The sequence below is a fragment of the Ammonifex thiophilus genome (assembly GCF_003368535.1).
GTDB classification, from domain to species: Bacteria; Bacillota; Desulfotomaculia; order Desulfotomaculales; family Ammonificaceae; genus Ammonifex; species Ammonifex thiophilus.
The window spans coordinates 1-46,289 of sequence record NZ_QSLN01000013.1 but is presented as its reverse complement, the minus strand read 5'-3'; the positions used below and the strand labels follow the sequence as shown (position 1 = coordinate 46,289).

At 59.9% G+C, this 46,289-nt stretch carries 45 protein-coding genes, 1 tRNA gene and 2 pseudogenes; 37 read left to right on the top strand and 11 right to left on the bottom strand.

Features of this window, described 5'->3' with window-relative positions; translation table 11 throughout:
• Nucleotides 1-182: 182 nt before the first annotated feature.
• The 14 genes from DXX99_RS08505 to DXX99_RS08440 all read left to right on the top strand — a co-directional run bounded on the left by DXX99_RS08505 (nucleotide 183) and on the right by DXX99_RS08440 (nucleotide 16,386).
• Nucleotides 183-770 carry an IS607 family transposase gene (locus DXX99_RS08505; RefSeq protein ID WP_115793069.1) on the top strand — a complete coding sequence of 196 codons (588 nt, stop codon included), beginning with the start codon at nucleotides 183-185 and terminating at the stop codon, nucleotides 768-770.
• On the top strand, nucleotides 767-2,362 hold the full coding sequence (locus DXX99_RS08500) for an IS200/IS605 family accessory protein TnpB-related protein (RefSeq protein ID WP_115793068.1): 1,596 nt from the start codon (nucleotides 767-769) through the stop codon (nucleotides 2,360-2,362). The genes DXX99_RS08505 and DXX99_RS08500 overlap by 4 nt, the downstream gene beginning before the upstream one ends.
• A 167-nt stretch (nucleotides 2,363-2,529) precedes the next feature.
• Nucleotides 2,530-4,128 (top strand): zinc ribbon domain-containing protein, encoded by a 1,599-nt coding sequence (locus tag DXX99_RS08495; protein WP_115793067.1) that lies wholly within the window; start codon nucleotides 2,530-2,532, stop codon nucleotides 4,126-4,128.
• 15 nt (nucleotides 4,129-4,143) lie between these two features.
• Complete coding sequence (locus tag DXX99_RS08490) at nucleotides 4,144-4,839, top strand: ATP-binding cassette domain-containing protein (protein ID WP_338065877.1); 696 nt, start codon at nucleotides 4,144-4,146, stop codon at nucleotides 4,837-4,839.
• Nucleotides 4,840-5,134: 295 nt separating this feature from the next.
• Entirely contained in the window at nucleotides 5,135-5,356 is a 222-nt protein-coding gene (locus DXX99_RS08485) for a hypothetical protein (protein WP_115793066.1), read from the top strand.
• Between the two features lie 156 nt (nucleotides 5,357-5,512).
• Entirely contained in the window at nucleotides 5,513-6,553 is a 1,041-nt protein-coding gene (locus DXX99_RS08480) for a type II secretion system protein (RefSeq protein ID WP_115793065.1), read from the top strand.
• A 90-nt stretch (nucleotides 6,554-6,643) separates the two neighbouring features.
• Nucleotides 6,644-7,903, top strand: coding sequence for a hypothetical protein (locus DXX99_RS08475; RefSeq protein WP_115793064.1), 1,260 nt, complete (start codon nucleotides 6,644-6,646; stop codon nucleotides 7,901-7,903).
• Entirely contained in the window at nucleotides 7,861-9,420 is a 1,560-nt protein-coding gene (locus DXX99_RS08470) for a type II secretion system protein GspG (RefSeq protein WP_115793063.1), read from the top strand. Before DXX99_RS08475 ends, DXX99_RS08470 begins: the two co-directional genes overlap by 43 nt.
• Before the next feature lie 18 nt (nucleotides 9,421-9,438).
• On the top strand, nucleotides 9,439-11,004 hold the full coding sequence (locus DXX99_RS08465) for a hypothetical protein (protein ID WP_115793062.1): 1,566 nt from the start codon (nucleotides 9,439-9,441) through the stop codon (nucleotides 11,002-11,004).
• A gap of 16 nt (nucleotides 11,005-11,020) precedes the next feature.
• Nucleotides 11,021-11,599, top strand: a complete 579-nt coding sequence (locus DXX99_RS08460) for a hypothetical protein (RefSeq protein ID WP_115793061.1) — start codon at nucleotides 11,021-11,023, stop codon at nucleotides 11,597-11,599.
• A 17-nt stretch (nucleotides 11,600-11,616) separates the two neighbouring features.
• Complete coding sequence (locus tag DXX99_RS08455) at nucleotides 11,617-12,720, top strand: type IV pilus twitching motility protein PilT (protein ID WP_115793060.1); 1,104 nt, start codon at nucleotides 11,617-11,619, stop codon at nucleotides 12,718-12,720.
• Nucleotides 12,721-12,741: 21 nt separating this feature from the next.
• Nucleotides 12,742-14,361: a GspE/PulE family protein gene (locus DXX99_RS08450; protein ID WP_205664677.1), complete on the top strand. Its 1,620-nt coding sequence runs from the start codon at nucleotides 12,742-12,744 to the stop codon at nucleotides 14,359-14,361.
• Nucleotides 14,362-14,381: 20 nt separating this feature from the next.
• A complete protein-coding gene (locus tag DXX99_RS08445) occupies nucleotides 14,382-15,143 on the top strand; it encodes a hypothetical protein (protein WP_134642981.1) in 762 nt (253 codons plus the stop codon).
• 7 nt (nucleotides 15,144-15,150) lie between these two features.
• On the top strand, nucleotides 15,151-16,386 hold the full coding sequence (locus DXX99_RS08440) for a type II secretion system F family protein (RefSeq protein WP_115793058.1): 1,236 nt from the start codon (nucleotides 15,151-15,153) through the stop codon (nucleotides 16,384-16,386).
• Here DXX99_RS08440 and DXX99_RS08435 read toward each other — a convergent pair.
• Complete coding sequence (locus DXX99_RS08435; RefSeq protein WP_240610880.1) at nucleotides 16,383-17,369, bottom strand: zinc-dependent alcohol dehydrogenase family protein; 987 nt, start codon at nucleotides 17,367-17,369, stop codon at nucleotides 16,383-16,385. The two genes, DXX99_RS08440 and DXX99_RS08435, sit on opposite strands and share 4 nt — an antisense overlap.
• Before the next feature lie 144 nt (nucleotides 17,370-17,513).
• On the opposite strand from DXX99_RS08435, the gene DXX99_RS08430 reads away from it, so the two are divergent.
• The 11 genes and pseudogenes from DXX99_RS08430 (at nucleotide 17,514) to DXX99_RS08385 (ending at nucleotide 26,378) form a co-directional block, all read left to right on the top strand.
• Nucleotides 17,514-17,795 (top strand): hypothetical protein, encoded by a 282-nt coding sequence (locus DXX99_RS08430; protein WP_115793056.1) that lies wholly within the window; start codon nucleotides 17,514-17,516, stop codon nucleotides 17,793-17,795.
• 142 nt (nucleotides 17,796-17,937) lie between these two features.
• The gene (locus tag DXX99_RS08420; RefSeq protein ID WP_115793055.1) at nucleotides 17,938-19,530 is read left to right on the top strand and encodes an IS200/IS605 family accessory protein TnpB-related protein; all 1,593 of its coding nucleotides are present in this window, start codon (nucleotides 17,938-17,940) and stop codon (nucleotides 19,528-19,530) included.
• A 29-nt stretch (nucleotides 19,531-19,559) separates the two neighbouring features.
• Complete coding sequence (locus DXX99_RS08415; RefSeq protein ID WP_115793054.1) at nucleotides 19,560-20,765, top strand: amino acid permease; 1,206 nt, start codon at nucleotides 19,560-19,562, stop codon at nucleotides 20,763-20,765.
• Nucleotides 20,766-21,015: 250 nt separating this feature from the next.
• Nucleotides 21,016-22,494, top strand: coding sequence for a putative sulfate exporter family transporter (locus DXX99_RS08410; protein WP_115793053.1), 1,479 nt, complete (start codon nucleotides 21,016-21,018; stop codon nucleotides 22,492-22,494).
• 23 nt (nucleotides 22,495-22,517) lie between these two features.
• Entirely contained in the window at nucleotides 22,518-22,673 is a 156-nt protein-coding gene (locus DXX99_RS11560; protein ID WP_165847789.1) for a hypothetical protein, read from the top strand.
• Nucleotides 22,674-22,883: 210 nt separating this feature from the next.
• Nucleotides 22,884-22,969: transfer RNA gene (locus DXX99_RS08405), tRNA-Leu, on the top strand.
• A 240-nt stretch (nucleotides 22,970-23,209) separates the two neighbouring features.
• Nucleotides 23,210-24,061 (top strand): metal ABC transporter substrate-binding protein, encoded by an 852-nt coding sequence (locus DXX99_RS08400; RefSeq protein WP_115793070.1) that lies wholly within the window; start codon nucleotides 23,210-23,212, stop codon nucleotides 24,059-24,061.
• 119 nt (nucleotides 24,062-24,180) lie between these two features.
• A pseudogene (locus DXX99_RS08395) lies at nucleotides 24,181-24,807 on the top strand (metal ABC transporter ATP-binding protein); the annotation flags it as partial.
• Nucleotides 24,800-24,931 (top strand): hypothetical protein, encoded by a 132-nt coding sequence (locus DXX99_RS12030; protein WP_276308337.1) that lies wholly within the window; start codon nucleotides 24,800-24,802, stop codon nucleotides 24,929-24,931. The pseudogene DXX99_RS08395 and the gene DXX99_RS12030, both read left to right, overlap by 8 nt.
• A 48-nt stretch (nucleotides 24,932-24,979) precedes the next feature.
• On the top strand, nucleotides 24,980-25,807 hold the full coding sequence (locus tag DXX99_RS08390; RefSeq protein ID WP_115793051.1) for a metal ABC transporter permease: 828 nt from the start codon (nucleotides 24,980-24,982) through the stop codon (nucleotides 25,805-25,807).
• Nucleotides 25,779-26,378: a class I SAM-dependent methyltransferase gene (locus tag DXX99_RS08385; RefSeq protein WP_115793050.1), complete on the top strand. Its 600-nt coding sequence runs from the start codon at nucleotides 25,779-25,781 to the stop codon at nucleotides 26,376-26,378. The genes DXX99_RS08390 and DXX99_RS08385 overlap by 29 nt, the downstream gene beginning before the upstream one ends.
• On the opposite strand, the gene cobN is transcribed toward DXX99_RS08385, so the two are convergent.
• From cobN to DXX99_RS08345, 8 genes and pseudogenes are all read right to left on the bottom strand, one after another.
• On the bottom strand, nucleotides 26,375-30,097 hold the full coding sequence (gene cobN, locus DXX99_RS08380; protein ID WP_115793049.1) for a cobaltochelatase subunit CobN: 3,723 nt from the start codon (nucleotides 30,095-30,097) through the stop codon (nucleotides 26,375-26,377). The two genes, DXX99_RS08385 and cobN, sit on opposite strands and share 4 nt — an antisense overlap.
• Before the next feature lie 71 nt (nucleotides 30,098-30,168).
• Nucleotides 30,169-30,990, bottom strand: a complete 822-nt coding sequence (locus DXX99_RS08375) for a hypothetical protein (protein WP_115793048.1) — start codon at nucleotides 30,988-30,990, stop codon at nucleotides 30,169-30,171.
• 13 nt (nucleotides 30,991-31,003) lie between these two features.
• Nucleotides 31,004-31,711: a hypothetical protein gene (locus tag DXX99_RS08370; protein WP_134642979.1), complete on the bottom strand. Its 708-nt coding sequence runs from the start codon at nucleotides 31,709-31,711 to the stop codon at nucleotides 31,004-31,006.
• A 137-nt stretch (nucleotides 31,712-31,848) separates the two neighbouring features.
• Complete coding sequence (locus tag DXX99_RS08365; protein WP_205664676.1) at nucleotides 31,849-32,433, bottom strand: ABC transporter ATP-binding protein; 585 nt, start codon at nucleotides 32,431-32,433, stop codon at nucleotides 31,849-31,851.
• Between the two features lie 55 nt (nucleotides 32,434-32,488).
• Nucleotides 32,489-33,052, bottom strand: a complete 564-nt coding sequence (locus DXX99_RS08360; protein ID WP_134642978.1) for a hypothetical protein — start codon at nucleotides 33,050-33,052, stop codon at nucleotides 32,489-32,491.
• A 68-nt stretch (nucleotides 33,053-33,120) separates the two neighbouring features.
• A complete protein-coding gene (locus DXX99_RS08355) occupies nucleotides 33,121-34,713 on the bottom strand; it encodes an RNA-guided endonuclease InsQ/TnpB family protein (protein ID WP_115793044.1) in 1,593 nt (530 codons plus the stop codon).
• Nucleotides 34,682-35,331, bottom strand: a pseudogene (locus DXX99_RS08350) (IS607 family transposase). The gene DXX99_RS08355 and the pseudogene DXX99_RS08350 overlap by 32 nt, the downstream one beginning before the upstream one ends.
• A complete protein-coding gene (locus DXX99_RS08345) occupies nucleotides 35,315-35,632 on the bottom strand; it encodes a hypothetical protein (protein WP_115793043.1) in 318 nt (105 codons plus the stop codon). The pseudogene DXX99_RS08350 and the gene DXX99_RS08345 overlap by 17 nt, the downstream one beginning before the upstream one ends.
• Before the next feature lie 288 nt (nucleotides 35,633-35,920).
• Here DXX99_RS08345 and DXX99_RS11555 point away from each other — a divergent pair, with 288 nt between their 5' ends.
• The 6 genes from DXX99_RS11555 to DXX99_RS08325 all read left to right on the top strand — a co-directional run bounded on the left by DXX99_RS11555 (nucleotide 35,921) and on the right by DXX99_RS08325 (nucleotide 39,120).
• The gene (locus tag DXX99_RS11555; protein ID WP_165847788.1) at nucleotides 35,921-36,178 is read left to right on the top strand and encodes a hypothetical protein; all 258 of its coding nucleotides are present in this window, start codon (nucleotides 35,921-35,923) and stop codon (nucleotides 36,176-36,178) included.
• 2 nt (nucleotides 36,179-36,180) lie between these two features.
• Nucleotides 36,181-36,480 carry a metallophosphoesterase family protein gene (locus DXX99_RS11550; protein ID WP_165847787.1) on the top strand — a complete coding sequence of 100 codons (300 nt, stop codon included), beginning with the start codon at nucleotides 36,181-36,183 and terminating at the stop codon, nucleotides 36,478-36,480.
• On the top strand, nucleotides 36,410-36,760 hold the full coding sequence (locus DXX99_RS11345; protein WP_165847786.1) for a metallophosphoesterase: 351 nt from the start codon (nucleotides 36,410-36,412) through the stop codon (nucleotides 36,758-36,760). The genes DXX99_RS11550 and DXX99_RS11345 overlap by 71 nt, the downstream gene beginning before the upstream one ends.
• A 50-nt stretch (nucleotides 36,761-36,810) precedes the next feature.
• Nucleotides 36,811-37,284 carry a 2-thiouracil desulfurase family protein gene (locus DXX99_RS08335; protein WP_115793041.1) on the top strand — a complete coding sequence of 158 codons (474 nt, stop codon included), beginning with the start codon at nucleotides 36,811-36,813 and terminating at the stop codon, nucleotides 37,282-37,284.
• A complete protein-coding gene (locus DXX99_RS08330; RefSeq protein ID WP_115793040.1) occupies nucleotides 37,281-38,270 on the top strand; it encodes a DUF814 domain-containing protein in 990 nt (329 codons plus the stop codon). Before DXX99_RS08335 ends, DXX99_RS08330 begins: the two co-directional genes overlap by 4 nt.
• Nucleotides 38,271-38,535: 265 nt before the next feature.
• A complete protein-coding gene (locus tag DXX99_RS08325) occupies nucleotides 38,536-39,120 on the top strand; it encodes a hypothetical protein (protein ID WP_115793039.1) in 585 nt (194 codons plus the stop codon).
• A gap of 228 nt (nucleotides 39,121-39,348) precedes the next feature.
• Here the strand turns inward: DXX99_RS08325 and DXX99_RS08320 are convergent, their stop codons facing one another.
• Nucleotides 39,349-39,759 (bottom strand): PIN domain-containing protein, encoded by a 411-nt coding sequence (locus DXX99_RS08320; RefSeq protein WP_115793038.1) that lies wholly within the window; start codon nucleotides 39,757-39,759, stop codon nucleotides 39,349-39,351.
• On the bottom strand, nucleotides 39,737-39,982 hold the full coding sequence (locus tag DXX99_RS08315; protein ID WP_115793037.1) for an AbrB/MazE/SpoVT family DNA-binding domain-containing protein: 246 nt from the start codon (nucleotides 39,980-39,982) through the stop codon (nucleotides 39,737-39,739). Before DXX99_RS08315 ends, DXX99_RS08320 begins: the two co-directional genes overlap by 23 nt.
• Nucleotides 39,983-40,410: 428 nt before the next feature.
• Between DXX99_RS08315 and DXX99_RS12150 the strand changes: the two genes are divergently transcribed.
• From DXX99_RS12150 to DXX99_RS08280, 6 genes are all read left to right on the top strand, one after another.
• Nucleotides 40,411-41,025 carry a papain-like cysteine protease family protein gene (locus DXX99_RS12150; RefSeq protein ID WP_420809010.1) on the top strand — a complete coding sequence of 205 codons (615 nt, stop codon included), beginning with the start codon at nucleotides 40,411-40,413 and terminating at the stop codon, nucleotides 41,023-41,025.
• Nucleotides 41,026-41,196: 171 nt separating this feature from the next.
• Nucleotides 41,197-41,916, top strand: coding sequence for a hypothetical protein (locus DXX99_RS08305; RefSeq protein ID WP_134642976.1), 720 nt, complete (start codon nucleotides 41,197-41,199; stop codon nucleotides 41,914-41,916).
• A gap of 559 nt (nucleotides 41,917-42,475) precedes the next feature.
• Nucleotides 42,476-43,309 carry a LuxR family transcriptional regulator gene (locus DXX99_RS08300; protein ID WP_115793034.1) on the top strand — a complete coding sequence of 278 codons (834 nt, stop codon included), beginning with the start codon at nucleotides 42,476-42,478 and terminating at the stop codon, nucleotides 43,307-43,309.
• A 334-nt stretch (nucleotides 43,310-43,643) separates the two neighbouring features.
• Nucleotides 43,644-44,543 carry an ABC transporter ATP-binding protein gene (locus DXX99_RS08295; protein ID WP_115793033.1) on the top strand — a complete coding sequence of 300 codons (900 nt, stop codon included), beginning with the start codon at nucleotides 43,644-43,646 and terminating at the stop codon, nucleotides 44,541-44,543.
• Nucleotides 44,518-45,462, top strand: a complete 945-nt coding sequence (locus tag DXX99_RS08290) for a hypothetical protein (RefSeq protein WP_115793032.1) — start codon at nucleotides 44,518-44,520, stop codon at nucleotides 45,460-45,462. Before DXX99_RS08295 ends, DXX99_RS08290 begins: the two co-directional genes overlap by 26 nt.
• A gap of 289 nt (nucleotides 45,463-45,751) precedes the next feature.
• On the top strand, nucleotides 45,752-46,289 hold a 538-nt coding region (locus DXX99_RS08280), incomplete at its 3' end, for a transposase family protein (protein WP_165847784.1).

The following is a 46,289-nucleotide window of genomic DNA, read 5'->3' as shown; positions in this document are numbered from 1 at the left end:
GAGGTCCGGTAACATCATTAACCAGAGCCCTCAAAGCTTTGAGCCGGAACATCGATCTTCTCTGGTAGTTCGTCCTGGTCCGGGGATGGTGGGGCTCGAGACTCCTACAGTAGGTTGACACGATCAGGAGGTTCACAACAGTTGACAGGTTTTCGTAAAGCATGTATATTAGTGCCTGAGCCATGAAGCGGAAGTTATTGACCATCAAAGAGTGCAAGGAGATCTACGGGCTCAGCCGGGGCTCCCTCCTGAACTACGAGAGGCAAGGGCTGATAACTCCTGCCAGAACCCCTGGCGGCGTGCGGAGGTACAAGGTGGAAGACATCGAGAGGCTCCTCGGGCTCCTGGGGGAAGAGGGCGTCCGGCTGAAGACGGTCCTCTACGCCAGGGTCTCCACCAGGAAGCAGGAAGCCTATCTCAAGAACCAGGTCGAGAGGCTTAAGGAGTTTGCGCGGGAAAGAGGCTGGGACTACGAAATAATCCAGGAGATCGCCAGCGGGGTGAACGAGAACAGGAGGGGGCTACAAAAACTCCTCAACATGGTGAAGAGGGGCGAAGTGGAGAGGGTGGTGATTGAGCATCCCGATCGGCTGGCCCGCTTCGGCTTTGAGTACCTGAGAAGCTTCTTCGACGCTTTTGGCGTGGAACTGGTGGTGCTGAATGGTGAGGAGAGCGAGGAGCAGGTAAAAGAGCTGGCGGAAGACCTCGTCGCCACCGTGACCTCCTTTGCCGCCAGGATCTACGGCAAGAGGGGCGGGAAGAAGAAGTGATAACCCTGGAGTCGCTTTTAGAGTTCCAGAACGAGGAAGACAGGCAGAAAGTCCTCGATCTCATGCGGAGGTTTTCTTCCGCCGAGAGATACGGCTACCAGAGGCTCCTCGAAGGCTGGCCGAGAGAAGAACTCAAGAAGCACCTGGCTCGGGTCTTTCAGATCAACACCCGCTACGCCGACGACGCCATCTTGAAGGCCTCAAGCGTCCTTAAGTCCTGCCGGGAAAGAGGCCAGAGCCCTTCCAAAGTCGTCTTCGGTGGTAGGAACCTCTTCGAGAAGCTCAAGAAGAAGCACCTGAACGGTTCAAGGCGTGAGGAGCTGAAGAGAGAGTGGAGGGAGAGAAGGCAGGGGAACCTCTACTCCCGGGGAGACAGGAGCAAGCAGGGGAACCTCAACCTCCGCTTCGTCTGGCTTGAAGGGGAGCTTTACCTCCGGATATGCGTGGGAGAAAGGAGATGGGTCTGGGCTAAGGTCGTAAGGCCGGTCAAAAGAGAAAAGGACAAGTGGATAGGCTTCATCTGGAGCCTGTACCAGGCGGAAAAGACCGGCGAGTGGTTTCCCTACGACGTGGAGCTGAAGCTCAGAGACGGCGAAATCTACGCCCTCGTGAGCGTCAGAGAGAAGTTCCCTCCCGCCACCATCACCCTGGAAAGCGGGGTCTTAGGGATAGACGTCAACGCCTACCCTTTTCATCTGGCCCTGGCGGAAGTCTCCCCTGATGGGAACCTCCTGGGCTACGAGAGGATAAGCCTCCACGAACTTCTTTCCGCCTCTCATGACAGGAGGGAATACCTCTGCTGGCAGGTGGCCTACCGGGTGGTTAACTTAGCCCTGGAAAAGGGCAGGGCCATCGCCGTGGAAGACCTGGAAAAGCTGCCGAAGGGGAGAAGAGGAGACGGCCTTCCCAAGCTCCGGAAGAAGCTCCAGCGGTGGATCTACAAGAGCCTCCTGGAGAAGATAGAAGTCCTGGCTAAGAGGCACGGGGTAGAAGTGGCCAAGAAAGACCCTGCCTACACTTCGGTGATAGGGAAGCTCAAGTACGCGCCCCAGTACCTGGTGGACAAAGACGTGGCCGGGGCTCTAGTAGTCGGGAGGAGAGCCCTGGGTTTTGAAGAAAAGCTGCCAGAAAGCTACGAACTCCTGCTTCAAGACGAGGAGTACCTGCTCTATGCCTTGGCCCAGTTAGAAGAGAAGATAAAAGAACTCAAGCGGGAGTTAAAGGGAGAAGAGAATGAGTGGCGGAAGAGGGCCATCAAGAAGAGACTATCAGTTACGCGTAGCGAGCTGAAGACCCTTCAAAGACACTTACGCATGCTCCAAAGCGGGGAGAGCGAGCCGGTTTCCCGAGATCCGGCCGACCAAAGGAAGGAGCCGGTGAGGGGCTACCTCTTAAGGTGGCGAAAAAGCTGGCGAGTTCTCTCCGCAGCCCTCACCGTCCCGCTTCTTGAAAAGTTCCCTCAAAGTTCAAAAGGCACGTTGAGGGACTTCTCTCCCCTGAAAACGGTTTTGGTGGCGGGGGATTGGAAGCGGGCGGTGAGAAGGTTAGTTCCTGTTCCTGGTGCAGGGGCGGCTGTGCAAGAGTGTGGTTAAACACTTTTGTACAGTTTTTCAAACCAGGCCCTTTAAAGCTCCCTCCGAAGTACCATAAAAAGCGATGTACCGGACTGCCGAAGTGGCGGTCCTGCTCGGTGTTCACAAGGATATCTTGTGCCGAAGATGAAAAAGCTCAAAAAGAGTAAAGGAGGCACTTTCCCGCCTTGATACTGACGACCAGCCTGAGGCTCCCCGACGGGCTGGTAGGGCCACTTAAGAACCTCACCGCCCTGGGGCTCAAAGTCCAGGAGCAGGTGCTGGGGACGTACTGGTCGCCTGGGGGCCTGGAAGCCGTGGCTTCTTCCCCAGGCAAGGCGTGGAAGCTTTTAGACGCAGAGCTTCCCCGTCCGCAGGACGTCTACATTCCCAGCCGTGTCTGGCGCTCTATCTTAGAGTCGGCAGGTCGCCTCCTACGCTCCATGGCCGAGAGGAAGCGCATCTTTGAACTCTTCCTGCCTTACTTCTCAGGCCAAGCTAAGGACGCCGCAAGGGAGCTCTATGAACTGCTTAAAGAGGACGGGGAGCAGGAAAAGTTCGGGTATCTCTTCAACGTGGCCGAGGCCATGGCCAGCTTCTACGCCGAGCACGAAAGGCTTCCGCAGGACTTTTTCGAGCTCCAGAAAAGGCCTGAACCCAAAAAGTTCACCTTCACGACTTCTGCGGACGATGGTCCTGAGAGGGGACAGGTGATGAAGTACGAGTGCGACGGGGAAGTCCTGCGAGGCCGGGCGAAGCTTCCAATCTCTCCCGAGCCCAAGAAGGAAGAAGACTGGCAGTGGTTCTCCTTCGAGGTCGGACTGCCGGAGGAGCTTAAAGAGAAGCTGGCCCAGGGAGGAAAGCTTCATGCCCCCGACCTGAGGTTGAAAGCTAAGCCTTCAGGTAAGCTCGTCGCTCTTCTTGATGTCAAGGTGGAGGTGCCGGAAAAAGCACCTTCGGGCGAGAGAGACCGGGCGCTGGGGCTTGACTGGGGGCAGAGGAAGCTCATCACTGGCACCGTAGTTTCCAGAGAGGGGCAGCTCACCCCTCCCTTCTTCGTCTTCTGGCAGGCACTGAGGGCCAAGCTCTTCCGCATCCGGCAGGAGATCCGCCGGCTGCAAAAGACACGCGACCAGCACGAAAGAAAAAGCCCGGAGTGGAAGAGGTACAACCGTTTGTTTGCTTCTGCCTGGCAGAAGTACCACCGGATACAGCACCAGCTCGCCCACCAGGTATCAAGCCTTTTGGTGCTTTTAGCTAAGGCTTTCGACTGCCGGTACATCTTTGTTGAGTGGCTCCTCACCCTGCGCGGGAAGAAGGGAAGGCCGAAAGACCTCAACTGGTGGGTGACCACCACGGTGAGGGGGCTTCTCTTCAGACTCCTGAGGTATAAAGCGAGACTTCTAGGGATCAGGGTCATACCGGTTCCTCCAGGTGGTACGAGCACTGCTTGCCCCAGGTGTCTGGGAAGAGGCAAGCACGTCAAGTCGCCGGGTGAGCCTGAGGAGAAAGACTCCGGTCCCTGGTTTGTCTGTCCTTTCTGCGGGTACAGCGCTGACCGGGATTACGTGGGGAGCCTTAACGTCGGCAGGACGGGCTTTAAGCTCAAAAGGCCCCTGACCTATATGGTTGGTCGGGCCGCGGCGCAGCCGTTCCCGTCGCGAGGAGCTTCCCGCGAGGAAGCAATGACCTTCACCACGCTGGGATACATTAAGAGCGTCTTTGTAGCCAACTTTAATACACTGACCAGACTCCTGGATTCCGCAGCCTTACCCAGTATAACCTAGTGTGGGAGGAACGGTATGGCAGGCGATGATTCTGGTGGTGGACGGGGTGGAGTTCAGCTACGGCAGCCGCCCTATCTTGAGGGATATAAAATTCCGCGTCGAGCGGGGGGAGGTTCTGGCCGTGCTGGGCAACAACGGCGCGGGACCATCCTGCTCGACGACCGGGATATCTCCCGCCTTCCCTTGCTTGAGGTGGCCCGGCGCCTGGGCTACGTGGCCCAGCGGCACCAGGCCACCCGCTTCACCGTCTTCGACGCCGTGCTCCTGGGCCGTCGCCCCCACGTGAAGTGGGGGCTTACCCGGCAGGACCTGGAAACGGTCCACCGGGCGCTCAGGCTCCTGGGGTTGGAGGACTACGCCCTCCGCTACCTGGATGAGCTCAGCGGCGGGGAGCTGCAGAAGGTGGTCATAGCCCGCGCCTTCGCCCAGGAGCCGCAGGTGCTCCTGCTGGACGAGCCCACCAGCAACCTGGACCTGAAGAACCAGCTGGAGGTGCTGGGCCTGGTCAGGCGGGCGGTGCAGGAAAAGAGGATGGCGGCCGTCGTGGTACTGCACGACCTCAACCTGGCGCTGCGCTTCGCCGACAAGTTCCTCTTCCTCAAGGACCACACCGTTTACGCCTGCGGCGGAAGGGAAATCGTGACTCCGGAGAACATCGCCGCCGTCTACGGGGTGCCGGTGCTGGTGGAGGAGCTCCGGGGGTCCCGGTAGTGGTGCCCTTGTAGAAAAGGGGCGAAGACAACATCGATTTCTGTCGTCTTTTGGCGAAATAAAGGAAGTTTTTGCGGAGTATGGTATTAGTGGAAGCTTTCAGGAGATAACGGGTTTAAAATCTCGCAATTTTTAGTTTTTGCCGCTACAACTCGTCTTCTTCCTCCCCAACGCCCCTTAATCGCCGTTAATCGACCTTGCGTTGGCCGAGCCCAAGGTATATTCTAGTTGACGAGATAAGTTAGTTTGAGCTAAACTTATTCACGAGCTTGGGCTAAGTGAGCGGGGGAAAAGAATGGCGCACACCAACGAGATGGTCCTGGCCAAGATAAAGAAGCTTTACGAGGAGCTCTTCCGCCACGACGGGTTCGGCGAGATGCGGATCGAGATCCGCATCCTCAAGCGGGGGCAGAAGGAAGTGATCATCCACTGCGGCAAGCAGTACCGCTTCGTGGTGGACTACCCCGCTCCCCCGCTGAAAGAGGAGACGGCGGCGGGTCTGCCCGCCTCACCATAGAAGAGGGGGTGGGAAGCGAAGGGGAAGGAGCTGAAGGAGGCCGCGGGCGCGGGGCCCGGGCCGAGCCGGAGGATGAGCGCTTTACCCGGAGAAGGAGGCTCTGCGGGTGAGCCCTTCTCGCCGAGAACGAAAATTTAAGGAGGAGGGCTTTCCGGCATGAAAGAGAGGGTAAGGAAGGTATTCCGGCGGCTCAAGGGTCAGGGCGGCTTCACCCTGATCGAGCTTCTGATCGTCATCGCGATCATGGGCTTCCTCATCGCCATGATCGCCCCGCGGCTGGCCAAGGTAGCGAGCGGCGCCTCCGACACGGTGTGCGACACTAACCAGATGCGCCTGCGCCAGGTGCTGGCGGCCTACACCGAGAAAACCGGCCAGCTCCCCAACTACCTGACGAGCCTGGTGTGCCATGACGATGCGGGTAAGGCGGTGGATCCTTCGACACAGTGGGATATGACGAAGGAGGAAGACGGGAGCAAGGGCTGGTACATCGACAACAACAACAAGGTGGACGGGCAGGAGGTCCTCTCCAAGGACTTCTACGCCATGACCAAGCTGGGGCTGCTGACGCTCGACCAGGCTGCGGCAGACGAACTCAGGGCCCTGGGCATCAGCAAGATCTACTACCTCAACGTGAACCAGGACGTCAAGGCCATGGAGTACATCGGCAACGAGGTAAAGAAGCTAAACGAGGGTATTCCGAAGCACGTGGCCGGCAAGAACGACTTCATGCAGGAGGATGACGTAAAGGCGGGTACGGCGGTGCTGGCGGTGGGCTTCGGCGACAACCACAAGCTCGACCCGACCGCCGGTCCCAAGAAGATCGGGCACCCCGACCGGATCGGATGCATCGTCCTGGGCGTGGGCCCCAACAGCGAGCTGGTTAGGGAGGGCCAGATCCAGCATGCCGGCCTGTGCCCCAACGGCATCAAGCGCGGCGACCACTTCCTCTACAACAACTACAACATCGTGGTGCCCAGGCTGGCGTCCGTCGCCGATAAGATAGTGGCGGCCTACGGCGGTACCAACGGCGTGAAGCTTACATTCAAGAATGAAGAAACTGGCGAGACGAAGATAGTGGATATCGCCAAGGGCCAGGGCGAGGAAGTGTGGCAGTTCACCACCTTCTGCCCCGAGGGATGCAACCCCATGGCGGCCGACAGGCCGGTGTGGGTACTGGATAAGGTCGAGACTTACTAAACCAGCGGGTCTCCAGCCTCCCTTCCCGGAGCGAGGGGCGGGGGGATTCCCCCCCGCCCCTTAAAAATTGAAAGCTTGAGGTGAAAAGCGTTGCCGGACGTGATAAAGCGGCTTTGCCCCTTAAGAGAGCGCCTCTTTAAGCTTGACGCCGCCGAGCTTTTGCTGGTCTCCTTCTGCTTCCTCTTCCCCCTGCTGGTGATCCCCCACCCGGTCACCTTCCGGGACGGGTGGCTCGACTACTTTTACGCCCCCCGCTTTCTCTTCCTGGGGCTGGCCTCCTTCCTGGCGCTGCTCGTGCTTCTCTGGCGGCGGGTGCGCCTGCGCCTCGCGCGCCCTTCCCTGCCCTTCCTCTTCCTCTTTCTCTTCCTCCTGGCGGCCCTGGTGGCCACCGCCCTGGCCCCCTTCCCGCGCCTGGCCTGGACGGGGGCCGCCTTCCGCTACACCGGCCTGGCCACCTACCTCCTCTGCGTCCCGCTCCTCCTGCTGGCCGCCGTCCACGGCCGCCCGGAGCGGCCTCTCCGGGCCCTCACCCTGGCCGCCGCCCTCTGCTCCCTGCTGGCGCTGGCACAGCTCCTGGGCTTCAACCCGGTGCCGCACGAGCCCTACCGCCGCGGCATGACCGCCTACGCCACCCTGGGCTCGGCGGAGAACCTGGGCTTCTTTCTGGGCTTCGCCTTCCCCGGCGCCCTGTGGCTCTCCCTCGCGCGGCGCCGGTGGTGGCTGGCGCCGGCGGTCCTGGTCTACCTGGGGCTGCTTCTGACCCTGGACTGGCCGGCGGTCTTGGGAGCCCTGGCCGGGGCGCTCTGCCTGGCGCGGCGCCGCCCCCTCCGGCTCAAGGAGCTCTGGCCGGCCCTGCCCTTCGCCCTGGTCACCCTGCTCTTCTTCCCCGCCCTGAAGCTCACCCCGCTGGCGCAGCGGGTGGGCTGGCTGCGCCTCGACCAGTTCTGGGACGTGTGGAAGCGGGTGGTCCTGCTCTGCAAGCACTGCTGGGCCTGGGGGCTGGGGCCCGACCACCTCACGGTGGTGGTGCAGCGCATGCCCTGGCTGGGCTTCTGGGACAAAACTCCTAACCTTTACCTGGAGACGGCCGTCACCATGGGAGCCTTTGCCCTGGTCTTCTACCTGGCCTTCCTGATCACCTCCCTCTGGGGGCAGCGGGACGGCGTGGGGGCCATGGGGGTCGCCTACCTGGTCACCGGCCTCTTCCACTCGGAGATTCTGCCGGTCATGCCCCTCTTCTGGGTGGTCCTGGGCTTCGTCCTGGCCCGGCGGGGGGTGCTGCTGGCGGGCGCCGAGGAGGCGAAGGGATGCCCCGAGGCAGGCCTGGCCTCCCCCGGAAGCTCGCTCTGAACCGGGAAAGGGGTGGGAAGGTGCGCCGGGCGGGCGAGGCGGGCATGACCCTGCTGGAGGTAATCATCCTCATCACGGTGCTGGGGATGCTGGCGGCCATGATCGTGCCTTTTGTGGGGCACCTGGACCGGGTGCGCCGCACCAAGGCCACATGGGAGACCATGGAGGCCGTCCGCACCGCCCTCCTGGGCCCGCCCAACACCTACGATGCTTCCGGCCGTCGCCTCGTCCGGGGCTACGTGGGCGATATGGGGGATCTCCCCCGGCTTTACAAGGCGACGTGGGACGCCACCAAAGAGAGGTGGGACTGGAGTACCAGCGAGGAGGTCTACCACGGCGGAGACCTGTCGACACCCTATCTGGGCCAGCCGAGGGCTCTGTGGGAAAAGTGGCTCAAACTGGGGGAGGACGAGGGGCGGTGGCGTGGCCCCTACCTTCCCTATCCCAAGGCCCGCTACGCTTCGGCCTACAAGAAGGAGACCCCGCCCCTCATGCGCACCGAAGGGCTTCTGCAGGACGCCTGGGGGAGGCCGCTCTTTTTCGTGAAGGAGAAGGACAGCAAGGGGGTTTACCTGCTGATAATAAGTGCCGGCCCCGACGGCAAAATCGTGCTCCCCCCTTCCTCTTCCGAACCCTGCGACCGCAGCAATCCCGGTCAATGCTACAATCCCCAGGCACCGGAGAACAAGGACAACCTGGTGCTGGAGATAAGGCCGGAGGAGTGGTACCTGGCCAACCTCACCCAGGAGGAGAGGGAGACGTGGAAACTTTTAGAAAGGGTCAAGGCGGCGCTCATCGGCCCGGACGACGCCTACGACCCCGGCGGACGCCGGCTGGTGGGGGGCTACTGCGGCGACCTCGGCCAGTGGCCCCAGGACGACACGGGAGCGGTCCGCCCCGATTTCCTCTGGAAAGACCCTGGACTTGCAAACCTTAAGCCCGGCTTCGCCTGGCGCGGCCCCTACCTCCCCGAGCCCCGGGACGGAGTGCTCAGAGACGCCTGGGGTAAGGAATTGCAGTTCGAGGTGGTGGTCGATCCTAACACCTCGGAGGAGAAGCTGGAAATTCGCTCGGCCGGCCGGGACGGCGAGTTCGGCACCGGCGACGACCTTGTGCTGGAGGTTCCCAAGCGCTCCTGGCACTTGAGTTCCCTTACTCTGAAGGGGAAGGTGGTGAACGGCAACCCCCAATCTACCGACCCGGAGGACACGGCCAATGTAGAGCTTTTCCTTCACCATCACCCGATCAGCGACCGGGCGGCACCTGCTAGCATTTCCTACACCGTGGTAGAGAAGGTTTATCTCCCCCCGCCCGACCCCAACCAGCCGGGCAAGTGGGTGTGGAAGGAGGCCCTCTTCGAGGCCGTCTTCACCCCCCCCGAGGGGATCGCCTGCGGGGAGCGGGTGGCGAAGGCGAAGAAAACCGGCTCTACCGAGGAGGCATCAGCCCGGGTCTTTGTGAGTTCCCAGGGAACCCACTATCCCTTTTCCGACAAGCTTCTCTTCGTAGTCAAGTAGTAAGGAGATGATCGATCCTTGCTTTCCGTGCTGGCGCTGGAAGTGACGGAACGTTTGATGCGGGCGGCGGTGCTCCGCCGGGGCTTTAAAGGGATAGAGCCGGAGCTCTGCGCGGCCGGGGAGCGGGAAGAGGGGAGCGGCCCCCTCCCCACGCCGGAGGAGCTGGCCTCCCTCTTAAACCGCCTGCCCGTGCGGCCCCGGCGGGCTACCCTGGCCACCCCGCTGGTCACGGTGATGGAGGTGACCCTGGAGAAGGCGCGCCTGCGCCACCTGCGGGGCGGGAAGCTCAAAGAGGCGCTGCGCTGGGAGGTGGAGCCCTTCCTCCCCGCCCCTCCCACCGACTACTACCTGGGCTTTCAAAGGGGGCCGGAGGTCGAACCGGGGAGGGTGGTCTTCTGGGTCGCAGCCCTGCCGCGCGAGGACTACCGGGCGCTGAAAAACCTCTTCGCCGAGCGGGGCCTGCAGCTGGGCAAGGTCTTCCCCCCGGAGTTCTGCTTCCCCCTGGGGGGCGCCCTGGGCTTCAGGGGGCGGAGGTACCGGACTCTCCTGGTCCTGGAGGTGGGGCGGGCGGGTTTGCGCTGCGCCCTGGTGGAAAGGGGACGGATGCAAGACCTTTACGCTCCGCCGCCGGAGGTGGGGGCGGCCCTGGCTGCCGGCTTTTCCACCCCTCTACCCGGCGCCCCGCCGCCGGAGCTCGTGGCCTCCTTGCGCGAGGGCCTGGCCCTGAGGGAAATGCTGGGTCTGCCGGTGGTGCTGGTGGGCGCCGGGCTCAACCTGGACCTCGCCGCCCTCTACGCGCGGCAGTTGCTGGGGACGGAGGAGGTGCTCCTTCCTCTGTGGGTGCAGGAAGGCTGCGGCCCCGAGTTCGCCACCGTGGTGGGGGCGGGGGTGCGGCAGCTCACCCCCGGTAGCGCCTCGCAGGGGATCGGGGTGGACGACTGGGAGGAGCGCCTGGCCCGCCTGCGGGAGCGGGTGCACCTTTACCCCCTGATAGCCGTGCTGTCCGTGGGGTTGATTTTCGGCGGCCACTACCTGGTTCTGAAGCAGCAGACCAAACGCTGCCAGAGGGAGATAGCCGTCCTGGAGCAGCAGAAAAAGGAAATCGAGGCGGCGCAGAACCGCTACAACCAGTTGAAGAAGGAGGAAGAGACGCTCAGGAAGAAGGTGCAGGCGGTCGAGGCGCAGACCCACTTCCTGCGCGAGGGCTACCGGACGGAAGAGATCAGGGTTTCGCGCCTGCTGGACGTGGCGGCCCGGGAGGAGCCCTTCGGGGTCAAGATCAGGGAGGTGAGCAAGTTGGGCCGGGCACCGGCTCCCGAGACCAAGGACAAGAAAGGCGCCAAGAAGGAGACCAAGGAGGAGTTCCTGCCGGTAGGGGCCGGGGAGGAGGAGCGAGCCTACCGCCTTGGAGGGGAGAGTCCCGATGTGGAGGGGATAAACCGCCTGCTCTTAAGCTACCAGGCCCAGCCCTGGTGCGCCTACGCCCGCCTGGACAGCCTCAAGCAGGAGAGCGCCAAGGGCGGCTCGGGGCAGGAAGAAAAGGTCACCTACCGTTTCATCATCACCGTGGTGGTCAAGGAGTAGGGGGGATCGAGGGGGTATGCCTAGAAGAGCGCTTACCCGCACCGAGAAAGTTCTGCTGGTGGTAGTGCTGCTGGCGGCCGGCATTTTCCTTTACGTCCGCTACCTTTACGATCCCCTGGCGCGGCAGTACGAGCAGGACCGGGCCCGGCTGCAGGAGCTGCGGCGGGAGGTAGCGGCGGCCCAGCCGCCCGCCGCCGGCCCTTTGCAGAGGCAGGTGGAAGACCTCCGGCAGGAGCTGAAGCGCAAGGAGCAGGAGAGGGACGCGGCCCGGAGCGCTAAAGCGGAGCAGCTGAGCGAACTCACCCGAGGGGTGACCGAGATCAACGCTCTGGCCCTGGCCCACCAGCTGGAGATCAAAGAGGTGAGCCTAAAGGCGGAGCGCAAGGCCAAGGCCGACGCCCCGCCCGAAAAGCCTGAGGAGGCCTTTTCCTGGAAAGAGTACCACATGGTCGTCTGGGGAAGGACGCAGGACGTGGCCGACTTTACCCGCACCTTGGGCCAAAGGAAATACCTGGTCTACTTGGAGGGCCTGGAGGCCAAACCGGAAAAGAAGGAAGATCCCCGGCTGCAGGCCCGACTGAAAATTCTCTTCTAGGGAGGAGATGAGAGGCCATGGGCGGTTCTCAGGTTCCCGAACTCAGGCGCAAGCGTATCCCTTTCCACATCGAAGAGCTTCTGCTGGAGACCAAGGAAAGAGACGCCTCCGACCTGCACCTGACCGCCTTCACTCCTCCGATTCTGCGCATCGGGGGTTTTCTCACCCCGCTGGAAGAGTACGACCCCTTGAGCCCCGAGGACATCCAGCGGCTGGTCTACCAGCTCCTGAGCCCCCGCCAGCGGGAGGTGCTGGAGCAGCGCCTCTCGGTGGACCTGGCGGTGGGCATGGCGGGCATCGGGCGCTTCCGTGTCAACGCCTACTACCAGCGGGGGAGCCTAGCCTGCGCCCTCCGGCGCTTGGCCGACGAGATCCCCCAGCTGGAAAGCCTGGGCCTGCCCGAATCGGTTTACCGGCTCCCCGACCTTACCTGCGGGCTCGTCCTGGTGACCGGCGCCACCGGCTCGGGTAAGTCCACTACCCTGGCCGCCATAATCGACCGGATAAACGAAAAGTACCGGCGCCACATCATCACGGTGGAGGACCCCATCGAGTACGTGCACTACAACAAGCTCAGCATCATCAACCAGCGCGAGCTTTACACCGACGTGCCCTCCTTCGCCGATGCCCTGCGCGCGGCACTGCGCCAGGACCCCGACGTCATTCTGGTGGGCGAGATGCGGGACCTGGAAACCATTCGCACGGCCATCATGGCGGCCGAGACCGGCCACCTGGTCCTCTCCACCTTGCACGCACGCGACACCGTTTCCACCTTCGCCCGCATCATCGGCGTCTTCCCCACCGAGGAGCAGGGCCAGGTGCGGCAGCAGCTGGCCGCCTCCGTGCGGGCGGTCATCGCCCAGCAACTCCTCCCCAGGGCCGACGGGAAGGGAAGGGTGCTGGCCTGCGAGGTGTTGATCGTGACTCCGGCGGTGGCCAACCTCATCCGCCTGGGCAAGGATGAACACATAAGGCTGGTGCTGGAGACAGGCGGGCGCCTGGGGATGCAGACCATGGAGCAGAGCTTGGCTCAACTGGTCAAGGCGCGGCTCATCGACCTCGACACCGCCTTCGCCGCCGCCCGCAACCCGGCCTTGCTGAAGGAGAAGCTCGCCCTTTAAACGGAAACGAGGTGATCGCTGATGGCCATTGCCCGCTCGCGCCTGGGCGAGTTCCTGGTCTCGTCCGGCGCCATCAAGCAAGAGGAACTCATGGCGGCCCTGCGACTGCAGCGGGGCACCAACAAGAGGCTGGAGGAGGTGCTACTGGAACAGGGCTTCCTCCAGGAGGACCGCTTCGTGGAATTACTGAGCCGCTTTTACGGCCTGCCTGTTTTTTCGCCGGATCGGGTGCAAATCACTCCGGAGCTCTTGCAGCTGGTGCCGGCTGCCCTCGTCCGGCGCTACGACCTCTACCCGGTGCGGTTGGAGGATAACGAGCTTTTCCTGGCCTGTAGGGGGGAAGTGGCCCCCGGGGTGGTGGAGAACCTGCGCCGGTTGACGGGGAAGAACGTGCGCCTGGTGCTCATGCGCCCCAGCGAGCTGGAGGAGGTGCGCAAGCTCGTCCTCGGGGAGGAGCAAGAGGCAGAGCCGGCGGAGGGGGGCTCGGTGGCCCAGCTCCTGGACGCCCTGCTCATAAAGGCCATCAACCTGGGAGCCTCCGACGTGCATCTGGAGCCGGAGCCGGACCACCTCAAGGTGCGCTTCCGCATCGACGGGCTGCTGCGCCCGGTGGAGCAGTTACCGCTCGACCTCTTCCCCGCCCTGGTCTCGCGCATAAAGGTGCTGGGGGGTATGAACATAGCGGAGAAGCGCGCCCCTCAGGACGGAGGATTCGTCTTCCGCCCGGCGGAAAACGGCCGGGCCACTAACGTCCGTGTCTCCGTCCTCCCCTCCGTGCGGGGGGAGAAGGTGGTCATGCGGCTTCTCCCTTCGCAGGAGAAGATCATGGAGCTCAAGGATCTTGGCATGACGGAGGAGCTGCTGGAGAACTTCCGGCAGCTGCTGGCCTTGCCCCACGGGCTCATTCTGGTGACCGGGCCCACCGGCTCGGGCAAGACCTTCACCCTCTACGCCGCCCTCAAGTACCTGCGGCGGCCGGAGGTGAACATCATCACGGTGGAGGACCCGGTGGAGCTCCAAATGGAAGGGATAACCCAGGTGCAGGTGGACTACGCTTCCAAGAAGCTCACCTTCTCCGACGCCCTGCGGGCCATCGTACGCCAGGACCCGGACATCATCATGGTAGGGGAGATACGGGACGGCGAGACGGCGCAGCTGAGCCTGCAGGCAGCTCTGACCGGGCATCTGGTCCTCTCCACCCTGCACACCAACGACGCGGTGAGCGCGGTGGAGCGCCTGGCCGACATGGGTTGCGAGCGCTACCTGGTGGCGGCCGCCCTGCGGGGGGTGCTGGCCCAGCGACTGGTGCGCACCATCTGCTCCCGCTGCCGCGCCAAGGTCAAACCCTCCCTGGCGGAGCTCCTGGCCCTGGGGCTCGACCCCGAGGCGGGGGAGGAGTTCTACGCCGGCCGGGGCTGCGTCTACTGTCACCAGACCGGCTACCGGGGGCGCACGGGCATCTTCGAACTCCTGGTGGTGGACGAGGAGCTCCAAAAGCGGATCGCCTCCGGCGCCGACACCATGACCCTCAAGGAGTTGGTGGCGGGAAGGATGAAGACCATGCGGCAAGATGGCTTGGAGAAGGCGAGAAAGGGGATCACCACCTTGGCCGAGGTCATCCGCGTCACCATGAGCCTTTAAAAGCTGGGAGGGAGGAAAACGTGCGAGTGAGGATGATAGTGGCCTTAATCCTTCTTTCTCTGTTTCTCGCTTCCGCCGCCTGGGGGCACGCGCCGGGGGATAAGCCCCCCATATCTTTCGACGAGATCTCCCCCATCGTGCTGCGGGAGGGAGGCAAAGAGGTCAAGATCTGCTTCCGGGACGTGGTGTACCACCATGGCAAGAAGATGGGAACCGGTTCCTCGGTGCTGCCCGGTGTGATCTTCGCCTACCGGGCCTTCCAGACGGGGCTGGAGAAGCTGGGGGAAACGCCCTGCCGGGAGGACCTACGGGTGAAGTGCGCCCTGCCCGACTACTCGGCCGTGGTCTGCCTGCAGTACCTCCTGGGGGATCAGGGGCGGCTGGAGGTTGTGCTTCCCGACGGCGCTAAAGTCGAGCCCCTTTCCCCTCAGAACCTTTCCAGGTTCGCCCGCAACCTGGGTCCGGAGCATTACTGCCTGGTTTTGACCCATCTCCCCACCGGCAGGGAGGTCGAGGTCCGGGTAAAGAAAGAAGTCTTTCCTCCTAGATACTTCGAGCTGCGCCGGATGGTGCTTTACCGGGAGCCGCGGCAGGCCACTGAGCAGGAAGGGCAGGCCCTGGCTTCCATGGAGGTATCGCTGGTGGAAAAGTTTGCCAAGGGCGAGCCCTGGGAGCTTTTCGAGGGCTTCAGGCAGCCCTTCCCGGTGGTAGAAGGAGTCATCACCGGCGGATTGCTGCTGGCCCTTGCGGCGGGTCTCCTCTGGCCGCGGTTGAGGAGGTAAGGACGAAGTGCCGCAGTTCCGGTATCAGGCGCTCGACGCTGGAGGCCGGCGGGTGCGGGGGGAGGTGACGGCGGCCAGCCCAGCCCAGGCGGCGGCCCTTCTGCGCAGCCGGGGGTTCACGGTAACCGAGCTGCGCGAAGTGGAGGAGGCCCCCGCCCAGCCGGCGGCCAAGGAGCGGAGGGATCTCCTGGCCCAGCTGAGCTTGGTGCGGCAGGGGGAGGTGCTGCTGTGCCTCAAGCAGTTGGCCTCCCTCGTTCGCGCCGGGGTTTCCTTGACCCTGTCCCTCTCCGTGCTGGAAAAGCAGACCAAGAGCCGCAAGCTCCGCTACATCCTGCGCCAGGTGCGCGAGGCGGTGGAGGGAGGCGTGCCCCTCAGCGAGGCCATGGCCCGGCACCGCGTCTTTCCCCGCCTGGTCACCAGCCTTGTGCGCACCGGAGAAGCCAGCGGTCTGCTGGACGTCTCCCTGGAACGGGCCACCCGCTACTGGGAAGAGAGGCTTGCGCTGCAGCGGCGCATCATTTCCGGGATAATCTACCCGGCCTTGGTTTTCGTGGCCGCCCTCGGGGCAGCCATTTTCCTCATCGCCTACGTCATCCCCCGGCTCCTGCCCTTCCTGCAGGAGATAGGGGGAGAACTCCCCTGGAATACCCAGCTCCTCATACGCATAGGCGAGGTGGTCCCCCCGAACCTGCCCAAGATCGGCCTGGGGACGGCGGGCTTCCTGGTTTTCCTCCTGGTGGCGCTGCGCATCCCCTTTCTCCGCTACTACCTGGACCGCTACAAGATTTATCTCCCGGTGCTGGGGGAGATCTTCCAGTACGCTCTGGTGGTCCACTTTGCCAAAACCATGGCCCTGCTCTTGCAAAGCGGCGTTTCCATGATCGAGTCGCTGCGCGCCACCAAGGAGACCGTGGGCAACCTGGCCTTGCAACGCATCCTCGAACGGATAGAAGAGGCGGTGCTGGCGGGCGAAAGCCTCTCCACCCCCCTCTCCCACGCCACCTCCATCTTCCCTCCTATGGTAGGGAGCATGGTGCGCGTGGGGGAGGAGACGGGAGGGGTGGACGGAGCTCTGGAAATGCTGGCGGGAGTGTACCAGGAACTCCTGGAGACCAAGATCGAGCGCGCCCTTTCTCTGATCGAGCCCCTGCTCATCGTGCTCATGGGCGGGATGGTGGCCTTCGTGGCCGCCGCCCTTATTGGGGCCATCCTGGCCAGCTACGGCGCCATGTCCCACCGTTAAAGGACTAGGACCCCGGCCCCGTTGATCCTCCCCTCCTTAAGTTTCTGCAGGGCTTCGTTGGCCTCTTCCAGGGGGAAGGTTTCTACGGTGGTCTTCACCGGGATGACGGCCGCCAGCTCCAGGAATTCCCGGGCATCCTGGCGCGTGGCGTTGGCTACACTGCGCACCACCCGCTCGTGGTAAAGGAGCTCGTACTTGAGTTGGGGAAGATCGGTCATGGTGATCCCGGCCAGGACGAGCACCCCTCCCCTGTCCAGGTGTCCGAGTGCCAGGGGCACGAGCCAGCCTGCCGGGGCGAAGATTATGGAGCTATCGAGCTTTTCCGGCGGGCTTTCCTGGGGAGTGCCAGTCCAAACCGCCCCCAGCTCCCGGGCCAGCTCCCGGTGATGGGCGCCGCGGCTGAAGACAAAAACCTCGCACCCCCAGTAGGTGGCCACCTGAATAGCCAGGTGGGCGGAAGCCCCGAAGCCGTAAAGCCCCAGTTTCCTTCCGGGCCTGATGCCGCTGAGCTTCAGGGCGCGGTAGCCGATGATCCCTCCGCAGAGGAGAGGAGCGGCCTTCGCCGGCTCGAGCCCCGGGGGCAAGGGGCAGACGAAGTCTTCCTCCGCCAGCATATACTCGGCGTAGCCCCCGTCCACGTGGTAGCCGGTGAAGCGGCCTTCCTCGCAGAGGTTTTCCTGCCCGTTGCGGCAAAAGCGGCAGGAACCGCAGGTGTGGTAAAGCCAGGGGACTCCTACCCGATCTCCCACCTTTACCCGGGTTACCCCTTCGCCCGTCGCGTCCACCACCCCGACCACTTGGTGCCCGGGTATCAGAGGGAGCTTGGGCAGGGGCAAGTCCCCCTCCACCGTGTGCAAGTCGGTGTGGCAAACCCCGCAGACCTCTACCCGCAGGCGTACCTGACCCGGTCCCGGTTCGGGCTCGGGCAACTCGGTCTCGATCAGCGGTCTTTCCTCAATGGGGCGGGGCTCAGACAAGAGCATAGCCCGCACGGATGGATCCCCTCCTTTCGTTAGGGGGTTTTATTTCCACTTCAAAGCTTTCCTCTCCTGCTTCTCACCGCTCTCCGTGGTGTGGTAAAATGTTGCTCAAAAATTTGTCAGCACGACAGCAGGGGAGGGGGAAAATTGGATATAGCCCAGCTTAATGGAATCTTACTGCGCAGAAAAAGGATCGAGCAGGTGAAGGCTCTGGCAGAGGATCAAGCATACAGGCTCAAGCGCGAGATCGGGACTCTGGAACTTTTGTTTCTCTTTGTCGGCTCGCTCATAGGTGCCGGTATCTTCGTATTGCCGGGAGTGGCGGCGGCCAAGTACGCCGGGCCAGCGGTGAGCCTTTCCTATCTACTGGGAGGTTTACAACAGTTGATAACTTCTGGCGAAATGTGTATATTGGTGCCTGAGCTATGAGGCGGAAATTGTTAACCCTCAAAGAGTGCAAAGAAATTTACGGGCTAAAGCCCGGGGTTCCCTCCCGAACCACGAGAGACAGGGGTTATCGGCCCCTGCTAGAATCCCTGGCAGTGAGTGGTAAGAGGGGCGGGAAGAAGAAGTGATAACCCTGAAGTCGCTTTTAGAGTTCCAGAACGAAGAGGACAGGCAGAGAGTGCTCGACCTCATGCGGAGGTTCTCCTCCGCCGAGAGGTACGGCTACCGGAGGCTCCTCGAGGGTCACGAGAGGAACGGGCTGAAGTCGCACCTGGCCCACGTCTTTCAGATCAACACCCGCTACGCCGACGACGCCATCTTGAAGGCCCAGAGCATCCTCAAGTCCTGCCGGGAAAGGGGCCAGAGCCCTTCCAAGGTAGTCTTCGGCTCGAGAAACCTCTTCGAGAAGCTCAAAAAGAAGCACTTGAACGGTTCAAGGCGCGAGGAGCTGAAGCGGGAGTGGAGGGAGAGGAGGCAGGGGAACCTCTACTCCCGGGGAGACAGGAGCAAGCGGGGGAACCTCAACCTCCGCTTCGTCTGGCTTGAAGGGGAGCTTTACCTCCGGATATGCGTGGGAGAAAGGAGATGGGTCTGGGCTAAGGTCATAAGGCCGGTCAAGAGAGAAAAGGACAAGTGGATAGGCTTCATCTGGAGCCTGCGCCAGGCGGAGAAGACCGGTGAGTGGTTCCCCTACGACGTGGAGCTGAAGCTCAAAGACGGTGAAGTCTACGCCCTCGTGAGCGTCAAAGAGAAGTTCCCTCCCGCCACCATCACCCTGGAAAACGGGGTCTTAGGGATAGACGTCAACGCCTACCCTTTTCACCTGGCCCTGGCGGAAGTTTCTCCCGACGGGAACCTCCTGGGCTACGAGAGGATAAGCCTCCACGAACTTCTTTCCGCCTCTCACGACAAGAGGGAGTACCTCTGCTGGCAGGTAGCCTACCAGGTGGTCAACTTAGCCCTGGAGAAGGGTAAGGCCATCGCCATGGAAGACTTAGAAAAGTTGCCGAAGGGGAGGAGGGAAGACGGCCTCCCCAAGCTCCGGAAGAAGCTCCAGCGGTGGATTTATAAAAGCCTCCTGGAGAAGATAGAGATCCTGGCCAAGAGGCACGGGGTAGAAGTAGCCAAGAAAGACCCCTCCTATACTTCGGTGATAGGGAAGTTGAAATACGCGCCCCAGTACCTGGTGGACAAGGACGTAGCCGGGGCTTTAGTCATCGGAAGGAGGGCCCTGGGTTTTGAGGAGAAGCTGCCGGAGTCTTACCGGCTTTTGCTTAAAGATGAAGAGTTTCTGCTCTACTCCACAGCTCAGCTCGAGGAGAAGGTAAAAGAGCTCAAGCGAGAGCTGAGGAAAGAGGAAAATGAGTGGCGGAAGAGGGCCATAAAGAAGCGGCTATCGGCTGTACGTAGTGAGCTTAAGACCCTTCAGAGGCACTTACGCACACTTCAAAGCGGGGAGAGTGAGCCTGCTTCCCGACATCCGGCCAACCGAGGGAAGGAGCCGGTGAGGGGTAGTCTTTCGGGACTACGAAAAAGCTGGCGAGTTCTCTCCGCAGCCCTCACCGTCCCGCTTCTCGAAAAGTTCCCTCAGGTGAAAGGCACCGTGAGGGACTTTTCTCCCCTGAGATTGATTTTGGTTTCGGGGGACTGGGAGCGGGCGGTGGGAAGGTCAGTTCCCGTTCCTGGTGCGGGGGCGGCTGTGCAAAGGTGTGGTTAAACACTTTTGTACAGTTTTAAAAACCGGGGCTGGTCTGCATCTGCGTCGGCCTATGCTACGTAGAGTTTGCCTCTATGGCTCCCTTCGCGGGAAGCGCCCACACCTACGCCTACATCGCTCTGGGAGAAATCTTGGCCTGGATCGTGGGGTGGGATCTCCTCTTTGAGTTCACCGTGGTGTGCAGCACGGTTTCGGTCGGGTGGTCGGGCTACGTGGTTTCTTTTCTTAAATCCCTAGGGGTTGATCTGCCTGCGGCTTTCACCCGGGATATTGCCCACGGAGGGATAATCAACATCCCGGCCATCCTGGGCCTGGGGCTGGTGGGCTATGTTGCTTACAGCGGCATCAAAAACGTCAGCCGGACCAACGTGCTGCTCACGGTGATCAAGCTGCTGGCCATCCTTTTCTTCCTGGCCTGTGGCCTCCTTCACCTCAAGCCGGCCAACTGGCACCCATTTGCCCCCTTCGGGCTCTCCGGCATCCTGACCGGAGCTGCCCTCACCTTCTTCGCCTACACCGGCTTCGACGGCATGACCTCTGTCCTGGAAGAAGTCAAGAACCCTCAGCGGAGCATCCCCGTTGCCCTCATCGGCGGCCTGGGCATAGTGATTTTGCTTTACGTGAGCATGGCGGCGGTCCTCACCGGGGTGGTGAACTACGTTCGCCTGGATGTCCCCGATCCCGCTGCGTTTGCTCTTATGGAAATGGGCATCCGCTGGGGTGGGGCCTTGATCTCCGTGGCCATACTTTTCGGCCTTATCGCCGTCATGCTGGGCTACGGTTTGAGCGCCACCCGGGTTCTCTTCGCCATGAGCCGGGACGGGTTGCTACCTCCCGTTTTCGCCCGTGTTCACGAGCGCACCCGCGTCCCTCACATAGCCACCCTTGCGATTTTCGGTGCGGCCATACTTGGAGGCGGTTTTCTTTCGATCAACGAGCTGGCGGAGCTGGCAAACATCGGCGGTTTGACGGCTTTCACCCTCACCTCGATAAGTGTCATGGTGATGCGCGTGACCCGGCCGGAAGCCAAGCGCACCTTCAAAGTGCCGACACTATGGCTGGTGGCTCCCTTGGGCGTCATCGGCTCCCTGGCTCTGATTTTCAGTCTGCCTGCCGTCACGCTGATCCGCTTCGCTGTCTGGATGCTGATGGGTTTCTTGGTCTACTTTGGTTACGGGGTCAGGCACGCCAGGGTGAAGCTGGAGGCAAGAAATTTGGACTCCGTAAAAGTATAATCGAAAAAGTTAAAGCCATCGGCTTGGGTTTGCTTTCTGCTCAATTTCGGTGTTGCCATTGAGCTAGGCGGCCTTAAAGGCCGCTTTTTACCTTAATTTAACCTTTACTTTCGCGCATTTCTCTGATAACCTGTAAATAGAATGTAAAAGAAGTTGGTTCGAAGGGGGTGAGGACGAGACAAGGCGGGAAAAGGGAGGCATAGGGCGGTCGGTGTAGGGCGAACACTGTTCTCGGTAAGGAGGGATGGGCATGGCCCAAGAGAGAAACAGTGGTTCCCCGCTTCTAACCACCGAAGACTGGTGGGCAGTATGGCTCGGACTTCTGATCTTCTTCCTAGCTCTGGGCAAGCTTTATGGCGTCGACCTTCTAGGCTGGGTAGTCAAAACCGACATGTGGACCGACATATCCAAGGCCCTTTCCCCGGTATCCAAGCAGTTCGCGCAAAGCATGTCCGGTATAACCTCCTTGATCCTCACCTATTTGTTTCTGCTGGTCATCACCACCGTCGGAGCAGCGGCCATGCGCTTTAATGTGGGGCGCTTCGTGGTAGGGTTCACGATAATTTTCTGGCTCGCTTATATCTGCTGGATTATCGGCCACTGGGGCCCCATAGCGGCGCCGACCGAGGCCGACGCGCAGAAGCTGGGCATGGCCAAGCCTGTTCTGCGCCTGACCGGTGAGGCTGGCTTCATCGTAGCCCTGATCTTGGGTCTCATCATCGGTAACTTCTTCCGCGGCTTCGCCCAGTTCCTGGAAGAAGCTACCCGTCCGGAGTGGTACGTCAAGACTGCCATCGTAATTCTCGGTGCCTCGATAGGTATCAAGGCCTGCGACGCTCTGGGCTTGGCGGGACAGATCCTGGCGCGCGGTCTGTGCGCCATCGTGGAAGCCTACCTCATTTACTGGCCTCTGGTCTACTTTATAGCCCGGCGTTACTTCAAGTTCACTCCGGAGTGGGCGGCTCCCCTGGCTTCCGGCATCTCCATCTGCGGCGTCTCGGCAGCCATTGCTACCGGTGCCGCCATCCGCGCCCGGCCGGTGGTACCCATCATCGTCTCCTCCCTCGTCGTTATCTTCGCCGTGGTGGAGCTCATCCTGCTTCCCTTCCTGGCTCAGGCTTTCCTTTACACTCAGCCCATGGTGGCCGGCGCCTGGATGGGCTTGGCCGTGAAGACCGACGGAGCGGCGGTGGCCAGCGGTGCCATAACGGCGGCCCTCATCCAAGCCAAAGCCATGAACCTGCTGCAGGTGAAGTGGGACAAGGATTTCATCACCATGGCAGCCGTCACCACCAAGATCTTCATCGACATCTTCATCGGCGTCTGGGCCTTCATCCTGGCGCTGGTGTGGGTCTACAGCATTGAGCGCAAGCCGGGTGTCCAGGTGCAAGCCATCGAAATCTGGCACCGTTTCCCCAAGTTCGTTATCGGCTACTTCCTAACCTTCCTGGTCATGCTCCTCGTGGGCCTGGGTCACCTGCAGGACAAGGCTTTCATAAACACGGCCAAGGCGGCCATGGGAGAGGCCGACAGCTTGCGGGGCATCTTTTTCGTGCTGACCTTCTTCACCATCGGTCTCATGTCCAACTTCCGCAAGTTGTGGGAAGAGGGGATGGGCCGACTGGCGGCGGTCTACCTCATCTGCCTCTTCGGGTTCATCGTGTGGATCGGGCTCTTCATCTCCTGGCTCTTCTTCCATGGCGTGTACCCGCCCAGGTTGCCCATGTAAACGGGGAAAGGGGGTTTTAGGCTATGGCCAACGAGTTGGAGAAGCAGCAGGAGGAATGGACAGACATCACTCCACCGGAAAAGAAACTGATCTGGTGGACTCTAGGGATCGGTATAACGCTTCTGGTTTTCTTCCTCATACTCTTCCGGGTGATCATCCCGCCGCCTTCGGTGGGTTAAAATCGCTCCAAGATCAAAGTTTTCTCAGGGCGCTTGTTTAGCAAGCGCCCTTTTTGTTGGGTGGCAAATGAAATGCGGCGGGGAAAAGATGGGAAGTGTGGCCGAAACTTGCATCCAGACCAAGCTGCTTAAACAGAACCAAGCCTACTATCCTAAAGGCTTTTCGAGGGGCAAAGCTATCTGATATAATGAAAGTGCCTAGTTTGGTGCGCCGGAGTGGCGGAACCGGCAGACGCGGGGGACTTAAAATCCTCTGGGCTTTGCCCGTGCGGGTTCGACTCCCGCCTCCGGCACCAGTCAAGGATTTCAGCCCCTCCCGAATCCCTCCGGATCGAGGAGGGGTTTTGGTTTTAGGTGGGGAGGCTCTGGCAGGATAAGGTCAAAGTCAGGTAGAAATGCTTTTTAACTTTAGGTTAACGGCAGCACGAAGCTGTCCGCCAGAAACGCGAAGGTTTTGGTTAATCGAAGTCACGGAGGCTCCTCCGAGGCGCGGGAGAACCTGCGTGGCTTTTTACTTTTATTCCGGAGGTGGAAGGATGAGAAAGCAGCGTATCTTGGTTCCAGCTGTCGTCGTTCTTTCGGCGTTAACGTTGCTTCTGGCCGGTTGCGGCACCAAGGCCCAGAAGGAAAGCCGGCTCAACGTGGCCACCGGCTCCACCCTCATTGCTTCCATCGTGGAGGAAATAGGCAAAGATCGCGTGGCAGTTACCAATATTGTTCCTCCCGGCGTATGTCCCGGGCACTTCGATCTCAAACCCGGCGATGTGCAGAAACTTTCCACCGCTCAGCTCTTGCTCTACCACGACTGGGAAGGCAAGCTCTTCTCCGAGAACCTGCTAAAGTCGGTGCACAACGATAAGCTAGTGGCCGTGCCCATAGCGGTGCAGGGGAACTGGATGGCGCCGCCGGTGCAAAAGCAGGCCATCGAGGCCATTTCCGCCGCGCTCTGCCAGCACGATCCTTCCAACCAGGCTTTCTATCAAGAGAATGCCCGCAAAGCCCTGGCCGAGGTGGAAGCTAAGGAGAAGGAGCTCCGGGCCAAGTTGCAGGCGGCCAACGTGAGCCAGGTGAAGATACTTTGCGCCGAGATGCAGCAGGGCTTTCTTAAATGGGCGGGGTTCCAGATAGTGGGCACCTACGGCCGCCCGGAAGACCTCACCCCGCAGAAACTGCAAGAGCTCCTGCGTAAGGGCAGGGAAGAAGGGGTTAAACTGGTGGTGGACAACCTGCAGAGCGGCCCGGATGCGGGCAAGGGGCTGGCGGAGGAACTCAAGGTGCCCCACGTGGTTCTCTCCAACTTCCCGGGCGCCTGGCCGGGAACCGATACCTGGGCGGCGGCGGTGACCAAGAACGTGGATCTGCTCCTGGAAGCGCTCAAGAAGTCCTAGAGGGGGAAGGGATATTTCCGGCGAGATCGTCATCGAGGTAAAAGAGGCGGTCGTTTCCTACCGGGAGGACGTGGCCTTGAAAGGGGCTTCTTTCACGGCCCGCCGGGGGGAGCTGGTGGGGATCGTGGGGGCCCAACGGGGCGGGCAAGACTACCCTGCTTACTTTGATCAACGGCCTGGCCAGGATCTTGCACGGAGAGGTAAAGGTGCTGGGCCACCGGGTGGAGAAGCGCTTTCCCTCCTGGCTCAGGCGGCGTGTCGGCTACGTGCCCCAGATCCAGAACATCGACCCCCGGATGCCTATCAGTGCCCGGGAGGTGGTGATGATCGGCCGCTACGGCAAACTAGGCCTGCTGCGCCGGCCGGGAAGGCGGGACTGGCAGGTGGTGGACCACATGCTGGAGCTGGTGGGGATGACACCCTTGGCCTCCCGCCCCATCGGCCACCTCTCCGGGGGCGAGCAGCAGCGCGTGGCCATTGCCCGGGCTCTGGCCCAGGAGCCGGAAATTTTGCTTCTGGACGAGCCCACCACCGCCCTGGACCGCCGGGCGCGGGAAAGCCTTGTCGAGCTTATCCGCCAGATCCACCACGCTTACCGGCTAACCACGCTGGTGGTGACCCACGAGATCGAAGTGGCCAAGAAGCTCTGTGACCGAGTGGTGCTGATGCGGGAGGGGCTTGTGTGGGGCGAAGGTCCCCCGGAGGAGACGCTGCGGGAAGAAGTTCTAGATCGGCTTTTTGCCTGAAGAGGAGCTGGAGGAGTTTTTCGCGGTGGAGAAGATAATGGAGGCCGAGGCTTTTGCCGGCCCACCTCTGGGGAAAATCGGCGACGCGCTGGACTCCAAGATCATCGTGGCGCGCAAAAAGTAGGCAAGGGAGGAGTTTTCTCTGGATCTTTCCATCCTGGGCTGCCGTTTCATGCAATACGCCCTCCTGGCCGGGTTGCTGGGAGGGATAGCCTGCTCCTTAATCGGGGTGTTCGTGGTCACCATGAGCCTTTCCTTCATTGGGGTGGCCATCGCCCACGCCGCCTTTGCCGGGGCGCTTTGCGGCGCTCTGCTGGGCTTTAACCCGCAGCTGGGTTCCTTGCTCTTCAGCCTGGCAGCGGCGGCGGTCATCGGGCCCCTGGCCGACCGGGGGGAGTTCAACCCCGACACCCCCATAGGCATCGTCTTTTCCGCCACCATGGGCCTGGCCTTCCTCTTCATGGGCTTACTCCCCGGGCCCAAGACCCAAGCCCTGGAGCTCCTGTGGGGCAGCATCCTCACGGTGACCACTTCCGGTGTTGCCCTGCTGGCGGGCGTGGCCGTCCTCATCCTGCTTCTGGTGCTGCTTTTTTTCAAGGAAATCCAGGCGGTGATCTTCCACCGGGAGATCGCCCTGGCCGTGGGCATCCCCGCCCACCTCGTTTTCTACAGCCTGCTTTTCCTGACGGGAACGGCCATCACCGCTTCCCTGCCCAGTATTGGCGGCCTTCTGGTTTACAACCTCATTCTCAACCCGGCCGCGGCCGCCTATCAGCTCACCTATAACCTCAAGCGCATGTTCTTCCTGGCCGGGCTTTTCGGAGTCATATCCTGCTGGGCGGGGCTGGCCCTTTCTTATCTTTTTAACCTTCCCAGCGGGGCCACCATCGTGCTGGTCTCGGTGGCTATTTTCATTCTCTGCAGCCTTTTCTCGCCTAAACGCAAGGTCAAACAGTGGAGGAGGGAACTCCATGGACGAGGCAACCAGGCAATACTTTAACGAGCGGGCCGAAAGCTGGGATGAGAAGATCCGGCCGGAAACCAGGGAGCGGCTGGCTCAAATAATCAAGGAGCTCGGGATTAAGCCCGGCAGCCGGGTGCTGGATGTGGGCTGCGGTACGGGAATCCTGATCCCTTTACTGCTGGAGGCAGTGGGGCCGGAGGGGAAGGTGGTGGCTTTCGACCTGGCCGAGAAAATGCTGGCCATCGCGAAGGCCAAGTACGGGGAAGAAGGGGTGGAGTACGTGCAGGGAGACATAGCCTGCGCCCCCTTTCCGGACGGAACCTTCGACGAGGTCATCTGCAACTCTTGCTTCCCCCACTTCAAAGACCAGGCCCGGGCAGTGCGGGAGATCTTCCGGATTTTGAAGCCGGGCGGCCGGGCGGTGGTCTGCCACACCATGAGCCGGGAGGCGATCAACGAACTTCACCGCTCCCTGGGCGGGGTGGTGCGGGATCATCTCCTGCCCGAAGAAGAAGAGATGCGTCGCCTCTTTCGCGAGGCCGGTTTCGTGGAGGTTGAACTCGTCAACCGGCCCGACCGGTACCTGGTCACGGCCCGCAAGCCCTAGGACCTCTCTTCCAGCAGCCCCTCCACCTCCAGGTAGAGGTTCTTGAGCCTTTCCTCCAGCTCCGGCGCTGGCCGCCAGAGCCCTCGGCTTATGGCTTCCAGAAGTTTGGCCAGGATGTTATGCAGCGCCCAGGGATTGACCTCTTTCATCCACCCGGCCACCTCCGGATCGAAGACGTACTTTTCGGCCAGCCCCTCGTACATCCAGTCCTCAATCACCTGGGCGGTGGCGCTCCAGCCGAAGATGTAGTCCACCATGCGGGAGAGATCCCCCGCTCCCTTGAACCCGTGCTCCCGCATTCCCTTAATGTACTTGGGGTTGAGCACCCGCGCCCGGAAAAGCCTCCTGCTTTCCTCCAGCAGGGTGCGCACCTTCACCTTGCGGGGGTCGGAAGAGTCGCCCACGAAGCTCACGGGGTTGCCCCCCAGAGAGCGGGCGGCGGCGATCATCCCCCCGTGATAGGCGTAGAAGCAGTCGTCGTCGAAGATGTCGATTTCGCGGCTGTCCTCGTTTTTGATGGTGGCGTCGAGCCGGGCCAGGCGCCGGGCGAAGACCTCTTTGGCCTCCCTGGCGTAAAAGCGGCGCCCGTAAGCGTACCCTCCCCAGGTAAGGTAAACTTGAGCTAAGTCTTGAGCGTCCTTCCAGTTGCTCTCGTCGATCACGTGGTTTACCCCGGCCCCGTAGGCGCCCGGCGGGTCGGAGAAGATGCGGAAAAGGGCCTCCTCCCGCGCTTCCTCTTCCTTCACACCCCGGGCTAAGGCGGAGCTCACCTCGGCCAAGAAGTGCCGGCGCAGCAGGTTGCCTCCCTCTTCCTGTTCGGCCACCCGGCGCACGGCGTCGTCCAGCAGATGGATGATATTAAGGAAGGTGTCGCGGAAGAGGCCGGAGACGCGCAGGGTGACGTCGAGGCGCGGCCGCCCCAGCTCCTCCCTGGGGATGAGTTCCAGCCCCCTTACCCGGCCGGTGGCCTCCTCCCACACCGGCCTTACCCCCATAAGGTATAGCGCCTGGGCGATGTTCTCCCCGCCGGTGCGCATCTCGCTGGTGGCCCAGATGACCATGCCCACGTTCTCCGGGTAAGCGCCGCGCTCGGCCAGGTAGCGGGCCAGGAAGAGATCGGCCAGCTGCTTGCCTACCTCCCAGGCCGCGCGGGTGGGCAGGGCCTGGGGATCGACCGAGTAGAAGTTTCTCCCCGTGGGAAGGACGTCGAGCCGCCCCCGGGTGGGAGCTCCCGAAGGCCCCGGCGGGACGTAGCGGCCGGAAAGGCCGGCGAGGCAAGCTTCGATTTCCTCCCGCACTCCCTCCAGGCGGGGCCAGACCTCCCGCGCCACGAACTCCAGTACCCGGACGAGCTGCTCCTCTTCCCGGCCCAGCACCTGCGCCACGATCCCAGGGCAGGCGGCGGGGTCGAAGCCGGCCTGCACCAGCAACCGCAAGCATTCCTCCGTCTTCTCCTCCACCCGGTCGAGCAGGGCGGCAGCAGTGGTCCGGAGCTCCGGGTACCAGCGGCTGGGGTTATCCTCCAGCTCCCGGTAGGAAAAGCCCAGCGCCTCGGCCACCGCCTCCCTTAAGGCGGGGATCTCCCCGTGGGGCAGGCGGCACAGAGCGCCCAGGAAGTGCACCAGCTTATCCCCTTCCGGCGGCTGCCCCAGGATGTGCAGCCCCTCCCTGATCAGGGAATCTCCCACCTCGTGCAGGTAAGCGTGCAGGCGCTCCAGGAAGGAGTCGAAGCCTTGCTCGTCTTCCCCGGTGACTCCTAGATCGCGGTCCAGGTGGCTTTCCTTCACTTTGGCCCAGATGGCCTCCTTTATTCTGGGGAGCCGGGGCGGGTCGAGGTGCAGGGCTTCCTGGTATTCCCGGCAGAGAGTTTCCAGCGCCTCCAGGTGCTCGTATTTGCCGGCGGAGGTCATGGCCGGCACCAGGTGGTCCACGATGCAGGCCCAGGAGCGGCGCTTGGCCTGGGTCCCCTCCCCGGGGTCGTTCACGATGTAGGGGTAGACATTGGGAAGTCGGTCCAGCGCCAGGTCCGGGTAGCAGGAGGCGGAAAGGCCGCTTCCCTTGCCGGGCAGCCACTCCAGCGTGCCGTGCTTGCCCAGGTGCAAGACCACATGGGCCCCGAAGTCCTCCTCCAGCCAGCGATAGAAGGCCAGGTACTGGTAGGGGGGAGGGAGGTCGGGGTCGTGGTAGGCGGCTTCCAGCTGGGTTTCAAAGCCCCGGGGAGGCTGCAGTCCCACGAAGATGTGGCCGAAAAAGCGCCCCGGTATCAGGGTCTCTTGGTTCCAAGTCATGACCTTTCCTGGCGGGCTTCCCCAGTTGGCAGTAAGCTCCCCCTGCACGGAAGGGGGAAGGAAGGCGAGCCAGTTCTCCAGGCGCGCCAGGGGCACACGGGCGGCGGCCCGCTCTCTCCTGGTTTCCGGCGGGGACCAGTTGGCGTCGTTGGTCAGGCCTTCCAGGATATTCTGGAAAAGGCTGGCGGCGTCGGGAGGGAGGTTTTCCACCCGGTAGCCGGCCTCCTTCAGGCGGCAGAGGAGACGGTAGAGGCTTTCCGGGGTGTCGAGCCCGAAGGCGCAGCCGATCCGGTCATTGCGCGGCGGGTAGTTGTGCAGGATCACTGCCACCTTGCGCTCGGCTGGGGGAGTGCGCCGGAGCCGAACCCAGTTGCAGGCCAGCGCTGCCACCTTGTCCACCCGCTCCGGATCGGGTTTGTAGAGCACCATCGTCCCCCCGGTCACCGGGTCCCGCTCCAACTCCTCCCGGAAGGCCACGGGCACGGTGATCAGCTGCCCGTCGAACTCCGGCAAAGCCATGCTCATAATAACGTCCGGAGGTTCCAGCCCTTGAGAGCTCGCCGCCCAACGCTCCTTGGGGGTGATGGCGGCTATGGCCTTGATCACCGGCACCCCCAACCGGAGGTAAAAGTTCTCCGGCGCCGGGCGGGCAAAAGTGGGGGTGGACTGGGTCTGGGAGAACATGAGGGCCGAGATGACGGCGTCCACCGCCGGCCGACCCCCACGGTAAAGCAGATTTTCCACCACCCAGGCGATGCCCCGGCTGCCTAAAGCGGCGTTGGCCGAGGCGTAAAGAAAAACGGGCAAGGCCTCTGTCCCTCTCTTCTCCAGCGCCTTCACCAGCGCGTCGACGAACTCCAGATTACCGGCTACCCACCAACTCTGGTAAAAGAGCAGGGCGACAAGGGGCTTCTCCGGGTCCACCTTTTCCCAGAAGGCTTCCGGCTCAAGGCAAGAACCGTAGCGCGGATGGTAAATCCCCTCCCAGGGCAGGGGCCGGGGCGGAGGCGGTAAAGCGGAGCCGAGCCCCGCTTTCCAGCAGCACCACTCGAGCAAAGCCTTGAAGTTCTCCCTCCCGCCGTAGCTCACGTAGCGGCGGACGAGATCGTATTCCTCTCCCCCGATGGTGCTGATCCGTCTCAAACTTTCGTCCTCCTCGGCGGCGGTGGGCTGGACGTGCAGGGGCAGGCCCTTCTGGTGGGCGAGCTCCACCACCGCCTTGAAGTGGGGCATGGACTCCGGCCCGCCCATCAGGTGAAAAAAGATGAAGTGGCTTCCCGCCGCTTCCTCCAGGAGCTCCTTTCCCCCTTTGAGCTGCAGGTCGCGCCGGGTGTAGGCCCGGACCCGTATCCTTTCCCCGAGCTCCCGCGCCGCCAGGCTCAAAGCCTTGACATCTCCCTCGATCGCCGTGCAGAAAAGCAGCCGCAGCACCTTTTTATCCCCTCCGGCAAAGGTCTTGGGCTTTTAAATTCCTTGGCTACCGGCCCAACTCCTTCCGCTCTTTAAAACAGGCGGCGCCGGAAAACAAGGTAGCCAGCCACTCCCGCAGCGACCAGCCAGGAGCAAGCGAGACACCCGGCAGCGAGGAAAGAAGAAGGGGCGAGCTCCGGCCCCAGCGCCTGAGCCAGGAGCACCGGCCCCGCCACGGGGCCCAAGAGACGGGCGGCGAAGGGAGAGGTGCCGGCGAGAGCGACCAGGAAGGTGTTCAGCAATATGGTCCACACGGTGGCCATTCCCGGTTGCTTGAGCGCCGGGGAGAGAAAGAACAGGAAGATCGCGGACCACCAGTTAGTCACCAAGACTCCCACAAAAACCCAGGCAAGAACCGGCAGGCCAGGGCCAGAAATGAACCGATCACCCACGATAAGATACGGGGGCAAAGTTTTGCTGATGGAGGAGGGAGATAGGCCCAGGGCAACTACGGCCGTTAAGGCGAAGGCTAAGAGACAGTACAGCCAACCGGCCAGAAGCCAGGCGGCGATCTTTCCCGTCCAGTAGCCAAGCCGGTGGGGCAGGCGGATGAGAATCATGCGCTCCCAGGGAATGGCGAGAAGCGAAAAGGGCTCTCCCATGGCCACCAAAAAAGCCGCGGGGAGACTCACCCATCCCAGGACTTCGTACACGGAGGGATGAAGAGATGGGCCCATAAAGACTTCAGCTACGAGGTGCCAGAGATTGAGGGTGTCCGCTTGCTCGACGCGAAGCCGGAAAACCACCTGAATGGTTTGGTAACATAGGTAAAGAAAGAGAAAGCCGAGAACGCCCACCCAGCGCCACCAACGCGGGCGGCTGAGCATTTCCACCATTATGAGCCGCATCCACATTGTTACAAACCTCCTACAGATCTCGCTTACTTACGTTCAGGCGTCCCGCCATTCCGGCGATAAGAAATAGCGCCGCTCCTGCCGCCATAGAGGCCGGCACGGTGAATACGGAGGGCATCGAAGGATTGCATTCTCTGTGGGCGGCAAGCAGAAGATGCAGGGAGGGCAATAAAAAAGACAGTGGGTGGTGCAATTGGTGCCAGGCCCCGTAGGAAAGGAGGCAGAGCACCACCCCGGCCGCCCAGCCCCAGAAAGCCCGCCGGGCGACCAGAGCGAGATTCAGTGCGACGGCCCCCAGGGCAGCCAATCCCACGCTCAACAGCAAAAAGATTCTTAGCGCGACGAGCGGGGGAGGAATGGCGAGGCAAGAAAGGGGGAGACCACCGGGATACTTCCAACCCGACAGGTAAACCAGCCTACTCCAGCTCCCTCCGAAGGAGGTAGCCAGTCCCCCGAGGACTCCGAAGCCGAGAAAAAGCAGGGCAGTGAAAAATACGGCCAGCAGGGCCACGGCTCCGTTCTTGCTCCAGCACCACAGAACTCGGGAGGAAATTCTTCCCGCAGTTAAATAAAACCAGTTACTTTCCAGTTCCGAACTGGCCGAATCGGACACCAGGGCAAGGAAAAGAGCAGGGTAGATAATCATTACCAAAAAGGGCTGATTACAAGCCCAGAGCAACACATCCCACTGGTTGGCAACGGCAAAACTCCCCCCTCTCACCTTCAGATCTGCTAGACAGAGCCCAAGAAGCAACAAGATTGCAGCGGGAACCGACCACCAGCGATGGCGGGTCAGAGAGATAATAACCTGCGTCCAGAGTGCGGCCAGAAAAGTTCTGAGCAACTTCTTCACCCCGGTCAGCTCAGGACGCCGTTTTTAAGAGTTAAGATTCGGTCGGCAACCGCTTTAACCTCTTCCAGTTCGTGGGAAGTCATAACGATGGCCGTTCCCCGGTCGCGGAGCTCCCGCAGCATGGCCAGAAAGCTTTCGCTGTACTCGGGGTCGAGGGAGTTGGTCGGCTCGTCCAGCAAAATAATGGACGGGCTTTCCATTATGGCTTGAGCGATCCCGAGGCGCTGTCGCATCCCCAAAGAGTAGGCTTTCACCGGTCGGCGGTCGGTAGGGTTCAATCCCACCCGCTCCATGGCGGCATCGATCTCTTCATCTCCAATTTTCCCGCGCAGCATGGCCAGAAGGCGGAGGTTGTCTTTGCCCGAAAGGTGAGGGAGAAACCCCGGAGTTTCGATGAGAACCCCTACATCTGCCAAGGTTCCTCCCTTTTGGGGTCCGATCGTCTTCCCCCCGGTGACGATTTTTCCCGCGTCTGGATAGGCCAAACCGCTGATGAGTCGCAGAAGCAAGGTCTTGCCAGAGGCGTTAGGGCCGATTATTCCCACGATTTCTCCATATTGAACGACGAGGTCGATATTTTTCAGAACCAAATTGGATCCAACACTTTTCCGCACGCCGGTGACTTCTATGGCGTACCCCTTCGTATTAGTTAAGAATATCCCTCCGTTTCATAAACACGTAATAGGTGAGTAGCAGCAAAGTTGCCGTGACGGTTATCCATATCAGCGGTACAAAGAAGTTATATTCCTGAAGGGCGGAACCAACCAAACTGCTCCAACCGCTGATGTAAGCCCCGGAGAGAACTATAGGTGAACAGGACACCAGGTCTACACCAGTTATTATCGCTAGAACGCCGAATAAGAAGTTCAAGCCCACATGCACCAGCCAGGGGATGCCCAGTACCAGGTAAATGTTGGTCGTCCAGAGCGAGAGCAGAAGGGACAGGCTGGCGTAGGCCGAGGCGGCCAGGGTGGCTACGAAAGTGACAATCACCACGTAAGCGAAGGGGTGTTCGAAGAAGAACCGGTGAAGAAAGACCGGATCAGGATCGATATAGTCGGGAGGAGCGGCAGGTTTGGTGAAGGTTGGAGTCGTCCCCACCCAGTGCCAAGGGGGGAGCTCTAAAGGAAAAAAGACGAGGGAAGAGAGGAAAGACAGCATGAGGCCGGTGAACATCACGAGGGCGGTGGTAGTGACCACCGTTGCCATTTTGCCGGTTATATACGCACGTCTGCTGCAACGCGTTAAAGCGAAGCGGATGAACCGTTCCTCCCACGCTAGGTTATGCTAGGTAAGACTGCGGAATTCAGGAGCCTAGCCAGTGCATTAAAATTGGCTACAAAGGCGCTTTTGATGTATCCCAGCGTGGTAAGAGTCATTGCTTCCTCGCGGGAAGCTCCCTGCGACGGGAACGGCTGCGCCGCGCCGCCAACCCTATAGGAAAGCGGCCTTTTGAGCCTAAAACCGAACCTCCCAACGTTGAGGCTCCCCACGTAGTCCCGGTCGGCACTGTACCCGCAGGAAGGACAGACAAACCAGGAACCGGAGTCTTTCTCCTCGGGCTCACCCGGCGACTTGACGCGCTTGCCTTTCTCTAAGCACCTGGGGCAAATGGAGCTTGTGCCGCCCGGAGGGACCGGTACGACCTTAATCCCCAGGAGTCTCGCTTTATACCTCAGGAGCCTGAAGAGAAGCCCCCTCACCGTGGTGGTCACCCACCAGTTGAGGTCTTTCGGCCTCCCCCTCTTCCCACGCAGGGTGAGGAGCCACTCAACAAAGATATACCGGCAGTTGAAAGCCCTGGCTAAAAGCACCAAAAGGCTTGATACCTGGTGGGCGAGCTGGTGCTGTATCCGGTGGTACTTCTGCCAGGCAGAAGCAAACAAACGGTTGTACTTCTTCCACTCCGGGCTTTTTCTTTCGTGCTGGTCGCGTGTCTTTTGCAGCCGGCGGATCTCCTCCCGGATGCGGAAGAGCTTGGCCCTCAGTGCCTGCCAGAAGACGAAAAAGGGAGGAGTGAGCTGTGTCTCTCCCTGGAGTATGGTGCCGGTGACGAGCTTTCTTTGCCCCCAGTCAAGCCCCAGCGCCCGGTCTCTCTCGCCCGAAGGTGCTTTTTCCGGCACCTCCACCTTGACGTCGAGGAGGGCGACGAGCTTGCCCGAAGGCTTGCGCTTCAACCTCAGGTCGGGGGCATGAAGCTTTCCCGCTTTGAGCTTCTCCTTCAGCTCTTCCGGCAGCTTGACGTCAAAGGAGAACCACTCCCAATCCTTTTCCGACTTAGGCTCGGGACATAGAGGAAGCTTCACCCGGCCCCGCAGGACTTCCCCGTCGCACTCGTACTTCAGCACCTGCCCCTGCCTTAGGCCGTCGTCCGCAGAAGTCGTGAAGGTGAACTTTTTAGGTTCAGGCTTCTTCTGGAGTTCAAAGAAGTCCTGAGGAAGCCTCTCGTGTTCGGCGTAGAAGCCGGCCACGGCCTCGGCCACGTTGAAGAGGTACCCGAACTTCTCCCCTTCCCCGTCTTTTTTGAGCAGGTCGTAGATCTCCTTCGCGGCGTCTTTAGCTTGGCCTGAGAAGCAAGGCAGGAGGAGTTTAAAGATGCGTTTTCTTTCGGCCATGGAGCGCAGGAGGCGACCTGCCGACTCTAAGATAGAGCGCCACACGCGGCTGGGGATGTAGATGTCCTGCGGGCGGGAAAGCTCTGCGTCTAAAAGCTTCCACGCCTTGCCTGGGGAAGAAGCCACGGCTTCCAGGCCCTCAGGCGACCAGTACGTCCCCAGCACCTGCTCCTGGACTTCGAGCCCCAGGGCGGTGAGGTTCTTGAGCGGTCCTGTCAACTCGTCAGGGAGTCTCAGGCTGGTCGTAAGTATCAAGGCGGGAAAGTACCTCCTTCACTTCCTCTTTGAGCTTTTTCACCTTGTGCGACCTGTGCCCGTAGAGTTTACCTGCGAAGGAAGTGATGATAGTGAGGAGGTCTTTCACGAGCTCCTGCTGAGGACTTTTGTCTTCTTCACGGTTGAGCACGAGCAGCTCGACACCGAAACTGTTGAAGTACTCTTCCAGGTACTCGAAGCCGAAGCGCGTCAACCGGTCGGGATAAGTACAGGCGACGGCACGTATCTTTCTCTCCCGGGCCAGCTCCATGGCCTTCCTCAAACCCCTGCGCGTGGTCGAAAGGCCGGAACCAATATCGGTCAGGACTATTACGTTGGAAAATTTGGAACCATACGCTTCCTTCAGCGCCTCTATCTGTCGTTCGAGGTCTCCTTTCTGGTCGTGGCCCGAGACCCGTGCGTAAAGCACTATCGTGTCCGGGTTGGCCTCGCCCAGGAGGCGGCAATCTCCTCTTCGGGGAAGCGGCGCTCTCTTCCAAGCCAGACGGCCTTGATCTTCCCCTCCCTTTCCCAGCGGCGCAGGGTGTCCTTGTGGATACCAAGTAAAACCGCCGCTTCAGCAATCCGGTACATGCGCTTTTTATGGTACTTCGGCATCCCAAACAATCACCAATGATAGTATAGCAAATCGGTTAACTGCTAACAACCCCGTTCTTCTATCCCAGGCCAGGCTGTCCGTGGCTATGAGGCAAGAAATCAAGGGAAACACGATAATAAGGTAGGCGAAAGCACCCGATAGAGTTGTAACATAGGCGTAATAGGCGCTTTCCGCCCCGCGAATAATGGTGCGGTAGGAGTGGTAGCCCTGAAATGCAAATAGCAATAGAAAAAATAAGGCGATTATCCAGTTCGGCCGCTTCCAGAGGCGCAAAACTTCCGACTTCATTACCGTGATCATAGCACCACCCGTTCATCGTAATTTGTGGAAGCCATTAATACTTCGCCCTGCCAGGTGCCCCCAAATCGAGGTACGAGGGCTACGTATTATTCTTGGGATTAGTTTACAGCCCCCTCCGGGGTGGGCAAATCCAAATTTTGTTCGTAAAACCTTTTTAACAGCCTTCGTTAAGCAGTAGGTTGCCTTTTGCTTACTTTCTTCTCGTTTTCCGCCAAATTTTATCAGATCTTATCCAGATCTCCTCTGACTGTGGTAAGATAAGGCAGAAGTATGATCTCTAAGGGGGGAATGCCGATTTCTTCGCGGCGGCGCGTTCTAATAGGCGTAACTTTGGGTCTGCTCTTCCTCTTCTTTCTGAGTTCGGCGGCCGTATCCGGCCGGGTAGTTATGAAAAGGGTGGAAGTGCTGCTGCCGGGCCTGCCGGCGGAATTCGGCGGGCTGACCATCGCCCACATCAGCGATCTCCACTACGGTTTTGGCCGGTTCCGCAGTCGGGAGTCCGCAGGCGAGATAAAAAATCTGATTTCTTCCTTAATCCCGAGCTAATCGTGTTCACGGGTGATCTTCTGGATCGCTCGGCCGACCCGGCTCTGGCAGGCATCCCAGTGCTGGAGGGGCTCAAAGCGCCCCTGGGGGTGTACGCCGTTCTGGGCAACCACGATCATTGCTTTGATCAGCGAGCGATAACCCGCTCCCTTGCTGCTTCTGGGGTGGAGCTCCTGGTCAACCGGAGTGTTTGCCTGCAAAGAGGTGGCCGGCGCCTGTGGATCATAGGTCTTGACGACCCATTGGCCGGCAACCCCCGATCTACCCGGAGCCACGGCTTCCATTCCTCCCGAAGATTTTAAGATCCTTCTGGTGCATACTCCGGACTTTGCTCCTCAGGCGGCACGTGCGGGAATTCAGCTTCAGCTTTCCGGCCACAGCCACGGAGGGCAGATTAGACTGCCGGGAATCGGCGCCCTGTACCGCCCGCCCCTCGGGCGCGAATACCCCTCCGGCCTGCAGCAGGTGTCGGGGAGCGGGACCCTGGTTTACACCAACTGCGGGCTAGGCACTACTGTGCTGCCGCTGCGCCTCTTCTGCCCGCCGGAGGTGACATTGCTAACCTTGCGCTCCCGGGCTTGAAAAGGGCGCTATACTGGTGTAAGAAGATCAGATACCCGGAGGGAGAAAATTTGCCGTTAGAGTTTATCGTCAGCGCCTGTCTGGCCGGCTTTCCCTGCGCCTACGACGGTCGGCCCCGGGAAAGGGCTTCCGTGCGGCGCCTGCTGGAGGAGGGGAGGGCTTTGGCCGCCTGCCCGGAGTGTTTGGGAGGCCTGGCCGTGCCCCGGGTGCCGGCGGAGATCTATGGTGGCCCAGGTTCCGCAGTGTGGCAAGGCAAAGCCAGGGTTCTTGACCGCGAGGGGAGAGATGTCACCGCCTACTTCTGCCGGGGAGCGGAGCTCTTCCTGGCCATTGCTCAAACTTTGGGGATAAAGAAGGCCATACTCAAGAGCAGAAGCCCTTCCTGCGGCTGCGGCTTTATCTACGACGGAACTTTCTCCGGAAAACTGCGCCCGGGGGACGGGGTAGCGGCGGCGCTTCTGCGCGCTAGGGGCTTCGTCCTTTGGACCGAGCACGATTGGGAAAGCGAGGCGGGGGAGCTTTGAAGGCACTGGCCCTCTTTTCCGGCGGGCTCGACAGCATCCTGGCGGTAAAGCTTATAGAACTTCAGGGCATAGAGGTGGTGGGAGTGGCCTTCACCTCTCCCTTTTTCGACGCCTCGCGGGCCGTAGAGATGGCCGAGAAGCTGGGCCTTCCTTTGAGGGTGGTGGACATAACGGAAGAGCTCATCCCGCTTGTGCTCAATCCCCGCCACGGCTACGGGAAGCACTTCAACCCCTGCATCGACTGTCACGCTCTTATGCTGCGCAAAGCGGGGGAGTTGATGAAAGAGGAGGGCGCTTCTTTCATCATCACGGGAGAGGTCCTGGGAGAAAGACCCATGTCCCAGAACCGCCAGGCACTGGAGATAGTGGCCCGGGAGGCAGGGCTGGAGGGATATGTGCTGCGCCCCCTTTCGGCTTTGCTTCTCCCTCCCACCATTCCGGAAAAAGAGGGGTGGGTCAAACGGGAAAAACTTCTGGGCATTAAGGGGCGCTCGCGCAAGCCCCAGCTGGAGCTGGCCCGCCGGCTAGGGATAGAGGACTTTCCCACCCCGGCCGGGGGCTGCCTGCTCACCGATCCGGGCTACGCCCGGCGGATAAAGGAACTCTTGCGCCTGCGCCCTGCCCCTTCCCGGCAGGACTTCGAGCTTTTAAAGTACGGGCGCCACTTTTTCCTGCCCGGGGTCCAGATCGTGGTGGCCCGGAAGGAGGAGGAGAACGCCCGGCTGCTCGCCCTCCGGGAGCCGGGGGACTTCCTTCTGCGCCTGAAAAATATTCCCGGGCCGCGCACCCTGGTGCGCGGGAACCCGGAGGAAAAAGATCTGCGCCTGGCCGCCGCCCTGACCATCAGGTACAGCAAAGCCCGAGAAAAGGAAAGGGCGTGCGTGGTGGCGGAGAGGGAAGAGCCCCCTTTCACCGGGGAGATAGAGCTTGGCCGGGCGGAGGTGGAGGAGCTCCTGGCCGAAGCCGGCGTGCCCCTGCCGAGCTAAAGCCTTCTACTAGAGGGTAAGAGCTCGGCAGTGGCAGCGCAATTGGCTCCGGGGAAAATACCACTTTTGTGGTATTTACACCGGAGAGTGACTGGGCTATGCTGTGGTAAAAGGCAGCGTGGGAGAGGTGATGAACGGCAAGTTTGGGCCTTGCCAAGGTTCTTCCCATATCGGATATACTCGCTTAATCCCGATTGGTATAGGACTCGCATTTACTGCGTTCACTTAAATGGGTAACTCAATTATTGCAGGGAGGTTGGTATCCATGATTTTGGGTAACAGAGCAGTGGTATCGATCATCGCGGTTGCTTCTCTTCTACTGGCGTCATTCCTTTACTTCTACAAGGCTAAATCCTCGGCGGCGGCCGACCCGGAAATAGTGAACCTGATAACGGAGGCCGAAACCATGGTCCAGAGAATGACGGTACCGCCCAAGGAATACGTCGGGAAGAACACTAGCCTTCCCGAATCGGTGAAGCGCCAGATGTACGAGCAGAATATGCGGAACGTCGATAGGCTGTTTAGCGGCAACTATAAGAAGGCGATGATCGACATTGTTAACCATCACTTTTCACGGCCTTTCGCACATAACTGCGTCGACGGGGGGGTGACGAAAGTAACCATACTGGGTTCGACTAAAACCGAGAACGGGGTTAAAGTTCAAGCCGAAGTGCATAAATATCTGGTGCACCGGGAGCAGAGAGACGGCCGGCTGGTCGATGTTAGGCTGGACGGAAAGGGCACTTACGAGTACACCTTGGAAAAGACCGCCGAGGGATGGAAAATTGTCAATATAAGTGGGGGACCGGACCTTGATGCCAGCCGAATCACTGTTACCCCCGTGCAGTAGGTAGATGGGAAACCCACTTTAGGTTGTCCAAGGCCATTGATGAAGTAACCTTAAATATCGACGCGGTAGGATTTCTTGTGTTTAGGCTTCTACTATCTTTGCTCCCACCAATGTGCCAAGCTGGACAGAAAAGCCCAAGCGCAGACAGTTTATAAGGGAAAGAGTTTATAAGGGGGGGGCGGTGATCAACGAATGAAGGCCGCCCCCTAATTGCGCATCCGGCAACCCCTAGGGTTCCACCCGGGTAATGCCTTCGATCTTCTCGAAATCCCTGTCGTAAGAATAAATCTCGCCCTGTTTGCGGGAGAGCATCTGGGCGGCAACGAAGGCGTCGGTCCAGTCGACATTCTTCTCGGCGTAGAGCCTGAGCGCCTCTTTGGCGATTCTCTTGCCGGTAAAGCGCAGGCCGTGCAGGTTTAAAAGCGGGGTGAGAAGCTCCCTGATCCGCTCCTTGGGCTGGTGGTAAAACTTCTCGAGGGTCCACACAATATCCGCCAGGACCAGCTCCGGCAGCCAGACCTCCTCGGCACCGGCCTCCAGCCGCTTTAACAGTTCGGCGCACCGGTCGGCTTGCTCCGGGACATCGTTGGTCAGAAAGCGCAAGATAACGTTAGCGTCAAGCACGCGAGGCCTCTTCACGGCTGCGCTCCTCCATCGCTCGGTGGCGGACAGCTTTGAAATCCTGCGGTGCATCTACTTTGACCGCGCCCTTGAGCGACTCGATTCCCCCTTCGACCGGGAGAAGGCGGACGGCATTTTCTTCAAGCACGAAGCGCACGCGTGCCCCGGGGCGGAGCTTGAGCAACCTCCTAACCTCAGCCGGAAGAGTAATCTGGCCTTTTTTTGAGAGCCTGGCGAACATTACTCTTTACCTCCTGGCTTACAGGCTACTTCAGTTGATATTGTAAAGCGAAGGTACCTATAAGTAAAGCGCCCCGCATCTCGCCGGAGGCAGCTGCTGATTAGAGCCCGCCCTTTAAAGTCAACGCGAGAATTTTTCGTCAACCTGTCACAAAAAGGGCTCCGGCGGCACGAACGCCTTAACACCGGCGCGGGAGCTCCGGGGTTTGGTAGTTATCAGAGGCGGGCAGCAATCTATCAAAAACTTGGCCTCAGCAACTTGTACGAATTACACGACAAGCCAAGGCGCTGATTGCGGGGCGAAGTAAAAATACCATTTTTGTGGTATTTACACCAGAGAAAAACTGGGCTATACTGGGGTAAAAGGCGTTAGTAGGGAATTTCGAGTTAGGGGGAGGCGGTATAGAAAAGTTGCTTTGCAGCGGGAAAATGGGGTTTGGCGACGGATTGAAGCGTAGAAGAAATATAGGGAGGGGGAAACGGATGAGACGTATGGTTTCTTGGCGTTGGAGAATAAAGCTGGCTGCTCTAGCTTTGTTTCTCTTTTGTCTGTCTTTATATCTCCCGGGAACTGTGTCAGCAACACGGATGGTCCTAAATGTGCCTGAGTTTTCCCAACAGCCCTATGATCAGATATGTTGGGCGACGCGAGCATCCATGATTATCGCATATTTTAAGGGTGATACTGTTGACCGGGACGTTACGATTGCACAACTTAAGTACGGATCCAATTTCAATCAACCGGGCACGCTTGCCGACAGCGAATATTACGTTAGGTATTATACGGGTAGGCCGGGATCTATCCAATATAACGCTCTCTCATATACTGCTGTTCAATACCAAATAAACAAATTAAGTCCCATCGGGACTAGGATTTCTTGGGCAGTAGGCGGTGCCCACGCGCAAGTAATAAAGGGTTACGACACAGCTACCGGATGGGTAATATATAACGATCCCTGGGACGGCTTAGGCCATGGCTGCTCATATTCCTACTATGTGAATAACAGCAGTTGGAGCTGGACCGGCTCTCTTTTTTACGCCTAAGTATATCCAGTAGGAGGTGATTGATTTATGCGAGCGCTAAGGATACTAGTTAATCTCTGTCTTACGGCAATTCTTGGGCTGTTTCTTGTTGTCCCGGGTTCCTTTGCTTCCTTGCCTGTAAAAGAGCTTCTGTCAAGCCAAGCACTATCCCAAGCCCCGGAGAGGGAAGCCGTGCAGTCGGCAATAAAGAAGGGTAAACCGCTCGATTTTCTTGTGCGACACCGGGCCGACTTAGGACGGAAAGGGTTGGCCGAGGTCAACAGCCCCGAGGATCTTGTCCCTGGCGAACCTCTTAAGGTTTTCCTTCCTGACGAAGCTTTGGTCCAGGCTTTAAGCGGAAATAAATCTCTAATACCGGTAATCGAGCGTTGCCACTACTATTGGGAAGTTCCCGTCTCAACGAAAGCAGGTGTCCCCGTGGCCTCTTTCAGGGTAGAAAAATTCCAGGGAGAATGGCAGGTAGTCGAGATTGGCGGTAGCTTTCGGGAGAAGGAATTGAAGTTTCTTGCTGATCCTGGGCAGATAGAGACCCTATTATTAAATCACGGGATCCGGCAGGCAGATGCCTATGCCCACTTCACCTTGCCACCACTACACACCGATTTTCTTGTCATTGCCTCCGACGGCAAAGAATACCTTATTCCGCTGATCCACGGTGGCGTCCCTGAGGCCTGGGGGCTAAAGAGTGGGGAGCTTTACCCGCGCGAGAAAGTTGCGGCCACAGTAGGCCCTGTTCTGAAGGAGATGCAGGCACAGCCTGGTAAGGAAACAGGTGCTCCGAGCAAAATTACTTTTACCTCGCAGCCCATTTGGCCTTTTCTGGTCGGTGGAGCTTTTCTTGCCGCCGCGGGAGCTTTCGTCTTCCTTGCTCGGCGTGCCCATGTCAAGTGAACTTGATAGCAGCAACACTTGTTTCTCTTTTCCTGGCTGGGGGCTACCTCATGTTCAGGATACGGCATTCCGGTAACTTCTAAGGTTCCACCGGGTAATGCTCCTACCTCAGCCGGAAGAGTAATCTGGCCTTTTTTTTGAGAGTCTGGCGAACATTACTCTTTACCTCCTGGTTTACAGGCTACTTCAGTTGATATTGTAAAGCGAAGGTACCTATAAGTAAAGCGCCCCGCATCTCGCCGGAGGCAGCTGCTGATTAGAGCTCGCCCTTTAAAGTCAACGCGAGAATTTTTCGTCTGGTAACTTCCGACAAACGAGGTGGTTTAGACTTGCAGTCTACAGTTGACTTCACTTTATGGGTGCTCAACCGGGTTTCTAGTACCACTCTGAGCAGTTTAGCTCCTTATCTTAATTCCCTTATTTCTGGAAGATTCCTTCTGGTCTTGGCAGGAGATTGATACCATTTTGACGAATCCCTAAAAAAATTGCCGCTACCCTGTCACAAAAAGGGCTCCGGCGTCGCTAAAGCTAAAGAAAATCGCCCGGAGGGGAATGCGATATGCCCTTTCTGCGAACAGCGAGTTCGGGGGAAGAGGAGACCTACCTCTGCTCCCATGAGGAACTGGAAGCTTCTTACGCCCGCTGCCGCCGGTTGGGCGTGCCTCCGGGTGCGCCCAGCCCCCGCAAAATCCTGAATCCCACCGAGCTCGCACCGCGCCTCAAGGCCAACCTTTCGCTGGTGACCCTGGCCCGGCACATCGTTGCACCGATCTGCCATCGCAAGAGTTACCTCTACATCCTCTGCGATCCGGAACTGGTGGCGCTTGAAATCTTCGCTGCGCCGGAGGTTCTGACCGCCGCCGAAAGAAAGGGTTTCATGCCCGGCACCATTTTCACTGAAGAAAGCTGCGGCACCAACGCCCTCAGCTTAGCGAAAGAGCTTCGGCGCCTCGTGGCTATAAGAGGCGAGCAGCACTACTGCCGGCTCTTCAAATACTGGTGGTGCGTCGCCAGCCCGGTGAAGGACCCTAACGGCAAAATCTCAGGCTACCTCGACATCTCGCTGCACGCCGAGAAAGAGCTCGGCCTGGCTGCGGCGCACCTGCAAACGCTGGTGGCCCGGATAGAGGACCGGTTACTCCTGGCCGAGCTCCGCACCTGCCAGGAAAATGATGCTGCTCCAGCGCCACTCCGTATCCCGCCGGAGGTGGCCGCAAGACTTACCGCCCGTGAGCGGGAAGTTTTAAAGTTGATGCTTGAGTGGCTGGACGATGTGGAAATCGCTAGAAGGCTTCATATAAGCCGGAGTACGGTCAAAACCCATCGCTGGAACATTTACCGAAAGTTTGGCGTCCGCAACTTGCGCGAACTGCTGGCCAAACTGAGGCGCTGATTTGCTTTGGGCAGCACTCTTTGGCCCTTTCCCAGCGCAAGGATACCTACGCCAGAAAACGATGATCTACTGTTCTCGCAGTAGAAAAATACTGTTTTTACAGTATTTACACTTGGAAATGTCTAGGTTACACTGGGGGCAGAAAGCGCAGGAGAAGGGAGGGAAGATAAGGCTAAGCTCTGAGCTTATTCTGCAATACCAACATCTTGGGCATACGTCTACTAGGTCGACGTACGGTGACCGAAGAGCAAGTGGGGCGGGGGAGTTTATTCTGAGGCTGCTCCCGCCCCGCTCTGTGGAATCTCCGAGGCACCGAAAGGAGGCGTAAAAATCCTTGCTCGAGCTCGTGCAAGTTACCAAAAGATTCGGGCCGGTTGAGGCCTTAAAGCAGGTATCTTTCGTCCTTGGGCCCGGGGTCACCGCGGTCGTGGGGCCCAACGGGGCCGGAAAGAGCACCCTCTTCCATATCCTTACCGGCCGCGTTCTTCCCACCAGCGGCAGCGTGGCTTTCAACGGACTTCCTCCGGCAAAGATTCGGGCCGAAATGGGTTTTCTGGCGGAAGAGCCGCCATTTTACCCTTACCTCACGGGAGAAGACCAGGCTTGGTACTTCAACTCTTTGCGCGAGAACCCCGTCAGCCGGGACGAGGTCAGGGCCATGTTGGAAAAGTGGGGCGTTTCCGAAAGGAAAAAGATCAGGGACTTTTCCTTGGGGATGAGGAAGCGCCTTGGCCTGGCCTGCGCCTTTCTGGGTTACCCCAAGTTCCTCATACTGGACGAACCTTTCAACGGACTAGACTTGGAGGGGCAGCGGCTGGTGGAGGAGGAGTTTGCCTCCTACCGGGCGCAGAACAAAATACTCATCTTTTCTAGCCACCAGCTAGAAAGGGTCACCCTTTTGGCGGACCATCTCGTCTTGCTACGGGGAGGGCGCCTTGTTTTTTCCGGTGAAATGAAGAAGCTGGCAGAGCAGGCATCGCGCGTCATTTTTTATCTTTCTCCCGACACCCCCAGGCAACTTTTACAGTTCCCAGGGATGTTGGAGGTTGACGAGAGGGGTTCCTGGACAACCGTAACGGTAACAAAGGAAGCGGCTCTCGCCTTTCAACAACACCTTGCCGAGCACGGTGTTTCGCCACAGGGCAGCCAGGTGCTGCTTCCGGAGTTAAAGGCTCTGCTTAATGACGCCGAGAAAAGGGGGAACAGTGGTGCCGGACGTGCTGCGGATAATTAAAGCGGAATTGATGCGGGTGAGCCGCCAGCCTTTCTTTTATGTCATCCCGCTACTGGCCCTTTTGCTGGTCATCCCGGGGATGATCGGGGAATATAAGTACGCGCTTGCCTTGCACTACAAAACTCTCCCCCTTCCTCCAGGAGCATCTCCCCCTCCGAGCTGGGGAGCCGAGCTCGACGTGCTCCTTCACTGGTTTCGCTGGAAAAACCTTCCGGGCATTGTAGGCCCTGATTTGCTCGGGGGTTGGGGGATAGCGCTCTTCATCTACACGGGCGCCGTCTGGTTCGGAAACGATCTGAGGACCGGCGTCATCAGACAGCTCGCCGTGCTCCGGGAGTGTTTGGCGACCGTGATCGCGGGAAAGGCGCTGGCGCTTATCCTTTACATCGTGGCCGTTCTCGGCCTTACCGTCTTCGGTGCGGTCATCACAACGCTGTTTCTGCCTGAGGTGCCAGGGCGGGAGGTTGGCGCCTTGCTGAGCGTGACTTTTGTGCGCAACATTGCCATTTACATCAGCATCGCCCTGCTCTGGGCGCTCTTGGCCGCCGCTGTTACCATATTCGCCGCCTCGGAGCTCCTGGGAGGGATAGGGGCTTTTGTGTGGACTGCTGCAGAAAAAATAGCATTTTTAGGAAATTGCAATCCTACAGCGCAATTCTTTGCTAGAGTGGCTCCGTGGAGCACCTGCCAGTCGCTTCTTGCTTCCTCTCTCTGCGACAATCTTAGCTGGTTGGGGAACACGCAGTATTCCCCGGAGATGTTGACGCTTCGAATCCTGCCCTTAACATTCACTACTGGTGCCTTCGGACCTAAGCCTTACCTGCTGCCGTTCCTCTTCCTGCTGGCGATGTTGGGAATTTACCTCTTGGTGGGCACCGTCGCAGTTTTCATCGGGTACCGCTGGCGCGTGAGTAAGTGAAGCGAAGAATGTGGGCCGGGAGAATCCGGCGAATTACAATCCCGCTTACCATGCGCTTAGTGCCAATTGCACCAACTTTTCACTACAACGTCTCCAGGCGGGCGGTATACCGATGGTTGACGCCTGGTGGTGGCCCTGACGGGGCAAAGGCGACAGGAAGGTTTTCGCCGGTTATGGTGTTCCGGGTACGGCTCTAAGCTAAAAAGTGTGGAGTAAGAAGGAGGAGGCGGCCGAAGAGCCAAGGGATAGTTTAACACACCACAACCCCAAAGGAGGCTCTCGACCGCCTATGAAACAGTTTATAGCGGAACTTCTGGGACTGCAAGGATGGATTATCTACCGGGTAAAGATCGAATCAGATAGGATCGACGTATACGCCGGGCGACCGAGGAAAGAAGCCAGCTGTCCTTCCTGCCAGACTCTTACCCGGCGGGTTCACGACCGGTCGCGCGAGTGGAGGCCAAAACTGCACACCCGATGCAACGGGCTACCGGTTTACCTCTGGGTACGCCCCCGCCGGTTCAAATGCCCGAATTGCGGGAAGGTATTCACTGAAAGATTTCCGGGTATCAGACCTCGAGCAAGAAGAACCGAGCGGGCGGAAGTAGATTGGCTCGAAAACTTGAAAGACCGCAGCTTTCGCAGAGCAGCGGAAGTGGTAAGGACAAGTCCCGGCACCCTGCGCCGGCTGCTTCTAAAGCAAGTGACCAATCAGGTGAACATCGAGGAGGCCCTTAAAGATCTACCGGCTTTTGCTTTAAGCATAGACGAGCACAGTTTCAGGGGTCAGGACATGATGATCACCGTTACCTGCGTGTGGCCCGAGC

Bases quoted from the DNA above. Each gene is read 5' to 3' on its own strand.
- DXX99_RS08410 (WP_115793053.1), top strand. From the start codon at position 21,016: ATGGCCCAAGAGAGAAACAGTGGTTCCCCGCTTCTAACCACCGAAGAC.
- DXX99_RS08480 (WP_115793065.1), top strand. From the start codon at position 5,513: ATGAAAGAGAGGGTAAGGAAGGTATTCCGGCGGCTCAAGGGTCAGGGC.
- DXX99_RS11560 (WP_165847789.1), top strand. From the start codon at position 22,518: ATGGCCAACGAGTTGGAGAAGCAGCAGGAGGAATGGACAGACATCACT.
- DXX99_RS08375 (WP_115793048.1), bottom strand. From the start codon at position 30,990: ATGTGGATGCGGCTCATAATGGTGGAAATGCTCAGCCGCCCGCGTTGG.
- DXX99_RS11555 (WP_165847788.1), top strand. From the start codon at position 35,921: ATGCCGATTTCTTCGCGGCGGCGCGTTCTAATAGGCGTAACTTTGGGT.
- DXX99_RS08470 (WP_115793063.1), top strand. From the start codon at position 7,861: ATGCCCCGAGGCAGGCCTGGCCTCCCCCGGAAGCTCGCTCTGAACCGG.
- DXX99_RS08315 (WP_115793037.1), bottom strand. From the start codon at position 39,982: ATGTTCGCCAGGCTCTCAAAAAAAGGCCAGATTACTCTTCCGGCTGAG.
- DXX99_RS08490 (WP_338065877.1), top strand. From the start codon at position 4,144: ATGGCAGGCGATGATTCTGGTGGTGGACGGGGTGGAGTTCAGCTACGG.
- DXX99_RS08325 (WP_115793039.1), top strand. From the start codon at position 38,536: ATGATTTTGGGTAACAGAGCAGTGGTATCGATCATCGCGGTTGCTTCT.
- DXX99_RS08485 (WP_115793066.1), top strand. From the start codon at position 5,135: ATGGCGCACACCAACGAGATGGTCCTGGCCAAGATAAAGAAGCTTTAC.
- DXX99_RS08455 (WP_115793060.1), top strand. From the start codon at position 11,617: ATGGGCGGTTCTCAGGTTCCCGAACTCAGGCGCAAGCGTATCCCTTTC.
- DXX99_RS08460 (WP_115793061.1), top strand. From the start codon at position 11,021: ATGCCTAGAAGAGCGCTTACCCGCACCGAGAAAGTTCTGCTGGTGGTA.
- DXX99_RS08385 (WP_115793050.1), top strand. From the start codon at position 25,779: ATGGACGAGGCAACCAGGCAATACTTTAACGAGCGGGCCGAAAGCTGG.
- DXX99_RS08300 (WP_115793034.1), top strand. From the start codon at position 42,476: ATGCCCTTTCTGCGAACAGCGAGTTCGGGGGAAGAGGAGACCTACCTC.
- DXX99_RS08345 (WP_115793043.1), bottom strand. From the start codon at position 35,632: ATGATCACGGTAATGAAGTCGGAAGTTTTGCGCCTCTGGAAGCGGCCG.
- DXX99_RS08400 (WP_115793070.1), top strand. From the start codon at position 23,210: ATGAGAAAGCAGCGTATCTTGGTTCCAGCTGTCGTCGTTCTTTCGGCG.
- DXX99_RS08435 (WP_240610880.1), bottom strand. From the start codon at position 17,369: ATGCTCTTGTCTGAGCCCCGCCCCATTGAGGAAAGACCGCTGATCGAG.
- DXX99_RS08505 (WP_115793069.1), top strand. From the start codon at position 183: ATGAAGCGGAAGTTATTGACCATCAAAGAGTGCAAGGAGATCTACGGG.
- DXX99_RS08360 (WP_134642978.1), bottom strand. From the start codon at position 33,052: ATGGCAACGGTGGTCACTACCACCGCCCTCGTGATGTTCACCGGCCTC.
- DXX99_RS08450 (WP_205664677.1), top strand. From the start codon at position 12,742: ATGGCCATTGCCCGCTCGCGCCTGGGCGAGTTCCTGGTCTCGTCCGGC.
- DXX99_RS12150 (WP_420809010.1), top strand. From the start codon at position 40,411: ATGGGGTTTGGCGACGGATTGAAGCGTAGAAGAAATATAGGGAGGGGG.
- DXX99_RS08390 (WP_115793051.1), top strand. From the start codon at position 24,980: ATGCAATACGCCCTCCTGGCCGGGTTGCTGGGAGGGATAGCCTGCTCC.